General features: G+C 40.4%; 54 protein-coding genes, 1 pseudogene and 2 other annotated features (1 of these 57 cut by a window edge). Of the genes and pseudogenes, 48 read left to right on the top strand and 7 right to left on the bottom strand.

The window, feature by feature from the left end; translation table 11 throughout:
• The 4 genes from clpX to yihA all read left to right on the top strand — a co-directional run.
• Nucleotides 1-304, top strand: the end of a protein-coding gene (gene clpX, locus HNQ85_RS09285) for an ATP-dependent protease ATP-binding subunit ClpX (RefSeq protein ID WP_181537476.1). Its footprint begins 962 nt before the window's first position; only the last 304 of its 1,266 coding nucleotides appear in the window; the start codon falls outside the window, past its left edge; its stop codon occupies nt 302-304.
• A gap of 179 nt (nt 305-483) precedes the next feature.
• Complete coding sequence (lonB, locus tag HNQ85_RS09280) at nt 484-2,145, top strand: ATP-dependent protease LonB (RefSeq protein ID WP_181537475.1); 1,662 nt, start codon at nt 484-486, stop codon at nt 2,143-2,145.
• A gap of 189 nt (nt 2,146-2,334) precedes the next feature.
• Nucleotides 2,335-4,659 (top strand): endopeptidase La, encoded by a 2,325-nt coding sequence (gene lon / locus HNQ85_RS09275; RefSeq protein WP_181537474.1) that lies wholly within the window; start codon nt 2,335-2,337, stop codon nt 4,657-4,659.
• Nucleotides 4,656-5,237: a ribosome biogenesis GTP-binding protein YihA/YsxC gene (gene yihA / locus HNQ85_RS09270; RefSeq protein ID WP_181537473.1), complete on the top strand. Its 582-nt coding sequence runs from the start codon at nt 4,656-4,658 to the stop codon at nt 5,235-5,237. The genes lon and yihA overlap by 4 nt, the downstream gene beginning before the upstream one ends.
• 76 nt (nt 5,238-5,313) lie before the next feature.
• Here the strand turns inward: yihA and HNQ85_RS09265 are convergent, their stop codons facing one another.
• On the bottom strand, nt 5,314-5,799 hold the full coding sequence (locus HNQ85_RS09265; protein ID WP_181537472.1) for a LiaI-LiaF-like domain-containing protein: 486 nt from the start codon (nt 5,797-5,799) through the stop codon (nt 5,314-5,316).
• 234 nt (nt 5,800-6,033) lie between these two features.
• On the opposite strand from HNQ85_RS09265, the gene hemA reads away from it, so the two are divergent.
• The 8 genes from hemA to ysxE all read left to right on the top strand — a co-directional run bounded on the left by hemA (nt 6,034) and on the right by ysxE (nt 14,666).
• Nucleotides 6,034-7,383, top strand: a complete 1,350-nt coding sequence (gene hemA, locus HNQ85_RS09260; protein WP_181537471.1) for a glutamyl-tRNA reductase — start codon at nt 6,034-6,036, stop codon at nt 7,381-7,383.
• Nucleotides 7,384-7,399: 16 nt separating this feature from the next.
• Entirely contained in the window at nt 7,400-8,233 is an 834-nt protein-coding gene (locus HNQ85_RS09255; RefSeq protein WP_181537470.1) for a cytochrome C assembly family protein, read from the top strand.
• Between the two features lie 15 nt (nt 8,234-8,248).
• Nucleotides 8,249-9,181: a hydroxymethylbilane synthase gene (hemC, locus tag HNQ85_RS09250; RefSeq protein WP_181537469.1), complete on the top strand. Its 933-nt coding sequence runs from the start codon at nt 8,249-8,251 to the stop codon at nt 9,179-9,181.
• Nucleotides 9,181-9,969, top strand: coding sequence for a uroporphyrinogen-III synthase (locus HNQ85_RS09245; RefSeq protein ID WP_181537468.1), 789 nt, complete (start codon nt 9,181-9,183; stop codon nt 9,967-9,969). The genes hemC and HNQ85_RS09245 overlap by 1 nt, the downstream gene beginning before the upstream one ends.
• A complete protein-coding gene (gene hemB / locus HNQ85_RS09240) occupies nt 9,966-10,946 on the top strand; it encodes a porphobilinogen synthase (RefSeq protein ID WP_181537467.1) in 981 nt (326 codons plus the stop codon). Before HNQ85_RS09245 ends, hemB begins: the two co-directional genes overlap by 4 nt.
• A 65-nt stretch (nt 10,947-11,011) precedes the next feature.
• Nucleotides 11,012-12,301, top strand: coding sequence for a glutamate-1-semialdehyde 2,1-aminomutase (gene hemL, locus HNQ85_RS09235; protein ID WP_181537466.1), 1,290 nt, complete (start codon nt 11,012-11,014; stop codon nt 12,299-12,301).
• A gap of 164 nt (nt 12,302-12,465) precedes the next feature.
• Nucleotides 12,466-13,485 carry a stage VI sporulation protein D gene (gene spoVID / locus HNQ85_RS09230; RefSeq protein WP_181537465.1) on the top strand — a complete coding sequence of 340 codons (1,020 nt, stop codon included), beginning with the start codon at nt 12,466-12,468 and terminating at the stop codon, nt 13,483-13,485.
• A gap of 155 nt (nt 13,486-13,640) precedes the next feature.
• Nucleotides 13,641-14,666 (top strand): spore coat protein YsxE, encoded by a 1,026-nt coding sequence (gene ysxE / locus HNQ85_RS09225; protein ID WP_181537464.1) that lies wholly within the window; start codon nt 13,641-13,643, stop codon nt 14,664-14,666.
• Between the two features lie 15 nt (nt 14,667-14,681).
• On the opposite strand, the gene HNQ85_RS09220 is transcribed toward ysxE, so the two are convergent.
• On the bottom strand, nt 14,682-14,873 hold the full coding sequence (locus HNQ85_RS09220; RefSeq protein WP_181537463.1) for a hypothetical protein: 192 nt from the start codon (nt 14,871-14,873) through the stop codon (nt 14,682-14,684).
• 168 nt (nt 14,874-15,041) lie between these two features.
• Nucleotides 15,042-15,292 (top strand) — a binding site (T-box leader).
• A 47-nt stretch (nt 15,293-15,339) separates the two neighbouring features.
• Here HNQ85_RS09220 and HNQ85_RS09215 point away from each other — a divergent pair.
• From HNQ85_RS09215 to HNQ85_RS09205, 3 genes are all read left to right on the top strand, one after another.
• Nucleotides 15,340-17,982 carry a valine--tRNA ligase gene (locus HNQ85_RS09215; protein WP_181537462.1) on the top strand — a complete coding sequence of 881 codons (2,643 nt, stop codon included), beginning with the start codon at nt 15,340-15,342 and terminating at the stop codon, nt 17,980-17,982.
• Between the two features lie 121 nt (nt 17,983-18,103).
• Nucleotides 18,104-19,408, top strand: coding sequence for a bifunctional folylpolyglutamate synthase/dihydrofolate synthase (locus HNQ85_RS09210; RefSeq protein ID WP_181537461.1), 1,305 nt, complete (start codon nt 18,104-18,106; stop codon nt 19,406-19,408).
• A gap of 91 nt (nt 19,409-19,499) precedes the next feature.
• Nucleotides 19,500-22,886 carry a VWA domain-containing protein gene (locus HNQ85_RS09205; RefSeq protein WP_181537460.1) on the top strand — a complete coding sequence of 1,129 codons (3,387 nt, stop codon included), beginning with the start codon at nt 19,500-19,502 and terminating at the stop codon, nt 22,884-22,886.
• Nucleotides 22,887-22,924: 38 nt separating this feature from the next.
• On the opposite strand, the gene HNQ85_RS09200 is transcribed toward HNQ85_RS09205, so the two are convergent.
• The 3 genes from HNQ85_RS09200 to HNQ85_RS09190 are packed head-to-tail and all read right to left on the bottom strand — an operon-like array spanning nt 22,925 to nt 25,993.
• Nucleotides 22,925-24,895 carry a hypothetical protein gene (locus HNQ85_RS09200; RefSeq protein ID WP_181537459.1) on the bottom strand — a complete coding sequence of 657 codons (1,971 nt, stop codon included), beginning with the start codon at nt 24,893-24,895 and terminating at the stop codon, nt 22,925-22,927.
• A gap of 8 nt (nt 24,896-24,903) precedes the next feature.
• On the bottom strand, nt 24,904-25,497 hold the full coding sequence (locus tag HNQ85_RS09195; RefSeq protein ID WP_181537458.1) for a prepilin-type N-terminal cleavage/methylation domain-containing protein: 594 nt from the start codon (nt 25,495-25,497) through the stop codon (nt 24,904-24,906).
• Nucleotides 25,481-25,993 (bottom strand): type IV pilus modification PilV family protein, encoded by a 513-nt coding sequence (locus HNQ85_RS09190; protein WP_181537457.1) that lies wholly within the window; start codon nt 25,991-25,993, stop codon nt 25,481-25,483. Before HNQ85_RS09190 ends, HNQ85_RS09195 begins: the two co-directional genes overlap by 17 nt.
• Nucleotides 25,994-26,106: 113 nt before the next feature.
• Between HNQ85_RS09190 and HNQ85_RS09185 the strand changes: the two genes are divergently transcribed.
• From HNQ85_RS09185 to pheA, 29 genes and pseudogenes are all read left to right on the top strand, one after another.
• On the top strand, nt 26,107-27,183 hold the full coding sequence (locus HNQ85_RS09185; RefSeq protein ID WP_181537456.1) for a hypothetical protein: 1,077 nt from the start codon (nt 26,107-26,109) through the stop codon (nt 27,181-27,183).
• A gap of 20 nt (nt 27,184-27,203) precedes the next feature.
• Complete coding sequence (locus tag HNQ85_RS09180) at nt 27,204-28,070, top strand: PRC-barrel domain-containing protein (protein WP_181537455.1); 867 nt, start codon at nt 27,204-27,206, stop codon at nt 28,068-28,070.
• Nucleotides 28,071-28,089: 19 nt separating this feature from the next.
• Complete coding sequence (locus tag HNQ85_RS17955) at nt 28,090-29,460, top strand: VanW family protein (RefSeq protein WP_181537454.1); 1,371 nt, start codon at nt 28,090-28,092, stop codon at nt 29,458-29,460.
• A gap of 8 nt (nt 29,461-29,468) precedes the next feature.
• Nucleotides 29,469-31,136, top strand: a complete 1,668-nt coding sequence (locus HNQ85_RS09170; RefSeq protein ID WP_181537453.1) for a GspE/PulE family protein — start codon at nt 29,469-29,471, stop codon at nt 31,134-31,136.
• 11 nt (nt 31,137-31,147) lie between these two features.
• Nucleotides 31,148-32,191 (top strand): type IV pilus twitching motility protein PilT, encoded by a 1,044-nt coding sequence (locus HNQ85_RS09165; RefSeq protein WP_181537452.1) that lies wholly within the window; start codon nt 31,148-31,150, stop codon nt 32,189-32,191.
• Nucleotide 32,192: 1 nt separating this feature from the next.
• The gene (locus tag HNQ85_RS09160) at nt 32,193-33,404 is read left to right on the top strand and encodes a type II secretion system F family protein (RefSeq protein WP_181537451.1); all 1,212 of its coding nucleotides are present in this window, start codon (nt 32,193-32,195) and stop codon (nt 33,402-33,404) included.
• A gap of 91 nt (nt 33,405-33,495) precedes the next feature.
• Nucleotides 33,496-33,930 carry a prepilin-type N-terminal cleavage/methylation domain-containing protein gene (locus HNQ85_RS09155; protein WP_181537450.1) on the top strand — a complete coding sequence of 145 codons (435 nt, stop codon included), beginning with the start codon at nt 33,496-33,498 and terminating at the stop codon, nt 33,928-33,930.
• Nucleotides 33,931-33,952: 22 nt separating this feature from the next.
• Complete coding sequence (locus HNQ85_RS09150; protein WP_181537449.1) at nt 33,953-34,702, top strand: prepilin peptidase; 750 nt, start codon at nt 33,953-33,955, stop codon at nt 34,700-34,702.
• Nucleotides 34,703-34,716: 14 nt separating this feature from the next.
• A complete protein-coding gene (gene pilM, locus HNQ85_RS09145) occupies nt 34,717-35,679 on the top strand; it encodes a type IV pilus biogenesis protein PilM (RefSeq protein WP_181537448.1) in 963 nt (320 codons plus the stop codon).
• A complete protein-coding gene (locus HNQ85_RS09140; RefSeq protein WP_181537447.1) occupies nt 35,669-36,265 on the top strand; it encodes a PilN domain-containing protein in 597 nt (198 codons plus the stop codon). The genes pilM and HNQ85_RS09140 overlap by 11 nt, the downstream gene beginning before the upstream one ends.
• Entirely contained in the window at nt 36,262-37,053 is a 792-nt protein-coding gene (locus tag HNQ85_RS09135) for a pilus assembly protein PilO (protein WP_181537446.1), read from the top strand. Before HNQ85_RS09140 ends, HNQ85_RS09135 begins: the two co-directional genes overlap by 4 nt.
• A 27-nt stretch (nt 37,054-37,080) precedes the next feature.
• Nucleotides 37,081-37,527 (top strand): annotated as a pseudogene (locus HNQ85_RS09130) (type II secretion system protein); the annotation flags it as partial.
• Nucleotides 37,528-37,653: 126 nt separating this feature from the next.
• Complete coding sequence (locus HNQ85_RS09125) at nt 37,654-38,658, top strand: SPOR domain-containing protein (RefSeq protein WP_181537444.1); 1,005 nt, start codon at nt 37,654-37,656, stop codon at nt 38,656-38,658.
• 161 nt (nt 38,659-38,819) lie between these two features.
• Nucleotides 38,820-39,380, top strand: a complete 561-nt coding sequence (locus tag HNQ85_RS09120) for a Maf family protein (protein WP_181537443.1) — start codon at nt 38,820-38,822, stop codon at nt 39,378-39,380.
• A gap of 32 nt (nt 39,381-39,412) precedes the next feature.
• A complete protein-coding gene (gene radC / locus HNQ85_RS09115; protein WP_181537678.1) occupies nt 39,413-40,093 on the top strand; it encodes a RadC family protein in 681 nt (226 codons plus the stop codon).
• Between the two features lie 222 nt (nt 40,094-40,315).
• Nucleotides 40,316-41,338, top strand: a complete 1,023-nt coding sequence (locus HNQ85_RS09110) for a rod shape-determining protein (protein ID WP_181537442.1) — start codon at nt 40,316-40,318, stop codon at nt 41,336-41,338.
• 21 nt (nt 41,339-41,359) lie between these two features.
• Entirely contained in the window at nt 41,360-42,229 is an 870-nt protein-coding gene (mreC, locus tag HNQ85_RS09105) for a rod shape-determining protein MreC (RefSeq protein ID WP_181537441.1), read from the top strand.
• Entirely contained in the window at nt 42,226-42,759 is a 534-nt protein-coding gene (mreD, locus tag HNQ85_RS09100) for a rod shape-determining protein MreD (protein ID WP_181537440.1), read from the top strand. Before mreC ends, mreD begins: the two co-directional genes overlap by 4 nt.
• A gap of 50 nt (nt 42,760-42,809) precedes the next feature.
• Nucleotides 42,810-43,493, top strand: a complete 684-nt coding sequence (gene minC / locus HNQ85_RS09095) for a septum site-determining protein MinC (RefSeq protein WP_181537439.1) — start codon at nt 42,810-42,812, stop codon at nt 43,491-43,493.
• 2 nt (nt 43,494-43,495) lie between these two features.
• The gene (gene minD, locus HNQ85_RS09090; protein WP_181537438.1) at nt 43,496-44,299 is read left to right on the top strand and encodes a septum site-determining protein MinD; all 804 of its coding nucleotides are present in this window, start codon (nt 43,496-43,498) and stop codon (nt 44,297-44,299) included.
• A 214-nt stretch (nt 44,300-44,513) separates the two neighbouring features.
• The gene (locus tag HNQ85_RS09085; RefSeq protein ID WP_181537437.1) at nt 44,514-45,272 is read left to right on the top strand and encodes a M23 family metallopeptidase; all 759 of its coding nucleotides are present in this window, start codon (nt 44,514-44,516) and stop codon (nt 45,270-45,272) included.
• Nucleotides 45,265-46,128, top strand: coding sequence for a M50 family metallopeptidase (locus HNQ85_RS09080; RefSeq protein WP_181537436.1), 864 nt, complete (start codon nt 45,265-45,267; stop codon nt 46,126-46,128). The genes HNQ85_RS09085 and HNQ85_RS09080 overlap by 8 nt, the downstream gene beginning before the upstream one ends.
• 191 nt (nt 46,129-46,319) lie before the next feature.
• Nucleotides 46,320-46,401 (top strand) — a sequence feature (ribosomal protein L21 leader region).
• Nucleotides 46,402-46,415: 14 nt separating this feature from the next.
• A complete protein-coding gene (gene rplU, locus HNQ85_RS09075) occupies nt 46,416-46,724 on the top strand; it encodes a 50S ribosomal protein L21 (protein WP_181537435.1) in 309 nt (102 codons plus the stop codon).
• Between the two features lie 10 nt (nt 46,725-46,734).
• Nucleotides 46,735-47,067: a ribosomal-processing cysteine protease Prp gene (locus HNQ85_RS09070; RefSeq protein ID WP_181537434.1), complete on the top strand. Its 333-nt coding sequence runs from the start codon at nt 46,735-46,737 to the stop codon at nt 47,065-47,067.
• Nucleotides 47,068-47,082: 15 nt separating this feature from the next.
• A complete protein-coding gene (gene rpmA / locus HNQ85_RS09065) occupies nt 47,083-47,373 on the top strand; it encodes a 50S ribosomal protein L27 (protein ID WP_111644643.1) in 291 nt (96 codons plus the stop codon).
• 131 nt (nt 47,374-47,504) lie between these two features.
• Nucleotides 47,505-48,041, top strand: a complete 537-nt coding sequence (locus HNQ85_RS09060; protein WP_181537433.1) for a Spo0B C-terminal domain-containing protein — start codon at nt 47,505-47,507, stop codon at nt 48,039-48,041.
• A 31-nt stretch (nt 48,042-48,072) separates the two neighbouring features.
• Nucleotides 48,073-49,359 carry a GTPase ObgE gene (gene obgE / locus HNQ85_RS09055; protein ID WP_181537432.1) on the top strand — a complete coding sequence of 429 codons (1,287 nt, stop codon included), beginning with the start codon at nt 48,073-48,075 and terminating at the stop codon, nt 49,357-49,359.
• Between the two features lie 23 nt (nt 49,360-49,382).
• The gene (locus tag HNQ85_RS09050) at nt 49,383-49,823 is read left to right on the top strand and encodes an ACT domain-containing protein (protein WP_181537431.1); all 441 of its coding nucleotides are present in this window, start codon (nt 49,383-49,385) and stop codon (nt 49,821-49,823) included.
• 18 nt (nt 49,824-49,841) lie between these two features.
• Nucleotides 49,842-50,693 carry a prephenate dehydratase gene (gene pheA, locus HNQ85_RS09045; RefSeq protein ID WP_181537430.1) on the top strand — a complete coding sequence of 284 codons (852 nt, stop codon included), beginning with the start codon at nt 49,842-49,844 and terminating at the stop codon, nt 50,691-50,693.
• Nucleotides 50,694-50,832: 139 nt separating this feature from the next.
• On the opposite strand, the gene HNQ85_RS09040 is transcribed toward pheA, so the two are convergent.
• Together HNQ85_RS09040 and HNQ85_RS09035 are read right to left on the bottom strand one after the other, a co-directional pair.
• Nucleotides 50,833-51,378, bottom strand: a complete 546-nt coding sequence (locus tag HNQ85_RS09040) for a 3H domain-containing protein (protein WP_181537677.1) — start codon at nt 51,376-51,378, stop codon at nt 50,833-50,835.
• A gap of 14 nt (nt 51,379-51,392) precedes the next feature.
• The gene (locus tag HNQ85_RS09035) at nt 51,393-52,523 is read right to left on the bottom strand and encodes an IscS subfamily cysteine desulfurase (protein ID WP_181537429.1); all 1,131 of its coding nucleotides are present in this window, start codon (nt 52,521-52,523) and stop codon (nt 51,393-51,395) included.
• A gap of 106 nt (nt 52,524-52,629) precedes the next feature.
• On the opposite strand from HNQ85_RS09035, the gene nadB reads away from it, so the two are divergent.
• From nadB to safA, 4 genes are all read left to right on the top strand, one after another.
• Entirely contained in the window at nt 52,630-54,183 is a 1,554-nt protein-coding gene (nadB, locus tag HNQ85_RS09030; protein WP_181537428.1) for an L-aspartate oxidase, read from the top strand.
• 12 nt (nt 54,184-54,195) lie between these two features.
• Nucleotides 54,196-55,035 carry a carboxylating nicotinate-nucleotide diphosphorylase gene (gene nadC, locus HNQ85_RS09025; protein ID WP_181537427.1) on the top strand — a complete coding sequence of 280 codons (840 nt, stop codon included), beginning with the start codon at nt 54,196-54,198 and terminating at the stop codon, nt 55,033-55,035.
• A 12-nt stretch (nt 55,036-55,047) separates the two neighbouring features.
• Nucleotides 55,048-56,151 (top strand): quinolinate synthase NadA, encoded by a 1,104-nt coding sequence (gene nadA / locus HNQ85_RS09020; RefSeq protein WP_181537426.1) that lies wholly within the window; start codon nt 55,048-55,050, stop codon nt 56,149-56,151.
• Nucleotides 56,152-56,361: 210 nt separating this feature from the next.
• The coding region (gene safA, locus HNQ85_RS09015) for a SafA/ExsA family spore coat assembly protein (RefSeq protein ID WP_181537425.1) at nt 56,362-57,671 on the top strand (1,310 nt) is incomplete at its 3' end.

The following is a 57,671-nucleotide window of genomic DNA, read 5'->3' as shown; positions in this document are numbered from 1 at the left end:
AAAACCGAAAAATGCGCTTGTGAAGCAATATCAAAAGATGCTGGAGTTAGATGATGTGGAGCTTGAGTTTGAAGAGGAAGCGTTAAAAGAAATTGCGAAAAAAGCGATTGAACGTAAAACAGGCGCGCGCGGTCTTCGCTCCATTATTGAAGGAATTATGCTCGATGTGATGTTTGAGCTTCCTTCTCGAGAAGATGTAAAAAAATGTATCATTACTGCGGAGACAGTACGCGGAAACATGCCGCCAAAATTGATTCGCCACGACGGAACAATTGTAGAAGAAAGTAAAAAAACAACCGCATAATTAGAGTAGAATGATTTCAAGGGGCTACTCCTTTCCGATTCATAACAATCCAAAGGAAAGAGTAGCCCCTTTCCTTTTTTCCTGCTTGATTATTTCGTAGTTTTTTTCGTTTATTCCACCTTCTGCAAGGAGATACTATACATACTAAAAATATAGATCATGCAGGAGGATATTTGACGATGGACTGGACGAGCCTTGCTTTATTCGTACAATTATTTTTCGGGGTTATTATCGGGCTATACTTTTGGAATTTGCTAAGAAGTCAAAGAACCCAAAAAATTTCTATTGATAAAGAATCGCGAAAAGAAATGGAACAGTTGAGAAAAATGCGCTCCATTTCATTGACAGAGCCATTGGCAGAAAAAGTAAGACCGAAAAGCTTTGAAGACATTGTCGGACAAGAAGACGGAATTAAAGCATTAAAGGCAGCATTATGTGGTCCTAACCCACAACATGTCATCATTTACGGACCACCAGGAGTTGGGAAGACAGCTGCTGCTCGTCTTGTATTGGAAGAAGCGAAAAAAAATCCGCTTTCTCCTTTTAAAAAGAACGCTGTCTTTATTGAATTAGATGCGACAACAGCGCGATTTGATGAGCGTGGCATTGCTGATCCGCTCATTGGCTCTGTTCATGACCCGATTTACCAAGGGGCAGGAGCGATGGGACAGGCGGGGATTCCACAGCCTAAACAAGGGGCGGTCACTCATGCGCATGGCGGGGTATTGTTCATTGATGAAATTGGAGAACTTCACCCGATTCAAATGAATAAATTATTAAAAGTGCTTGAAGACCGAAAAGTATTTTTTGAAAGTGCTTATTACAGTGAAGAAAATCAACAGATTCCAAGCCATATTCACGATATTTTTCAAAACGGGTTACCTGCTGATTTTCGCCTTATTGGTGCAACGACAAGGACACCAAATGAAATACCGCCTGCGATTCGCTCACGTTGTTTAGAAGTGTTTTTCCGTGAACTTGATCAAGAGGAAATTACGCTTATTGCCCGTAAAGCTGCAGAAAAAGTACGCCTAAAGGTCTCGGAGAATGGTATTCGGACGCTTGCTGCATATGCCCGCAATGGCCGCGAAGCAGTAAATATGATGCAAATTGCTGCTGGTCTTGCCATTTCTGAAAAGCGTGAAGCAATATTGGAAAGGGATATTGAGTGGGTGATTCACTCCAGTCAGTTATCACCAAGATACGAAAAGAAAATTGCCGAGAAATCAACCATCGGATTAGTGAACGGTTTAGCAGTATATGGCCCCAATATGGGAGCGCTATTAGAGATTGAAGTAACAGTTCTGCCAGCAAAAGAAAAAGGATCGATTAATATTACCGGGATTGTTGAGGAAGAAAGCATTGGCAGCCGCGAAAAATCGATAAGAAGAAAAAGTATGGCGCGTGGTTCGATTGAAAATGTTATTACCGTCTTGCGTTCGATGGGAGTACCGGCTAATCTTTATGATATTCACGTGAATTTTCCAGGCGGGATTCCAATTGACGGTCCATCAGCCGGAATTGCAATGGCAACCGGGATTTATTCGGCTATCCATAACATCCCTGTAGATCGCACGGTGGCGATGACTGGAGAAATTAGTATTCATGGTAACGTGAAACCGATTGGCGGCATACTTCCAAAAATTAAAGCGGCCAAACAAGCAGGAGCAAAAAAGGTGATTATTCCTGCAGACAATATGCAATCCATTTTGAAAGAAATGGAAGGAATTGAAATCATCCCTGTTCGTCATTTGCGCGAAGTGTTTGCCATTGCCTTGGCTAAAAGTGGTGAACACGTTATTCCGGCGTCAGCTCCTATTTCTGAAAAAGAATCGATTTAACGATTATGTTCGGCTTCGACCCGGTCCATTCCGTTTGATCGAAGTCGAACTTTGTTTGTATGGAACCATTCTTAAAAGCTCGTTGCCTCTTTTATGATGAGACTGTAATCGAACAAGTGATACGATTTTACAAACATTACAACGTGCTATACAATAGACGAATAGGAATGAGATATGGAGGTGTTCATAATGGCTAGAAAGAAAGAGAGCATCGTCCCCCTCCTGCCGCTAAGAGGTTTGCTTGTTTTTCCAACGATGGTGTTGCACCTTGATGTAGGGCGCGAGAAATCCGTTCAAGCCCTTGAAAAGGCAATGGTGGAAGACAATATTATTTTGTTAACATCGCAAAAAGATGTTTCCATTGATGAGCCGGAAATAGATGAAATGTATGAAATGGGAACGTTAGCTCGTGTAAAACAACTATTAAAACTGCCAAATGGAACGTTCCGTGTGCTAGTTGAAGGAATAGCACGGGCAAAAATCGTTGAAACAATAGCTGAAGAACCTTGCTTTGTCGTTAAAGTGCAAAAGTTTGCAGATAAAAAGGCAAAAGATCTTGAAGATGAAGCATTAAGAAGAATGATGCTTGAATATTTTGAACAATACATACATCTTTCTAAAAAAAATTCCAATGATTTCTATGCGTCTGTTGTCGATATTGACGAGCCGGGGCGCATGGCGGATATTATCGCTTCACATTTACCGCTCAAACTAGAAGAAAAGCAGGACATATTAGAAACAATCGACGTGAAAGAGCGCGTCAATAAAATTATTCAAATTCTTCATAATGAAAAGGAAGTATTAGAGCTTGAGAAAAAAATTAGTATGCGCGTTAAACAATCGATGGAGCGGACGCAAAAAGAATATTATTTGCGTGAACAAATGAAGGCGATTCAAAAAGAGCTTGGTGAAAAAGAAGGAAAAACGGGGGAAGTGGAAGAGCTCAAAGAAAAGATTGAAGCAGCAGGTATGCCCAATCATGTAAAAGAAACGGCGTTAAAAGAGCTGGAACGGTATGAAAAAATTCCTTCCACTTCAGCGGAAAGTGCTGTTATCCGTAATTATCTTGACTGGCTTATTGCCCTTCCATGGACAAAACAGACGGAAGATATTCACGATATTAAAAGAGCGGAAACGATTTTAAATGAAGAACATTACGGATTAGAAAAGGTAAAAGAGCGGGTGCTCGAATATTTAGCGGTACAGCAGTTAACAAAATCGTTAAAAGGTCCGATTCTCTGTTTAGCAGGACCTCCGGGCGTCGGGAAAACATCGTTAGCGCGCTCCATTGCGAAATCGCTCAACCGTCATTTTGTAAGAATCTCGTTAGGTGGTGTTCGCGATGAATCAGAAATTCGCGGTCATCGCCGAACGTATGTTGGTGCAATGCCAGGAAGAATCATTCAAGGAATGAAAAAAGCTGGTACGATTAATCCGGTGTTTTTGCTTGATGAGATTGATAAAATGTCAAGTGATTTTCGCGGTGATCCATCAGCGGCGATGTTAGAAGTGTTAGACCCTGAACAAAATCATGCATTTAGCGATCATTACATTGAAGAACCGTACGATTTATCAAAAGTGATGTTCATTGCGACAGCGAACAATTTGGCAACGATTCCAGGACCATTATTAGATAGAATGGAAGTCATTACGATTGCCGGGTATACGGAAGTAGAAAAACTTCATATTGCCAAGCAGCATTTACTTCCGAAACAATTGAAAGAGCATGGTTTGAAAAAAGGGTTGTTACAAATTCGCGATGAAGCGATCTTACATATCATTCGCTATTATACGCGGGAAGCCGGTGTTCGTGGATTGGAGCGGAAACTTGCTACCATTTGCCGCAAAGCTGCAAGACTTCTTGTTTCTGAAGAGCGTAAACGCGTCGTCATTACAGAGAAAAACCTTGAGGAATTTTTAGGAAAACGCCTATATCGTTACGGGCAGGCGGAACTGGAAGACCAAGTTGGCGTAGCAACTGGACTTGCCTATACGCCGTTTGGCGGTGATACGCTCTCGATTGAAGTATCTTTATCTCCTGGAAAAGGCAAGCTTGTCTTAACAGGAAAACTGGGCGATGTGATGAAAGAATCAGCGCAAGCGGCATTTAGCTATATTCGTTCGAAGGCGAAAGACTTAAATATTGATGAGAATTTTCATGAAAAATACGATATTCACATTCATGTGCCTGAAGGGGCAGTGCCGAAAGACGGTCCTTCTGCAGGAATTACGATTGCAACGGCATTAATTTCAGCTTTAACAGGTCGTCCTGTTAGCCGCTATGTTGGCATGACAGGCGAAATTACGCTGCGTGGACGCGTTCTTCCAATCGGCGGACTAAAAGAAAAAACATTGAGCGCTCATCGCGCCGGATTAAAGAAAATCATTTTACCGAAAGAAAATGAAAAAGATTTGGATGATATTCCTGAGATTGTGAAAAAAGATTTACAATTTGTCCTTGTTTCACATTTGGATGAAGTATTAGAACATGCATTGGTAGGGGAAAAAAGATGAAAGTAACAAGTGCAGAAATTGTCATCAGTGCAGTAAAGCCGGAACAATATCCTAATAATAACCTTCCTGAATTTGCTTTAGCGGGCCGTTCAAATGTCGGAAAGTCTTCATTTATTAATAAAATGGTTAATCGGAAAAACTTGGCGAGAACCTCTTCAAAACCGGGAAAAACACAAACGTTAAATTTCTTTCTTATTAATGAATCTCTTTATTTTGTTGATGTGCCTGGATATGGTTTTGCGAAAGTGTCCAAAAAGGAACGGGAAGCATGGGGAAAAATGATTGAGACATATTTAACGACACGCGAGCAATTGCGCGCTGTCGTTCTTATCGTTGATTTGCGCCACGCACCAACAAAAGATGATGTGATGATGTATGAGTTTTTGAAACATTATGAGATTCCAGCGGTTATTATCGCGACAAAAGCAGATAAAATTCCTAGAGGAAAATGGCAAAAGCATGTAAAGGTCGTCCGCGAGACATTAAATGTTGTTGAGGGGGACCCTGTCATCATCTTTTCATCAGAAACAGGACAAGGAAAAGATGAAGCTTGGGCAGTGCTACAGCAACTGATGTAAATAATAAAAAACACCAGTCTTGTATTTTAGATGAGGCTGGTGTTTCTATTTCGTCAGATGGAAATGATAGTATATTTTACCTTTTTTTTATAAATAATAAATATATGCCAGCAATGATTAATCCAACAGGCCAGAACTTCCACAAAGCAGAAATTCCGCTTTCAACAAAATTAAACCATTGATTGATACGGTTATAAAAAAGCAGGGAGCATGAAAGAAGTAAAAAGAATAAGCCATGAATAAATCCAGATTTTGTTTTTTGGGCATGGAGTAACATACCAATTGCTATAATGAATAGAAGCATTCCAATATCGTTTGGCCACACCTTGACATATTGCAGAAAATGAAAGTGGAGACCAAAACCAAACAAAATCGTTCCAGCGAAAATTTGTTGATATTCTTTGGCATAATACGCTTGTCCAAGCAAAGCAAGACCGACAATCATTAATAATGTAGGCCAGCTTTGAAGGCTGTGAAGAAATGGAAAATGAAGCTGTTCACTAAGAAAATAAAGGCCAAATCCAATTAAAATAATGCCAGAGAAAATTCCTTGTTTTTTCATGGAAGTCCTCCTCGTTCAAAATGAACTTGCCTTGATGAATGTGTGCTTTTTTGTTAAGGTACACATTGTGGGGATTAGAAAAGTGGAGGGGAGCTAGACATCACCCACACTGTCTTATAAAAGTTTACCATACGGTTTCAAATTGTGTTCACATTTTTTTCGTTAAAAAAGAAATAGACATGCTATAATAAAAAAAGACGACAATGTACTCTTAGTTTTAGGGGGTATGGGAAAGTGCATATTGTTGTTGTCGGCGTAAACTATAAAACGGCCCCTGTAGAAATTCGTGAAAAATTGACGTTTAACCAAGCAGAACTAGCTGAAGCGATGAATGTGTTAAAAGAGAAAAAAGGCATTCTCGAAAACGTCATTGTTTCTACGTGCAACCGTACGGAAATTTACGCTGTTGTCGACCAGTTGCATACTGGGCGTTACTATATTAAATCGTTTTTGGCAGATTGGTTTCATCTTGATAAAGAAGCGTTTACTCCATATTTGAAAATATATGAAGATGAAGCGGCTGTTGAGCATTTATTCCGCGTTACCTGCGGACTTGATTCGATGATTTTAGGAGAAACGCAAATCTTGGGACAAGTTCGTTCAAGCTTTCTTCTTGCTCAAGAAGAAAATACAATTGGTACGATTTTTAAACAGTTGTTCAAGCAAGCGGTTACACTTGCCAAGCGGGCCCATTCGGAAACGGAAATCGGCTCAAACGCTGTTTCTGTCAGCTATGCAGCCGTTGAGTTAGCGAAAAAAATTTTTGGCGATTTAAAAGCGAAGCATGTGTTGATTTTAGGTGCCGGAAAAATGGGAGAATTAGCGGTGCAAAACCTTTACGGAAGCGGCGTACAAAAAGTGACAGTCATTAACCGGACATTCGAGAAAGCAAAAGATTTGGCAGAACGTTTTTCTGGACAGGCAAAGCCGCTTTCTGAATTGCAATGCGCGCTTGTAGAGGCGGATATTTTAATCAGCTCTACCGGTGCGAAAGATTATGTTATCACAAAAGATGTGATGATGGATGTTGAAAAAATGCGCAAAGGGCGTCCGCTTTTCATGGTTGATATTGCCGTTCCTCGCGATTTAGATCCAGCCATTGCGGAATTAGAAAGCGTCTTTTTATATGACATTGACGACTTACAAGGAATCGTTGAAGCGAATCTAGAGGAACGGAAAAGAGCAGCGGAACAAATTGAAATGATGATTGAATCAGAGATTGTTGAGTTTCGTCATTGGCTCAACACGCTTGGGGTTGTACCAGTTATTGCTGCTTTGCGTGAAAAAGCGATGGCGATTCAAGCGGAGACGATGCAAAGCATAGAGCGAAAACTTCCGCATTTGTCAGAGCGTGATCGGAAAGTGTTAAATAAGCATACCAAAAGCATCATCAATCAATTGTTGCGCGACCCAATTTTGCGCGCGAAAGAGCTGGCAGCAGAGCCAAACGCAGAAGAAGCACTTCATCTGTTTATGAAAATTTTTAACATCGAAGAGGCAGTACAAGTGCAAAAACAAAATGCATGTCGCATGAATGAGGATACAACAAGCAAACTATCGATCGAACCGTCTCTACAGTCTTAAGAGAGGAATTTAACCAATGTTAGAGATGAATATCACTAGATTGTATGAATTGTCGATTATTTTGTATGCCTTGTCTGTACTGCTATATTTTATAGATTTCCTTGACAATAACCGGAAGGCCAACCGTGTCGCCTTCTGGTTGCTTTCTATTGTTTGGATTTTTCAAACCTTTTTTTTCGTTTTTCGAATTGTTGAAACAGGAAGATTTCCAGTTCTTTCGATTTTTGAAGGACTTTATTTTTATGCATGGGTGTTAATTACGTTATCGCTTATCATCAACCGCTTCATGCGTATCGATTTTCTCATTTTTTTTACAAACGTATTAGGATTTTTAGTGTTAGCTATTCGTACGTTCGCACCTGTGCAACATCAATCTTCAGCTGTTGCCGAACAACTTGTTTCAGAGCTTTTAATGATTCATATTACAATGACGATTTTAGCATATGGAGCTTTTTCTCTTTCATTTGTTTTTTCTTTGTTATATATCTTGCAATATAACTTACTCAAACAGAAAAAATGGGGAAAAAGGCTTCTCAGAATAGAAGATTTAGCCAAACTCGACCATATGTCATATGTTTTAAATATTATCGGAATGCCTATGTTATTATTAGGGCTTATCCTTGGTGTTATTTGGGCTTATATAAAAATCGAGCATTTTCATTGGTACGATGCAAAAGTGTTAGGCTCTTTCGCTGTTCTTGGCATTTACAGCTTTTATTTTTACAAACGGATTGTTAAGGAATTTCAAGGAAAAGAAATTGCTCTTTTGAATATCGGCTCATTTTTATTTTTATTAATCAACTTTTTCTTATTCGGAAGTTTATCGAGATTTCATTTTTGGTATTCATGATGGAGGAAAAAAAGAATGCGGAAAGTTATTGTTGGTTCGCGGCGAAGCAAGCTTGCATTGACGCAAACAAATTGGGTGATTTCTAAGTTGAAAGAACTAGGAGCTCCTTTCGAATTTGAAGTCAAGGAAATCGTCACAAAAGGAGATCAAATTTTAAACGTTACATTGTCAAAAGTAGGTGGAAAAGGACTGTTTGTAAAAGAGATTGAGCAGGCAATGCTCGATCGAGAAATCGATATGGCTGTACATAGTATGAAGGATATGCCTGCCGTATTGCCTGAAGGTCTCATCATTGGTTGTGTCCCAGTCCGTGAAGACCACCGTGATGTCCTTATTTCGAAAAATCATTTGCCTTTTTCCAAATTGCCAAGCGGGGCCATTGTCGGCACAAGCAGTTTAAGACGCTCTGCTCAATTGTTAGCGAAACGTCCGGATCTTGAAATTAAATGGATTCGCGGCAATATCGATACAAGGCTGGCGAAATTGCAAAATGAAGACTATGATGCGATTATTCTTGCCGCAGCTGGTTTAGCGCGAATGGGGTGGACGAACGAAGTTGTTACGGAGTATTTATCTCCAGAACTTTGTGTGCCAGCGGTTGGACAAGGGGCACTTGCGATTGAATGTAGAGAAGATGATGCTGAATTATTAGAATGGCTAAGGAAACTGAACGATGAACAGACCGAACGCGCCGTTACTGCAGAACGAGCATTTCTTCATAAAATGGAAGGCGGCTGTCAAGTGCCGATTGCAGGCTATGCGTATATGAACGAAAACGATGAGATTGTATTAACCGCTTTAGTCGCGTCTCCTGACGGCAAAGAAATATATAAAGAAATCGTTACAGGAACGAATCCGAAAGAACTTGGCATAAGAGCGGCTGAGATGTTGGCCAAACAAGGAGCGAAAGCGTTAATTGATCGGGTCAAAGAGGAGTTAGAGCAGTAATGACTGATCGTCCATTTTCTGGAAAGACGGTGCTTGTAACAAGGGGGAAGGAACAAGCGAAAGAGTTTTCGGAGCTTCTTATGCAAATGGGGGCTTTCCCGATTGAAATTCCACTTATTTCTTTTTCCCTGCCTCCAGACATTGAGCCGATTAAGCAAATCCTAAAAGAAGTGAATCGTTATGATTGGGTCATTTTTACAAGCAAAAATGGCGTCGATTTTTTCTTTCAGTTAATGGATGGAGATGGTTTAAAAAAAGGATTTCCGAAAATTGCTGTGGTCGGCAAAAAAACTGCACAAGCACTGAAAAAGAAAGGGATTCAAGTTGATGTTGTGCCGAAAGAGTTTGTCGCTGAAGGGCTGATTGAGGCACTAAAGCCGCTTATTAAGCCTCGGGAGCGCGTGCTATTAGTAAAAGGGAATCTAGCTCGTCCTGTCTTAAAACAGGCATTGGAAGAGATGGGAGTCCATATAACAGAACTCGTTGTCTATGAAACAAAGCTGAATGAAAGCGGAAAATCACAAATGATAGAGCTATTAATAAAGAAAAAGATTGATGTCATTACATTTACAAGCCCTTCAACTGTTCATAGTTTTATGCAAATGCTTGAAGGAGTCGAATGGCGCTCGTTACTTCAGCGTTGTGCAGTTGCCTGCATCGGTCCAATTACGAAACAAGCGGCTGAAGAAGCAGGAATACAAGTACATATTTGTCCGGAAAACTATACGATTAGTGATATGATTAAAGCGATGGTTGTTTATTTTTCTAATAGGAGGAATGAAGAATGAAAGAACTGCAATTTCACCGTCACCGCCGCTTGCGGCAGACGGCAAATTTACGTGCTATGGTGCGTGAGACACATCTTCATGTAGAAGACCTTATTTATCCGATTTTCGTTGTAGAAGGCGAACAAGTGAGACAAGAAGTGGCTTCCATGCCAGGAGTTTATCAGCTTTCCCTTGACTATTTAAACGATGAAATTGCCGAAGTAGTGGAATTAGGCATTAAATCCGTCATTGTCTTCGGTGTGCCGAGAGAAAAAGATGAAGTGGGCTCGCAAGCCTATTGCGAGCATGGTATCGTTCAACAAGCGATTCGCCAAATTAAAGAAAACTATCCAGAGCTTGTAGTCATCGCTGATACATGTTTATGTGAATATACAAGTCATGGTCATTGCGGCGTCGTTGAAAATGAGCAAGTGTTAAACGATCCGTCACTTGAATTGCTTGTGAAAACAGCTGTCAGCCAGGCGAAAGCAGGTGCAGACATTATTGCCCCTTCTAATATGATGGACGGTTTTGTCGCAGCGATTCGTCAAGGATTGGACGAAGCCGGATTCGTACATGTCCCAATTATGTCATATGCCATCAAATATGCTTCCGCTTTTTATGGACCGTTCCGCGATGCAGCGAACAGTTCTCCACAGTTTGGGGATCGCAAAACGTATCAAATGGACCCGGCGAATCGTCTTGAAGCTTTTCGCGAAGCGGAATCTGATGTGCGCGAAGGAGCCGATTTCTTAATGGTTAAACCGGCGCTTGCTTATTTGGACATTATTCGCGATATTAAAAACCATTTCCATCTTCCACTTGTCGCTTACAATGTGAGCGGAGAGTATTCGATGATTAAGGCGGCAGCCCAAAACGGCTGGATTGACGAAAAAGCAATTGTGTTAGAAATGTTAACGGGAATGAAACGGGCAGGAGCCGATCTTATTTTAACGTACTTTGCAAAAGACGTGGCTCGTTGGTTGAAGGAAAAATAAAAAGAGTAAAGGATGTTACGGTTCGAGCTCGACAATCAGAAAGTACAAAAAGGAGTAGAGAAGAGATGCGTACCTACGAAAAATCCAAGCAGGCATATACCGAAGCGGTAAAGCTTTTACCAGGTGGCGTTAATAGCCCTGTACGTGCATTTAAATCGGTAAAAATGGATCCGATTTTTATGGCGCGCGGCAAAGGCTCAAAAATTTACGATATTGATGGCAATGAATATATTGATTATGTGCTTTCATGGGGACCGCTTATCCTTGGTCACGCCAATGATCGTGTTGTTGAGGCGTTAAAAAAAGTAGCAGAAAACGGAACAAGCTTCGGAGCGCCAACGCTCATTGAAAATGAATTGGCAAAGCTGGTCGTTGAGCGCGTTCCTTCGATTGAAATTGTCCGTATGGTGAACTCAGGAACAGAAGCGACCATGAGCGCTTTGCGTTTAGCGCGCGGCTATACAGGGCGCAATAAAATTCTAAAATTTGAAGGATGTTACCATGGACACGGAGATTCGTTATTAATTAAAGCTGGTTCTGGCGTGGCAACGCTCGGTTTGCCAGATAGTCCTGGAGTACCTGAATCAGTAGCACAGAACACAATTACAGTTCCTTATAATGACCTTGAAAGCGTAAAATATGCATTCGAGCAGTTCGGTGAGGATATTGCCGGAGTGATTGTCGAACCAGTAGCGGGCAATATGGGAGTTGTGCCGCCACAACCAGGCTTCTTAGAAGGATTGCGCGAAATTACGAAACAATATGGTTCGCTCCTTATTTTCGATGAGGTCATGACAGGCTTCCGTGTTGATTATAACTGTGCACAAGGATATTTTGGTATTGAACCGGACCTAACATGTCTTGGTAAAGTGATTGGCGGCGGTCTGCCTGTTGGCGCTTATGGAGGAAAAGCGGAAATTATGGAACGCATCGCACCAAGCGGACCGATTTATCAAGCGGGTACTCTTTCCGGTAATCCACTTGCGATGACAGCTGGTTATGAAACGTTAATTCAACTGACACCAGAGACGTATGAGCAATTTAAGAAAAAAGCAGATCGCCTTGAAGAAGGTTTAAGAAGAGCAGCAGAAAAATATGACATTCCGCATACGATTAATCGTGCCGGCTCCATGATTGGTTTCTTCTTTACAAATGAAGAAGTCATTAACTATGAAAAAGCCAAAACGTCTGATTTAGATATGTTTGCTGCTTACTATCGCGAAATGGCTGAACAAGGCATCTTCTTGCCACCGTCCCAATTTGAAGGCATGTTCTTATCGACAGAACATACAGATGAAGATATCGAAAAAACGATTGAAGCAGCGGAAAAAGCATTTGCGAAAATTAGAGGGTAGTATAAAAATTTTGTGGCTGACTCATAAGTGGTTGAATTCCTTCAGGAATACCACCTTGAGTCAGCCTTCTTTTTTATTGTTTTGTTCATATTCTTATTTGATTGTTCATAAGTTTGTAATGTCACAGAAAAGTTTTGGTGATGGGACGGAAGGAGGAAAAGCTGTTGGAGCAATCATACTTGCGTTTTTCGATTGAGGAATCGATCTGGTTTAAAAGGGGACAGGAAGTCTCTGAATTTATATCCATCTCTTTGGATCCGATTATTTCTGTCGAAGAATATGAACAGTATATTACAATTCGTGGAGTTTTAGAGTTAAGCGGAGAATATCGAATGGTTGAGGAAGAAGAAGATAGAGGATATTCGGATGATTTAAGCGCGCATCGTCTTGTTCAAGAAGTAACAACGCGCGAAGACGGGGTTAGCGAATTAACACATCGTTTTCCAGTTGATATTACCATTCCAAAAAATCGAATCGAAAGTTTAGAAGATGTATATGTAACGATTGAATCATTTGATTACGATCTGGCGGAACACGGACGGCTATTGTTGACCGCAGATATTTCTATTAGTGGTATTTATTCTTCTGAGCTAAATACGACTAATATGGAAGAAAACAGAGATGAGCTTGAAGCTGTACAACGAAGTGAGGAGCACGAAGAAATAATAGAAGAAAGAATAGAAGAATATGAAGAAAAACAACAAGAGGAAGAAACAGAAACAGAAGACTTGTTTGACCCTTTTGAGGTAATAGCACGTAAGGAAGCATATCAGGAAAATATGGAAGAGATAGATGAAGAAGTTGATGAAGAACTTGATAAAGATCGAGAGGTTGCGCCAATACAAGTCGAATTAAAAAGCCGGAAAGAAGAAGTTTTTAAAGCGGAAGCGAATGAGGAAGTAAGTAAGGAAGAACAAACGGAGACGTCCCAAGCCGAAAAGAAAGTGTCAAAACGAAATGAAAATGCACTTTATTTAACAAAAATTTTCGCAAAAGAAGAGCACCAAGATTTTTCAAGATTAAAAATTTGCATCGTTCAACACGGGGATTCGCTGGACAAGATTGCTGAACGATATGATGTGTCTGTACAACAATTGCTAAGAGTCAATAAACTCGAACAAGAGTCAGATCTATATGATGGACAGCTTTTATATATTCCGATACCAGCGACAAGCAAAACATAAGCGAAAATTGAGGCTGACCTAAAAGAAAATGTCAGACCACACAACACAATATATAGGACATAACATTGAGCAATGAACGATATATTGTGAAATGCACGTGAGGTCAGACATTTATGGGTCAGCTCCTTCTTTTTATGATGAGAGGAGTGTCCGAATTGAATCATCAACTCCTTGAACAGTATCAACCTATTTTGCAGCAGTATCGTTTACAAGCGGATTATATTGAAGACTATGGGAAAACGAAAAAAATTTATACGCGAGCAGGTGTTTTTGCATTAAAAGAACTGTCTATGCCTCATCAGTTGCAGACCATCCGCGATGCTTATCGATTTTTTACGAAAAAAGCGATTCCTCTTTTCCTTGCATATAACGGCAATCCATTTGTTTTTTACAGAGAACGGTACTATTATTTAATGCCTTGGATTTCCGATGAAACGAAAGAGGAGAGAAATGAGCGGCATTTGCAATTGTTTCGCGACCTTGCCCACGTTCATCGGAAATCATTAAAAGAGATCGAAATAAAGGAAGAAGAATTAACAAATTATTATAACTCAATGAAAAAGCGACAGGAGGAACAAAGGGAGTTTTTACAATCATATATTGAAATGTGTGAAGATGAATGGTACATGTCGCCGTTTCAGCTGCAGTTTTGCACTTATTTTCATGAAACGATGCAAGCGTATTGGTTTGCACAAACTCAGCTTGAGAAATGGTATGAAAAAGTGCAGGAAACAAAGAAATGGCGCGTCGCTGTGGTTCATGGGAAAGTTGCTTTATCTCATTATGTATATGATCAAAAAGGAAATGGTTATTTTTTGAGTTTGGAACGCTCTCACGTTGCATCTCCGCTTTCGGATCTTCTTAGCTTTTTTCGTAAATATTTGCGAACGTATCCAGTTAAGGGGAATGAATGCATCAATTGGTTTCTAGAGTATCAGCAATCTTTTCCTATTCAAGAAGAGGAAATAGCTCTGTTTTTAAGCTATTTAGCCCAGCCGGAAATGATTTACAGAATTATTCGTCAGTATGTGGATAAATCCAAAAAAATGGATGAACGCCGACAAGTTTCACAACTGCAAAAGGCATATTGGTTAATGAAAAACAGCGAATATTTCATTATGCGTATTATTGAAATCGAGGAGAAAAAGAAAGCACAAGAAGAATCCCATGCATCGTCATAGTGGCATGGGATTTCTCTATATCCATTCCAAATGTAGGGCAAAGGCAATTAAAATGAAAATGGCCAGCAAAACGACATCAAACGTCGTCGGCAGAAAAATCGTGCGTATTGCTTGAAAAATTGTGAGGGGAATAATGATTTGTGCACAAACGGCGCGGACTTGCCGAAGCCAAGGCGGCAATGAATAAGGGTTGTATCTTCTTTTCATTTTTGTTATCCTCCGAAAGGTTAGTATACTATTACATTATGAAAAAATATAAATGATTGTGATTTTTTTCTGTCACAAAAACGAAGAAGTGTGAATAAATAAATAAAAATTTGGCAAAGATTATTGACGATTCAAATATTTTTTCGATAGTATATTGACAGATACACGGAAAAAGCGAAGACAGGGAAGAGTACAGCGAGTAACGCCTTCAGAGAGAGAAATCATTAGCTGCGAGATTTCTTAGGATGGTTATCGCTGGAAGGTCGCCCTTGAGCTGCTTCTTTGAACGGTCATCGACTTAGTAGAAGAAGCCGGTTGCAGCCGTTATTGGATGAAGTGCTTAAGCAATAGGGAGTAGTATACCCTTTTGCTTAGGAAAAAAGGTGGTACCGCGAAAGTTCACTCCTTTCGTCCTTTTCGGATGAAAGGAGTTTTTATTTTTATGATAGGAGGGAAAACAAGCAAGATGGAGACAAAAGAGATTACCATGTCGACAAAGTACGACCATAAGGCAGTCGAAACAAACCGCTATCAGTGGTGGCTGGAAGGCAAATTTTTTGAAGCAACAGGTGACAGCGACAAACAGCCATTTACCATTGTCATTCCGCCGCCAAACGTAACAGGAAAATTGCATTTAGGGCATGCGTGGGATACAACGTTGCAGGATATTATCACGCGCATGAAGCGAATGCAAGGCTATGATGTATTGTGGCTTCCGGGAATGGACCATGCCGGCATTGCGACGCAAGCGAAAGTAGAAGAAAAACTTCGTAATCAAGGGCTTTCCCGCTATGATTTAGGCCGTGAAAAATTTGTGGAAGAAACATGGAAATGGAAAGAAGAATATGCCGGTCATATTCGCGAGCAATGGGCAAAGCTAGGTCTCGGTTTAGATTATACGCGTGAGCGTTTCACATTAGACGAAGGCTTGTCAAAAGCGGTTCGCGAAGTATTCGTATCGCTTTACAAAAAAGGGCTTATTTACCGCGGTGAATACATTATTAACTGGGACCCGGTAACGAAAACAGCGCTTTCTGATATTGAGGTTATTTACAAAGATGTTCAAGGTGCGCTTTATCATATGCGCTATCCGCTTGCTGATGGTTCCGGTTATATTGAAGTAGCGACAACGCGTCCGGAAACGATGCTTGGCGATACAGCGGTAGCCGTTCACCCAGAAGATGAGCGCTATAAACATTTAATTGGCAAGACGGTGATTTTACCGATTACCGGTCGTGAAATTCCAATTATCGGTGACGAGTATGTGGATATGGAATTCGGTTCCGGTGCGGTGAAAATTACGCCAGCTCATGATCCGAACGATTTTGAAATCGGCAACCGTCATAACTTGCCGCGCATTCTTGTGATGAACGAAGACGGCACGATGAATGAAAATGCAATGCAATACCAAGGCTTAGACCGTTTTGAATGCCGCAAGCAAATCGTTAAAGACTTACAAGAACAAGGCGTTCTTTTCAAAATTGAAGAGCATGTACATTCTGTTGGCCATAGCGAGCGCAGCGGGGCGGTTGTTGAACCATATCTTTCAACGCAATGGTTCGTAAAAATGAAGCCGTTAGCCGAAGCGGCAATTGAACTGCAAAAAACAGACGGAAAAATCAACTTTGTACCAGAGCGGTTTGAGAAAACGTATTTACACTGGCTAGAAAACATTCGCGATTGGTGCATTTCGCGTCAACTATGGTGGGGACATCGCATTCCAGCATGGTACCATAAAGAAACAGGTGAAATATATGTCAATCATGAGCCGCCTGCGGATATCGAAAACTGGGAGCAAGACCCAGATGTCTTAGATACATGGTTCAGCTCCGCGTTATGGCCGTTCTCTACAATGGGCTGGCCTGATAAAGAGTCCGCAGACTATCAACGTTACTATCCGACAGATGTGTTAGTAACGGGCTATGACATCATCTTTTTCTGGGTATCGCGCATGATTTTCCAAGGACTTGAATTTACAGGAACGCGTCCATTTAAAGATGTATTAATCCACGGATTAGTACGCGATGCGCAAGGGCGAAAAATGAGTAAATCACTTGGAAACGGCGTTGACCCGATGGAAGTGATTGACCAATACGGTGCTGACTCACTCCGCTACTTCTTGGCAACTGGAAGCTCACCTGGTCAAGATTTGCGCTTCAGCACAGAAAAAGTAGAAGCGACATGGAACTTTGCAAACAAAATTTGGAACGCTTCCCGTTTTGCATTGATGAACATGGGTGGTCTAACATATGAAGAAATTGATTTAACAGGTGAGAAATCGGTTGCGGATAAATGGATTTTAACGCGTCTCAATGAAACGATTGAAACGGTAACGAAGCTGGCTGAAAAGTACGAATTTGGCGAAGTCGGCCGCGCGCTTTACAACTTCATTTGGGACGATTTATGCGACTGGTATATTGAAATGGCGAAATTGCCGTTATACGGTGAGGATGAAGCAGCGAAGAAAACGACTCGCTCGGTTCTCGCGTATGTACTTGACAATACAATGCGTCTATTGCATCCATTCATGCCATTCATTACCGAGGAGATTTGGCAACACTTACCACATGAAGGAAAATCGATTACGGTAGCGAAATGGCCGGAAGTTCGCCCTGAATTAACAGACAATGAAGCGGCAGAAGAAATGCGATTGCTTGTTGATATTATTCGTGCGGTGCGCAACATTCGCGCCGAAGTAAATACGCCGTTAAGTAAGCCAATCAAACTGCACATTAAAGCAAAAGACGCAAACGTTCAAGCGACACTTGAAAAGAACCGCGCTTATATTGAACGCTTCTGCAACCCAAGCGAGTTGATTATCGGAACAGATATTGCAACAACAGAAAAAGCGATGACAGCGGTTGTTACTGGTGCAGAGCTCATCTTGCCGCTTGAAGGACTAATCAACATTGAAGAGGAAATTAAGCGCCTTGAAAAAGAACTGGAAAAACTCGATAAAGAAGTTGAGCGCGTTCAGAAGAAGTTAAGCAACGAAGGCTTCATCAGCAAGGCTCCGGCTCATGTCGTCGAAGAAGAACGCAAAAAAGAAAAAGATTACATTGAAAAACGCGATGCGGTACGTGCGCGCATTGCGGAATTAAAAGGATAGACAATCGCTTTATAAGTCATTTATGATGAAGACGAATCCATTTGTTTGGGTTCGTCTTCGTTTCTTATGGAAAACATGTTGCTCAATGCTATATCGAATATTCAACAGGGGGAGATGTCGCATGATTCATACATATGATGAAGCAGTTTCATGGATTCACAGCCGTCTGCCATTTGGCATAAAGCCAGGATTGGAACGAATGGAATGGATGATGGAACGTCTCGGGCATCCAGAGCGCCGCATTAAAGCCATTCACGTTGCCGGGACGAACGGAAAAGGCTCAACGGTTTGTTATTTGCGCCATATTTTGCAGGAAGCAGGCTATTCCGTTGGTACATTTACATCTCCATATGTCGAGCAATTTAATGAACGGATTAGCATCAACGGAACGCCGATTAGCGATGAAGAAATTGTGGACTTAGTCAATGTGATTAAGCCGCTAGTGGAGGAAGTAGAACAAACGGAATTAGGTGCTCCGACTGAATTTGAAGTGATTACGGTAATGGCGATTTACTATTTTGGAAAAGTGAACGTTCAAGATGTTGTCATTTTTGAAGTAGGGCTTGGCGGTCGCTTTGATTCAACAAACGTGATTTATCCGCTTATCTCAGTGATTACCAATGTCGGTTTTGATCACACCAAAATACTAGGAGATACGCTGACGAAAATTGCTTTTGAAAAAGCAGGAATCATTAAAGCGGGAGTTCCTGTCATTACTGGAGCGGAGCAAGAAGAAGCGCTAGAAGTCATTTTCGAAAAAGCGAAAGCCGTCAAAGCGAAACCATATGTGTTAGGTAAAGACTTTGAGGTTAAAGATTATAAAGCAATGGAAAACGGTGAACGGTTCTCAGTAGATACGTTATTTTCTAAATATCGAGACTTAACGATTTCGATGTTTGGTTTCCATCAAGTGAAAAATGCCGCACTAGCTGTGATGGTCGCTGATTATTTAAGAGTATATTATTCATTTATCATTGAAGAAGAGGCGTTAAGAAGCGGACTTGAAAAAGCGCGATGGATTGGACGATTTGAAAAAGTATCGGACAACCCGACGATTCTCCTTGACGGGGCGCATAATGTAGAAGGAATCAACAGCCTCGTTGAGACGATAAAAACACACTATCCGGACAAAAACATTCATGTCATTTTCAGCGCCTTAAGAGACAAACCGCTTGAAAAAATGATTCAACCGCTTGCCGATATCGCTGAATCCATCACGTTTACGTCGTTTGACTTTCCAAGAGTGGCAGAAGCCAAAGAATTATATGACCAATGTGAACACGCAGCAAAGGCATACGAGGAAGATTGGAAAGCGGCGTTGAAAAATAAAATGAGTGAAATGAAAGAAAAAGATGTGTTGGTAGTAACTGGTTCATTATACTTTATTTCAGAAGTACGACCATTTGTAAAAACAAACAAAAACTAATTAAAGTCAGACGAAAGACCTATTAGGACGAATGGGGGTCTGATATAATAAGTGATAAATATATGGGGAGAAAAAAAAGGGGGGGGGAGGCGTGAGAAACTTCTTTATAAGATTAATAGTTTTTTTCATCAGTTTTGTAACTGTTTTTGCATCTTTTGTCCATTATCCATTAGTAGCAAAGGCGGATGATAAAAAGGACGGAACATTTACAACGGTTAATAATAGCGTGATTAAAGGCATTGTAACCGCACCAGGGAAAGAAAATGGAAAAGGGAATACGGTTACGAAGATAGAAATATGTGTAAGAAAAGAAGAGGATGCAAATTGCAATCAAACAAATACGTTCATTGCTACTATTAACAATGTTAATGAAGGCCAAGGGATGAAAACATACGAATTTAGCGTAAACATGTCTGATAAATGGCCAGACGGTTTAAATACGACCTATGAAATTACAGGTAAGGCTTACCGTAAATTAGGTAGTGGAAAAGAAAAATTTTATTTTGATTTTCCGGAAACACCGTATAAATATCAAGCTAATGGGTCATCGAATCCAATTGAACCGCCATCAGGAAATGATGATAACGAATTATCTTTAACGCTTAACAGCGTAGAACCAACGAAAAAAGAATCATTTTTGGAAAACGGTGTTGCTTTAAGCGGTTTAAACTTTTCCGTTAACCGTAATGGAATGCTTTCGGAGAACCCAAGAAAGCCGATTGACGTTGTGTTTGTGTTCGATAAATCTGGCTCGATGGATTTTAAAATTAGTTCTAATTCTTCTGTCAAAAGAATTACAAGAGCGAAAGAAGCAATGCAAACGGCTGCAACGGTTTTTAAAAATGCCAATATGAATCGGACAAAGAAAGATCGATTTGGATTAGTCGTTTTTGACTCGGAAGTAACAACGTATCAATTTGGAGCACAAAAGCAAACTTTGACAGAAAATATTGATGACATAACAAAAGCTTTAAATAGTGTCACGGCTGAAGGAGCAACAAATTACAGCAATTCTTTAGAAGCGGCGGATCAAATTTTTGCTGAAAATCCAGCTGATTCAAGAAGTAAATATATTATTTTTTTAACAGATGGGGAACCAACTTTTTTAAAAACAGATGAATTTGTGCAAGGGCTTTATCATTATTACCAAAATGGGAAGAAAATTAATTATCCATACACCAATTTATTAGGAAAACATTCCCAGGAAATCATCTACGTGGTTGATAGTAATGACAGAGGTTATATCTATAACGATGAGTTTTGGATCTTTGATTATTATTACCAATTCATGAGTTTTGAGCAAAATCCTTTTTACTATAACGGAAAAAATATTTATTTTAGTGAACATGCATCCGTATATATTCAAAATCATGCCAAAAAAGTCAGTCAAGAGATAAAGGACAAAGGAATCAAACTATATCCAATCGGCTTTGGCGAAAGTAAGTTTAGTTTTTTGCAGGAATTATCTAGTAAGGATGACGCTGGTCAACCGCTAGCTAAAAACGGAAACACTGAGAATTTAAATACGATTTTTGAAGCGCTCGTTAAAGATATCGATACGCCTGCTTTTACCGATGTTCGAATAGAAGTCAAATTGCCAAACAATGTTAGCGTTGACGGAAGTCATCCGCAAATTACAACAAGCGGAGGCTATGCGATGATCCGTCCGGAAGGTGGTAAAGTAAAATATGAAGTCGGTCAACCGCCTGGTCCTGTCAACTTCCCTTCTTTACCACTTAAATTTACAGCCAAAGGTGAATATAACTTTGAAGTTACATTAAAATATAAAGATTTGAATAATCAAGAACAAGTTGTTCGTTATGATAAACCGATCACTATTAAAGTGGATGAAGAGGTCCATCCTTCCTTCACAACAAAGATGGAATATGCGTTGCCTCAAGGAGTTATCGTTAAAGATCATGTCATTCAATTTGTAAAAACGAATTCAAGCGAAACTACGAAAAATACATTTGAACTTAAATATTCATTAACACCTTACGCAAAGTTGCCTGTAGGTAAAAAAGGAACATTGTCTAACATAACCATTAAACAAAAGCTGCCTTTAGGAGTCAGCCTAGCGGATACAACTGGAGTCAGTGAGCAAACGCTTCCAGATGGAACGAAGGAAATCACTTTTACATTTGAGCCGTTAAGTTACGAAAGCAAAAGTACAGGAATGTGGTTTTCAGATAGCAACCTTTCCAAAACAATTAGGTTAAAAATTGATTATGCCATTCCACCGTCAGCCATCGCTAATCCAACGATTGAATTTTATGACAGCAATATAAAAGAGGAAAGGCAAACAGCAACAGTAACGTCCCGCTTTTACGAATTAATGGAAATGAATGTATTTTTAATTGATGAGCAAGCGTCAACACCTTTGGAATATAAGGGAACGTATAATGGAGAAATCGTTAAATATATTAGAGATTCAGGAAAATTAGAAGCAGCCACTCATTTAAATGACAATAATGGAGTTAAAAAAATGCTCCCGATTAAAGCATTAGATTTCCATGAAGGAAATCGAAACATACTTGTTGTGGCTTACGCTGATAATACGGAAGTTTTATTTAAACTCACGCCTGAAGTCGCTATAGAATCAGCAAATGTACCTGGGAAAATTTTAGAACATGATGGGACCTATCAGTATACTGTTTATGAGCCTGTATCTGTATTTTGGTCTTACATTGTTCCGGGGGCTGGTACTCAATATGAATATTCTGTTAACGGATCAAATCCACTTCAAGTGATTGCTGACCCATCATCTTGGAGTTACGATGTCAATGTTCCGGGGACAACAACGATAAAAGTCAAAGCGACAGGTGGTTTCTTAAGAGAACCATTCGAAAAAACATTAACCATTCATTCTCTCTTACTAATAGGGATTACATTAGACCAATATAATCCAAAAATGAATATTGGCGAATCGCAAGTATTAAGAGTGTTACTAAATCCAGATCGCTTACCGTTAAACGCTTTTACGTTTAACTGGTCATCAAGCGATAGCAGTATTGCGACAGTAACAGGAGGTACAGTCAAAGCTTTGAAAGAAGGAACGGTTACGCTTACCGTTTATCCGGAAGAATTCCCGAACAAAAAAGCAACAGCAACGATAACAGTCACCAATCCAGTTATTCCGCTAGAAAGCATCCGCTTTAGACAACCAACGTTAAGTTTAACGATTGGTGAAAAAATACCTGTTGCATCATTATTGGAGTTTAACCCATCCAATGCGACAAACAAGAAACTGGAATCCGTGTCGTCTTCTGCATCTCAATATGTCGAAGTAACGAATGAGAAAGGACAGTGGTATATCACTGCAAGGAATTATGGCTATTCAACCGTCACTGCCATTGCTGAAGAAAGAACAAATGACGGCCAGGATATCAGAGACTCCATCGTAATTATCGTTACGAATTCAGGAGGAGGAGACGACGGGGGAGGTACAGGTTCTGATATACCGAAAGGAAAATGGTAATCAATAAAGCCGCAAGGGGCTGCATTCCCTTGCGGCTTTTATTGTAATTCAATCGCGTCTGGAATGACTTGCAATTCATCCACAAGCGGCAAATCGTCGATTCGTCTTAGCAATACTTTTTTATCATATTTTACATTGAAACGGGAATATTTATCAGTTTGGAAGGTAGGTTGGTTCCCGTCCATGGTCATTTGTTTTAAATCTTCTTCGTTTTTCGCTTGTCCACCGCGAATAGCGTTAATAACTAAATGCTCACGTGCAAATAGACCACCGTCAATATAAAATAATGAACCGACACCATATAGTTCTGCATTTTGATGTGTGTAGAAAAACGCTTGTAACGGTTTGATTGCAGAATCCGTCACTTCACCGTTAAAATTAGCAGGTTCGTCTATCATGGAAAAATTTCTGAATTCATTGATGCGTGTTATAGTCAAATTTCCATTCGATAACAAGACAAGCTGTTTATCATTGTTATCCGCACCGAAAATGTTGGCGCTTGAGATAAACGATTGCCCCATTACATAAATCACAGAGTCAAAGATAAAATTGTCATTTTCATTTTTATTTAAATCATCGTTTCCAAGCACATAAAAATCTCTATTTCCCATCACGTAGCCGCGGATTGTAAAAGAAGAATCTCTTGCCACAAGTTTCGTGTTTCCGTTAATAAAGACGTTTCCGTTTATTTGGAAGTCAGTATCATTAACCATTTCCAAATTTCCACCGACAACTGTATTATATTGCAGTATTCCTTCTGCATCGTCTCCCGCAAAATTGGCAATCGTCACATTTCCTGTTACGAATAGATTGCCAATTTGCAAATCTCCATAATTCGTAATTGTCAAATCGCCATTGACAATTAAATCAGGTAAATCCAGTCTAGAGATGTTGCTTAAATTAACGTTACCGATTATTTTTAGTGGTTTTGTGCGTGTTGTCGTAGTCGCATTAGTCAGTTTAATGGTTTCATTGTTTTTAGATTGCAAAACGGTTTCTTCGTCACTCGTTAAATCGGATAAATCGATGCTTGTTTCTTTATCATCTCGAGGAAAGAAAATCAAAGTGCCGCCATTTTCGATGAGATGATTTACATAGTTTTCAAATTGAGTACGAAAGTTTCCATTGCTGTAGCTAATATTTTCTCCCGTGATATTTTGCAATAATTCATCTGCCCGTGTGTTAAACGTTTCATTGAAGTTTACATCAATGAAATTACTATGGTTTTTAAACAACGGCATTTTTCGCTTATAAAAGTGGTCATTGCTTAACGATGTTCGCAAATCTTTTCCTTCGGAATAAATGTCGCCGAATATCGATGGAAACGGTGTCGGAATTTCCATTAAAACGTTATCTGTTGTATAAAACTTTGCATTTTGCGAGATTTTTAAATCGTTGCTGAATACATTTCCAAGAATGTTCGGAGAACCGTTTATTTCAAGTCCCTTGTTTTCGCCTTCCCCTAAAGAGCCAACGGCATATTGCAAAAAGCTCGGGGTCGGTGAGAGAATCACATTTCGCTTCATTGTTCGCTTAACTGCTGCTTGATGAGTGTCTTTTACGGTTACTTTGATTTCCAGCACGCGAGTAAAATGAAATTGTTTATTGATATAATAAGGTTTTTCTGTACTTATATCCCTAATTTCCAGCGACTCGACAGATGGAAGGCTGTTGTATTTAGGAATAATTTTTTCATTCAGTAGCTTCATTAATGTCGGGTCAAAATTCACATCAACAGTCCCACCATTTTTTGATAACGGAAGGTGGTAACTGGCAGGCAAATCTTGTTCAGGACTCAGTGGGTCTTTTTTCTTCATCGCCAGCTTAAGGTCAGCAATAATTTCTTCCATGATATTGCTCGCTTGGTAAGTAACATCGATATCAGTTTCTCTAATTTCTGTCCGCAATGCGCCGCCGATCGAAGAAGAAATGATGGCAAGTCCGATGGTCATAAATATAAGTGCTACTAATAATACCGTTATTAAACTTGAGCCTTTTTCATTTTTCATCAAAGTCATCACCAACCGAATTTGCTCGCTAGGCGAAGCGTTTTATGAATCGTTGGATGCTGCACGGATAAATCAATATGAATCATCGCGCTTACGCAGTTTCCGTTTTGCTCTTTAGAGCATTGAAATGTAATCGTTGAGTCTTTAAAGTTTGCTTGCGTACTTAATATTTCCTCGTCAATTTTAAATTGATAAAACCCGGTTTCTGTTTCGGCCAATTCAATTTTCGTGGTTGTCGATACTTTATTTCCGTTTTCAACATAGTCCTTTTCAGGATTGATGTCTAAAAGGTCATTGTATTGATCAATTCCGACATATTTGTCGTTTTCTAAAATAATACATGTTCCTTCAGGAGAATTAGGACAATATTCGATATGATCGAAGGGAAGGGAATAAAGCTTATTCATCACTCTAGTGACAACATAATCGGCGTCGTCTCTTAGCTGTCCCTCAATCGCAATTTTGTTATATAAGTTCAGACCGGTAATGAACACACCATAAATGACGGAAAGCATAATCGATGAAATCGTAATGGTCGCCAGCAACTCAATTAGCGTAACTCCGCGTTCGTCTGGGGCCAGTCGTTTAACGAATGTCTTCACTCGTAATAACCCCCTTTAGCTGCGTTGACCGTTCGATATCGTTTCTTTCCCATGTAACGACTACGTTTATCGGAATTAAGTAGTTTTGATAATTTTGCTTATTTTCCAGGGCTTGGACAGTAATTTCGTATTTCGTGTTATTAATTTCAACGTTTTGGCAGGTTGACGGGATAGAAGCATCTTTGTCAAAAGATTGATAGTTTTCAATTATATTTCCATTTTCGTCTGTTGTTTTGCATATGAGAATTTTCAGTTCTTTATCTGTATCTGTAAAATAGTTCTTTAACTCGATGAAACTTTGTTTTTTCATATACATTAACGCATTTCGTGCGACATTAATTCCAACTGTTTTGTCTTCATTTAAAATGGTGTATAGATACGCTTGTTTAAATACTGTCATGATACCAAGCATCACAATTCCTAAAATCGTAATGGATAACATCGTTTCAATTAATGTTAAACCTTTATGATTTTTTGTAAATTTTGTCATAGGCATTTCGCATACCCTTCTTTCAAAATATGTAACTTTATTATACAATATGTTAGAGTCGAGTATTGTTTCATTTTTAGGAAATTTGTCTGATATGTCTCGGAAGAAGGGGTGAAACATTGAAACCGATTTTATTTATGCTTGTTGCTCTTATCATTGTCATTCCTTTTTTATTGATGTTGCCCCTTGGATTGAGCCGGAGTGGGAAAATTGTTGCACTTGTGGTTTCATTATTGTTATCACTGCTTGCATCGATAACGCAATCTGTTTTTCCGCTTTGGCAGCTTGGATTGCTTTTGTTGTTGCTTGCAATGGCCATGACGTATTTGCTCGACCGCCAATTTGGCCATGTTCTTTACGCAGCCGTAACGGAAGAAGAGGATGAAGATGAGCCTTTTTTATTTCATGTACAAAACAAAACGAACGCAGCGGCTGACGAACAGGCGGTTGTTCACGGACATGATGATGTCCTTTTACAGACTGAGTCAATAGTCCTTGTTGAAGAGCAACCATCGGTCGAGCCGTTAGAGGATGGCGAAAATTCAAAAGCGCCTCTCCTATCTAACGATGAGATGAATGTAGAATTACTAGAAAATGATGAGGACATTCAATTTCTCGAACATCGGTTTGAGTTGTTAGATGACATCGTCCGAGACGAAACAAAGCAGGAGAAAAATGATTCATTTATCGAAGAAGAGTTGTTTTTTGTTGAAGCAGAATCGGCATCTTTATTGGAAGTAAACGAAATCGAGGAAAAAGTTTTTCAAGAACAGGAAATGATAGAGTCATTATCGGACGATAATTGGCTTCCTGAATGGCCTCTCAAAGGTGAACAGACAGAAGAGTCAATGACCGTTGAAGCACTTTTTGACGTCGAGGTCGTTCCACATACCGCTGCTAGCCATACGTCACCGCTTCGAAAGCAATTATTACATACGGTCATTACCGAGCTTCAGTTGAGTCGAGAGCATCTTGAAAAGGCGGAGTATGAACGCCGTATCCATCAATGTCTCCATGCAGATTTACCCGATGATGATTATTATGCGTTCGCTCGTTTGTTAATCGAGCATTATCTTTTAGAAAAAGATTACGATCAACTTGCTTCATGGCTTATTCATTTGCAAGAAAAGTTTGCTCATTATCCGATTTTATTAAAAGAAATCGAGTTTCTTTCTCATACATTTATTAAATCATAACGAACAGGTGTGGTGAAAGCATGAAAAATAGTGCGCAAATTGTTGGACTTCCGATTATCAGCATTGCAGACGGGGTACAGATTGGAAAAGTAAAAACGTTAGTCATTAACCCGGAAAAAGGTTCGATTGACTTTTTAACGATCGAACAAGAAGATGTTCAGTTAAGCCTAAAAGCGATTCCGTTTAAAAAAGTAGTGGGAATCGGAGAATTTGCTGTAACGGTCGAAAGTGATAGCGCGGTCATTGATTTAACGGAAATTCCGATTGCCAATCAACTTGTCAATAAGCAGATTCGTATTAAAAACACAAAAGCGATGACGAGAAAAGGACAGTTGCTTGGTGAAGTGACCGAATTTTTTGCGGATGAGGAAACAGGGGAAATATTAGGAATTGAATTAAAAATCGGGGAACGCCAAGCTGTATTACCGTCCGATTTTGTTTTAACATATGGAAAAGATATAATCATTGTGAATGAAAATGCTTCTTCGTCCCTACTGGATGAGGCAAAATTGCTCATTCAAAAGGGACAAACTCCAGATGAAAAAAAAACGGAACAAGTAGATGAATTAGCCACTTCCATTCCAGCTAATGAGTTCATAGAGCGAAAATCGTTATCTGCTGAAGAACATCGCCAATGGCTTGCGGCAATCGAAGAAGTGGCGGTAGAACAACGGGCTAATGGCATCGAAGAGGATGAAGCGCTGATTGTTTTGAGAGAAAAGCAAATTGAACTGCTGCAAGGAAAACGAGTCACAAAAGACATTCTCGACCGAAATGGGAATGTTCTCATTGAAGCAGGGACGATTTTAACAGTGGAACATATTACGAAAGCGCAAGAGGAAGGGCCGAGTGTGATTGTGGATGTATCGATGAACGTTGATGTGTAAGCAAAGGGGGCTTTTGCTTGTGAGGCAAGCAGCTGCGGTAAAACTGTTTTTTGTCATCGTCATTTGTACCTTCTACCTTATTAGTTTCTCACAAATCGGCACCTTTGCTTATCAATCGTTTTTTAAGGAGCCGAGCCGTTTTGCAGAAGGAACGGTTATTGGCTCCGTTTCCGTATCAAAGCTATCGAAAGAAGAAGCGACACGTATTGTTCAAGAAAAAGTAAATGAATGGAAAACGTCGACAGTACTACAATTGACCTATCAAGAAAAAACAGAAGCACTTCCTACCCAACTCTTTACATTTCAAGTAGAACAAAGTGTCGAACAAGCTGCCGCGGGGCAACCATCACAGCTTGTTGTTCAATTCGATGAGCAGTCATTTTCGAAGCTGATTGAGGAAGTAATGGCCCCATTATCGTTATCCTCTATTAATCTCAAAAAATTAAAGAGAGATATCATGAGCATTGCTGCGAATTTACAGATGGGAAAACAGTCCATTGACCTAACAAACTATTTCATCGAGAAACAAGGAGTCCAAAAACAACCGATTAGTGAAGTAATGATGGGGAATCTAGGTGAAAGCGAAGCGGAAGTGATCGCTTGGGTTTCCAATCATCCAACGATTGAAATAAAAGGAAAAAGCTTATTCTCGCTTTCTGCCTATTTGAACAAAAAAAGTGAACCGCTCTCTTCAGAAGGAATGAGCATTATTGCCTCTGCCATTTATCAGGCGATTTTGCCGACGAATTTTATGATTGTTGAACGTCATACAAGCCGAGACTTGCCTAATGAAATTCCTCTCGGCTATGAGGCGAAAGTAGACAAAGTAAGTCGTGATTTTCGCTTTTATAATCCGAACACGAGCACGTATACGTTACAGTTTAAAGCGATGAATAACGGTTTTCGCGTTACGCTAACAGGATTACCATTGGTTTATCAATATGTTGTAAAAGTCGGTGAGATCGAGTATTTTACTCCGAAGACAATCATCCAATATAGCTCGCTTTTAAGCCCTGGAGAACGTCGAATGAAGCAAAAAGGTAAACATGGAATACTAGCGAAAGTCAAAAAAGAAATCTATGACGAAAACAATCATTTGTTGAAAACGGAGATCGTTGCCGAAGATTTCTACCCACCTTCGCATAACATAGAAGTTCGTGGGCTAGAGCTTGGTGTTGATTTGTCTAACAATGAAACGAATCCAACGAACGATCATCAAGTTCCATCGGAACAAGATAATCAAGGTGAATCGGGGCAAGAACAAGAGCAAGGTGAATCAAGAAACGAGCAAGTCAACGAAGATGAGAAGCAATCAACATCTCCAACTACAAGTGAACAAAACACTCCTTCGAGTGAGCAAGATTTGGATACCGAACTGTATGAAAAGTAGGGATGAGAATGAAGAAAAAACAAGAACGGAAGCGATTAGGGGATTTATTAGTCGAGGCTGGACTGATTACAGAAGAGCAACTGCAAGAAGCGTTACAAGAAAAAGCACCCGGTCAAAAGCTAGGAGATGCGCTCTTGCAGCGTGGGTATATTACGGAACAACAGTTAATCGAAGTCCTTGAATTTCAATTAGGTATTCCTCATGTGAGTTTATATCGTTATCCCATTGACCCGAAGTTGACGAATCTTATCCCAAAAGAATTTGCGAAACGTCATATGGTTATGCCGTTAAAGGCGGAAGGAGACCGGCTGCTTGTCGCGATGGCGGATCCGATGGATTTTTTCGTCATTGACGATTTACGCCTTTCGACCGGGTTTCATATTGAGACTGCGATTGCCTCGAAAGACGATATTTTGCGGGCGATTAACAAGTATTATGATATTGACGAGTCGATGGAAGATTTTTTACGCATGACTCCGGTATCCGAGACGGTAGAAGAAGAACGAGTGACTGAAGAAGATTCACCGATTGTTCGACTTGTCAACCAAATTTTACAATTAGCGGTCGAGCAGCGGGCAAGCGATATTCATATTGACCCGCAAGAAACAAAAGTGTTAGTTCGTTACCGTATTGATGGGGTATTACGTACCGACCGCGCTTTACCGAAGCATATGCAAAGCGTGTTAACAGCAAGAATTAAAATTTTAGCAAATATGGATATAACTGAACATCGCATTCCGCAAGACGGTCGGATTAAAATGAATATAGACTTCCATCCGGTTGATTTGCGTGTCTCGACGTTGCCGACGGTGTATGGGGAAAAAATTGTGATGCGTGTCCTTGATTTAGGAGCGGCTCTTAATGATATTCATAAATTAGGATTTAATAAATTAAACTTACCGCGGTTTATCGAACTCATTGAAAGACCAACGGGAATTGTATTAATTACCGGGCCGACCGGTTCAGGAAAATCCTCGACATTGTATGCCGCGTTAAATCATTTAAATAGCGAAGAGGTTAATATTATTACGATTGAAGACCCAGTCGAATATCAATTAGAAGGTGTTAACCAAATTCAAGTCAATCCGAATGTCGGTTTAACGTTTGCGCAAGGATTGCGCTCGATTTTGCGCCAAGATCCGAATATTATTATGGTTGGGGAAATTCGCGATCGAGAAACAGCGGAAGTGGCGATTCGCGCGTCGTTGACGGGGCATTTAGTGCTAAGTACACTACATACGAACGATGCGTTAAGTACGATTACGCGCCTTATTGATATGGGGATTGAGCCATTTCTTGTCGCTACTTCATTAACGGGTGTTGTTTCACAACGGCTCGTTCGCCGCGTTTGTCGTGATTGTCAAGAAGAGCAAGAACCGACGAAACGAGAAATCGAAATTTTTGCACGCCGTGGTATGAAAATCGAAAAGTTAGTTCGCGGCCGTGGCTGTCCAACATGCAATATGACCGGGTACAAAGGAAGAATGGCGCTTCATGAATTGCTCGTGATGACCGATGAGATGCGTCGTGTCATTTTAAATAAAGAACCATTTTCGAAATTACGCGAGTTAGCGATCAAAAATAAAATGATTTTTTTAATCGATGACGGCTTATTAAAAGTCAAGCAAGGATTGACAACGTTAGAAGAAGTATTGAAGGTGGCGATTTTGAGCTAAAGGTGAGAGCGATGAAACAGCGATTAGACCATCTTTTACGCGCGGCTTTTGAATACAAAGCATCGGACTTGCATTTAACGGTTGGTGTACCACCGATTATGCGCATTAATGGGGAATTAAAAAAATACGGTCAAGACATACTGCGGCCGGAAGATACGGAAGCGATGGCAAGGTCCATTATCCCCGATGACGTATGGAAGCAATTTCAAGAAAAAGGAGAGCATGATTTTTCTTACGGTATTCCTGGCGTTTCTCGTTTTCGCATTAATGCGTATAAGCAACGTTCCTGTATTTCACTTGCGATTCGTGTTGTACCAACAAAAATTCCGACGCTTGAAGAATTACGCCTGCCGGAAGTGTTAAAGCGGATTGCGGAAAAGCCACAAGGTCTTGTACTCGTTACAGGCCCGACTGGAAGTGGGAAATCGACAACGCTTGCGGCGATGATTGACTATATGAACAAAACGATGCGCAAACATATTATTACGCTTGAAGACCCGATTGAATATTTGCATAAGCACGGAAACTGTATTATTGACCAACGCGAAATCGGCTTTGATACGAATAATTTTGCCAATGGCTTACGCGCGGCACTGCGGCAAGACCCAGATGTGATTTTAGTCGGGGAGATGCGCGATTTAGAGACGATTCATACCGCGATTACGGCTGCAGAAACGGGTCATCTTGTCCTTGGAACATTGCATACTGCAAGCGCTCCGGCAACAATTGACCGTATTATTGATGTATTTCCACCTGCCCAACAATCGCAAATTCGCATTCAGCTTGCTTCCGTATTGGTTGCAATTATTTCGCAGCGCTTATTTCCAAATGTACAAAAAACAGGACGAATCGCAGCAACGGAAATTTTAATCAATAACGCCGCCGTAGCGAACTTAATTCGCAATGAAAAAATTCACCAAATTGTGAACGTGATGCAAACGAGTCGTGCAGCAGGGATGCATACGTTAACAACAAGCATAAAAGAATTAGTGCAAGCTGGACTCATTCCTAAAGAAGTAGCTGAACCTTACTTGATGCAGGAGCGTGTCGAATAACATGCCGCAGTTTAAATACCAAGGACGCAATATAAAAGGAAGAAGACAAACCGGTACGATTACAAGCACGTCGAAACGAGAAGCAATCATCAAATTGCGGCAAAAAGGCATTAAAGTGCTCGAAATTAATGAAGTACCGGAAACGTTATTAAACAAGGAAATTACGTTTGGCAATGCGGTAAAGCTGCAAGATTTTGTCATTTATTTACGTCAATTTGCGACATTGTTAAAGGCGGGGGTATCGGTTGTTGATTCGACGCGCATTTTAGCAAGCCAGACGGAAAGTAAGGCACTTAAAAAAGCACTTGAAGAGGTCGAAGAAGACCTTCGCGCTGGAAATCCGTTATCCATGGCAACCGCAAAGCATAAACGCATCTTTCCACCGATGTTCGTGAACATGATAAAAGCAGGGGAAGCGGGCGGAAATATGGATGAAACGCTCGAACGGCTCGCCGATCATTTTGAGAAAGTTCATCGCACAAGGCAAAAAATGGTTTCTGCGCTCGCCTACCCGATTGTTGTCGGCATCATTGCGATTGGTGTTGTCATCTTTTTATTAATTGGCGTTGTTCCGACGTTTGTGCAAATGTTTGCGGATTTTCATGCCGAATTGCCAGCGATTACGAAATTTGTCCTTAAAGCAAGCGAGGTCATGCAAGTATATTGGTGGCTTGTTGTGCTTGCCATTTTTGGCTTGTATGTATTATTTTCGGTACTTAAAAAACATAAAGAAAGCAAGTATTATATTGACTATGTCATGTTACGCATGCCGATTTTCGGAAAACTGTTGCAAAAAGCGGCGTTAGCGAGAATGGCGCGAACATTAAGCTCATTATTTTCCAGATCTGTGCCGATTTTACAGGCTTTAGCGATTGTCGAAAATGTCGTCGAAAATGAAGTAATCGCTAAAGTCATCAAGCAGGCACGCGACTCGCTTGAACGCGGACAATCGCTGACCGAGCCGATGAAAAAACATTGGGCATTTCCGCCGCTTGTCACGCAAATGATCGCTATCGGCGAAGAAACCGGATCGCTTGATGCGATGCTCGCTAAAGTCGCCGACTTTTACGAAGCGGAAGTCGAAACGACAACCGACCGTCTAAAGTCACTTATCGAACCATTCATGATCGTCCTTTTAGCCGGCATCATTGGAACGATTGTGACATCCATCATCGTACCAATGTATGATATTTTTAATCATATTCATCAATAAGATTAAGAATTTATTTTCAGAAAATTGATAGATATTGTAAAATGATAGATAAAAAGACTTATAAATATTAGGAAAAAGGAGAGGGGATTACATGTTAAAACGATTTGTAAAAAACGAGCGGGGGCTCACACTTATCGAATTACTAGCTGTTATCGTCATTTTAGGAATTATCGCGGCGATTGCGATTCCGAGTATTAGCAACATCATCGATGGTACAAGAGATAAGGCAAAAGTTGCTGAAGCAATCCAAATCATCAATGCGGCCAAACTTGCCCATGCAGAACATCCAGATCAAGTGAAATGGAAATACAATGCAGATACAACAAATGGCTATGCTGCTTTAAGAGCTTACTTAGATAAAGTCAAGGATAATAATTTTGAAGTATTATATGATAGTTCCACTAAGACATACTCAATAAAAGCTCACGAGGCCTATGGAGCAGTGAATAATATATTGAATCCTACAACTAGGTATACCAACGATTCGCTTATTCCTGAGCAAACACTAATAGATGCCACTAAATAAAATATAAAGGATTTAGTAACTTATGATTTTAATATGGTTATTTTTAATCGGCTTACTTCTAGGTTCCTTCTTCAACGTCGTCGGTCTTCGAGTGCCGAAAGGAGAATCGATTGTTAAGCCTCGTTCGCATTGTCCAAGCTGTAAGCGTACGCTTACGGCTTGGGAACTTGTTCCTGTTGTATCATATGTCGTTCAAGGCGGGAAGTGCCGCGGATGCGGCGTACGTATTTCGCCGCTTTATCCGTTTGTTGAGCTCTTTACCGCGATTCTTTTTACGATTTCACCGCTTTTGGTGGGATGGTCAAAGGAATTGGTCGTTAGTTGGACGCTGATTTCGTTATTGATGATTATTTTTGTTTCCGATATTCGCTATATGATCATTCCTGATAAAGTGCTGCTGTTTTTCGCAGTCATTTTTATTATTGAACGAATATTCGTTCCGCTTTTGCCGTGGTGGGATTCTCTTGTTGGTGCTGTTGTTGGCTTTTCTCTATTGCTACTTATTGCCGTCCTTAGTAAAGGTGGCATGGGCGGCGGGGATATTAAATTATTTGCTTTGCTTGGCTTTGTGCTAGGATGGAAGATGGTGTTACTAGCATTCTTTTTGTCTACGCTTTACGGGACCGTTTTTGGGATGATTGGTATGGTGCTTGGCAAAGTGCGTCGCGGTGAACCAATGCCGTTTGGACCTTATATTGTGTTTGGAACACTGACTGCTTATTTTTTTGGACAATCCATTCTTGAATGGTATCAGCAATTGATTTTGTTTTAGTGCGAGGAGAACATATGAGCATGTTCAAATTTTTTCAATCGCGACATAAAGTAGCTAATCTTGTTATAAAAGATCATGTGATTCGTTATGTCGAGTTAAAACCTCATAATCCGTTTTCGATTCAAAAATGGGGAGAACGTGAGCTTCCAAGCGGAATTATTCATGATGGAAAAGTAGTCGACCATGAAACGCTTGAAATGATTTTAGAAGAATGTGTAAGCGAGTGGAAGTTGAAACATCGCCGTGTTCGATTTATCGTTCCCGATCCAGTCGTTGTCATTCGCCAAATTTCGCTCCCGAATGATTTAGAAGAGGATGAGATTCGCGGCTACTTATTTATGGAACTAGGAACGACGATTCATTTACCGTTTGAGGATCCAGTATTCGATTATGTCATTTTGGAAAGAACAAACGAGAAGCTGAGTATTTTATTGTTTGCCGCTCCGGAACAAATCGTCATGAGCTACGCGCAGCTGCTTGAAGATGTCAAACTCCGTCCCATTGCAGCGGATGTTTCGCCGTTATGTGTATACCGTTTATTTTACACGGCCGATCAAGTAAAAAAAGACGATCACTTATTAATTGTGCAAATCGATGGATCGGCAGTGAATGTGAGTGCTTTTTATGAACATAAACCCGTTTTCATGCGTCAGCTTTTGTTTGAATCGCATAATGAACAAGATGACACTTCGAAAAAAGAGGTAGAAGAACTACTTCGTCCGTTTGAAGATGTTTATAAAGAAATTGAACGGGTCATGAGTTTTTATCGCTTTTCGATTCGCCAAGGAAACGAGCAAATTACACGTATGTTTGTAACGGGGGATCATCCGTATTTATCGCACATTCATGAAACGATGCAAGATCGTTTTGAAGTCCCTGTTGAACGTCTTTCCGGGGAAATAGGAAATTTGATTGATACACGCTATCATTTAGCATGGGGATTAGGATTAAAAGAGGGAATTCATCATGGTAATTGACATTAACTTACTGCCGAAAAAAGAGCCGAAAAATGTTGTTTTCCTCGTTAGTACCGTTATCGTATTGTTGCTTGCGATGGCGACCGCTTTTGTTTTTTATGTGTCGATGCAAAAAGCGGAAATAAAAATCCATTCGTTAACGCAAGAGTTGAAGCAAATGCGTGCGTTGGAGGTGGCGGAACAGCAAAAGTTGGCAAATGTTCAATCGCTACAAGAAGTTCAAGAATTAGAAAAGACGGTCAAATGGGCAGAACAATATCCAATGAAAACGGTACTCCTTCTTCGGAAAATGACAAAACTTTTACCAGAACGAGGATTTGTGATGAGTTTTTCCTATGCGGAAGACGGAACGGTGAGTGTGACGGTACAGTTTGATACGAGCGAAGAAGCGGCATATTTTTTGAAATCCCTGTCTGATGCTGATTTTGTGACAGAGGTGCAGTTGAAAAGTCTCACTACTATGGAAGACAAGAGCGGGGAGGAAAACGTAGAAGAAGAGAAAAATGTGTTGCCACGCTATCTCGCTCAATATGAGTTGCACGTGAATAAAAATGCTTTAAAGGAAGAAAAGGAGAAGAAACAATGACCGTTCGTTTTTCCAAGCGCCAACTCGTTTTCCTTTTCACTCTGCTTATCGTCATAAGTGCCTTTTTTGGTGTTCTTTATTTGTATACCCTCAAACCGCTTTATAACCGAATGGATGAGCTAAGTACGACCGTTGCCAATGAGAAACGGCTATTAGCGGCCATGCAAGCACGAGCTGTCGAGCAACAGACTCACGTAACAGAAAGTGTTGTCGAATTACAAAAAAAAGTACCTGTCAAACCGCTTGTTGAGCAACTTTTGCTTGATTTAGAAAAGGCGGAAGTTGTTTCTGATAGCTTTATTTCGAGCATGGTGTTTAACGAAGCGGCAGAAATGAATACGTCAGAACAACAAGCAACAGCCAATAATGCAAATACACAAGGAACAGAAAACGAAATGAATCCTTCCACAACGGAGGAGCAACCACCATCACAACAGTCTGAAACGTCTTTCGCTTTACCAAGCGGACTAAAAAAGATTTCCGTTCAATTGACGGTACAGTCGCCGTCTTACTATCATTTAGAGCGTTTTTTAGAAACATTAGAAGGATTAACGCGCATTGTTTCTGTTGAAGCGTTATCATTTACAGGGAATCCAGAGCTGACATCCATTGATACAGAAGTGAAGCCATTAACGTACTCGTTAACGGTTAGCGCCTTTTATCATCCAGGATTGGTAAATTTACAAGACCAAGTGCCGCCGCTTGACGTCCCTCCTCCAAGTGAAAAACGGAATCCGTTGACGGAATTAATCCCGAACGAGACGAAAAGGGAAGAAACGTCACCTTAGCGGTAGAGGCTTGCGGAGGGAGAGCGAATGCTGCTACGTATGAATCGAGGGATGACGCTCATCGAACTGTTAGCGGTCATTATCTTTTTAGGGATTGTTTCTTCTATTGTGGTTATAGTGATGCTTCATGTGATTGAAAAAGCAAAAGCACAAGCGTTTGTTTCCGATGCCTATGCTCTTTACGAAGCGGCCCGTCTTCATGTTGGGGCAGAAAAAGTCGAGTTTCTTTCTCCCCGAAGAGCGGAGAAGCTCACCTATAGGCAGCTTGTCGAAGATGGCGTGCTCGAGCCGATTCGAGACCCGTATACAGGGAAGATTTTATCGCCTGAACATAATTCTTCTTATGTATTAGTCAAAAAGCAAGACGATGGCCAACTCCAATATTCCATTTGTTTAAAAGGGGAAGCGAAACAAATTTGTACTTACTCAGAAGATTCTCCCGAAGTTCCTGTCAATGCATTGTCCTTGAAGAGATTCGTGAACGAGAATAGGCAAAATTTGCCGAAAACCTTCGAGAACAAGACGACAAATGTCTTGTTCTTTTTTTATTTTTTTATGGTAAGATGGGCCAAGAAATAATGAGTCGGGGATGGTGAAAAGATGGACAAGCAAGGGAATAAAATATCGATTAAAATAAATGGAAGCGAACGGTCTTTTACGGCAAAAGAAACGGTCATTCCAAAGCCGGTAACAGAGCCAGTAAAAAACGAAATATGTGCAGCGAAAGAAGAAGAGAAGGAACTGTTATTTGAAAATGTTAAAAGTAAAGAAGAAAATGAGCGCCATATGATCGATTTTACGGGATTACGTAAATTAGCAGCGCGCCCAATAAAGAAAAAATCGTTTAACAGCACTGTCAGCAAACATATTAAATCAGCGTTTGTTTCTATTTTCACTGCGGTAGCCATTGGGACAAGCTTCGGTTTTGTTGTATTAAACTTTCTTTCCGAGGACAGAGCAAATGGAACACCGAAAGAAGAAGGCGTTTCCTCGTCTTCCGCTTTGCTGTCGTCGCATACAGAGACAAAAGAACTGGCGGCTAACAGCGCTCAACAGTTATCTTTTTCTGTATATGTGGTTCAAGCAGGGGTTTTTTCGACATTAGAATCGGCTAAGGAATATAGAAAAAAATTAAATGATGCTGGCATTCCAGCGGTTGTGGTAGGTGAAAGCCCGACCTATTTATTTATTGGCATTGGCTTAGAAAAAGAAGCATTATATCCTGTTAGTGAACTTTATAAGCAAAAAGGGCAAGAAACGTATATTAAGCCTTTGACGTTGGCAACGGCAGACAATTCAAAAGCACAAAAGATGCTGGCAGCAAGTCAATCGTTTTATGAAAAATTGATTTCTGCATCAGCACAGCTGTTGGGAGGAAATTCATTAACGAGCGAAATAAGAGGAGATTTGCAAAACGAATATAAGCAATTCCAAACCATTCAAGTACCGAGCGACAAAAATGCAGTTGAATATAAAAAACATTTGGAAAGCGCTTATGCATTATTAACTTCCTATCAGCAAACAAAAGATGCTCAATCATTGCTAAAAATTCAACAAAAACTTTTGGAAGCACTAACGTTTTATATGGCGTTTACAAGCAAATAATCGAAAAGGCTGTCTCATACATCTTTCACTGAGACAGTCTTTTTTTTTGGAGAATTTTGCATGAAAATGTCATTTTTAAAAATTGTGTCTAAATGTAAGATTTGATACGATACTATTGTATCTTCCAATTTGAAACGAATGCTGATACAGGGGGATTGTAGATGAAACGATTGATTTTAGCCTCCAGCTCTCCTCGACGAAAAGAGCTTCTAGAAATGGTCAACCTTCGATTTGAAATCCTCGCCAGCCATATTGAAGAAGAAATTCCCGAAAACAGTACACCCGAAGAGATTGTGCGGTCGCTCGCTTATCAAAAAGCAAAGGCGGTTGCTCAATTAGAGAAGGATGCATATGTTCTCGGAGCAGATACGATGGTTGTTTATGACGGAATCATATTAGGAAAGCCAAAAACGGAACAAGAAGCGTTTCAAACGCTGAAGATGTTATCAGGTAAGACTCACGAAGTATTAACAGGTGTCGCCATTTTGTCGCCAGCAGAGGAAACCGTATTTTATGAACGGACAAAAGTAACGTTTTGGGATCTAACAGACGAGGAAATTTTAGACTACATTGCCAGCGAAGAGCCGATGGATAAAGCTGGTTCTTACGGCATTCAACAACGCGGTTCCCTCTTTGTGAAGGAAATTGAAGGAGACTATTTTTCCGTTGTCGGTTTGCCGATTGCCCGTACGGTTCGCGAGTTGAAAAAACTTGGATTTTAGCTGGAACAGAAGGAGGTATTGTCTTGAAAACGATGTCCTTAATGATTCGGGACTTTCCAGAGGCTGAACGACCGCGTGAACGTTTAATTTCTGATGGTCCGGAAAGCCTGGCGAATCATGAACTGTTGGCAATTTTGCTGCGGACGGGGACAAAGGATGAGTCGGTATTACAGCTTGCCAACCGCTTACTAAATCATTTTGAGGGGCTGCGACTGCTGAAAGATGCGACAATTGAAGAAATGACAAGCATTAAAGGAATCGGGACGGCAAAGGCTGTGCAAATTCTCGCTGCCATTGAGCTTGGAAGAAGAATAAGCCGATTGCAATATGATGAACGTTATGTGATTCGTTCTCCGGAAGATGGTGCAAAATATGTAATGGAAGATATGCGCTTCTTATCGCAGGAACATTTTGTTTGTCTCTATCTGAATACCAAGAATCAGGTTATTCACCGCAAAACTGTCTTTATTGGCAGTTTAAACGCTTCGATTGTTCATCCCCGTGAAGTATTTAAAGAAGCGATTAAGCGCTCTGCTGCCTCCATTATTTGTGCGCATAACCATCCTTCCGGAGACCCTACTCCAAGCCGTGAAGATATCGAAGTAACAAAGCGGCTCGCTGAATGTGGAAGAATGATTGGGATCGAACTGTTAGACCATCTTATTATTGGTGATCGAAAATTTGTTAGCCTAAAAGAAAAAGGATATATGTAATGGTTCTCTTTTTGTGTCGAATCAGTTATAATAACAGTTATGAGTTTTTCTTAACTGTTTGCAAGAAGGACAAAGCAATATCGAACGGAGTCAAACAAAGGGATTTGTTTGTTTTGTGAGAAAGTCGGCAAAAAAACTCGAATTTTGCCGAAATATGTAGGTGTGTCAAATTTGCGTTTAATATAAAATATTAGCATTTTGTTTCAGAAAGGAAGATACGTGATGTTTGGATTTGGTACGAGAGATCTTGGCATAGACTTAGGTACTGCGAATACGCTTGTGTATGTAAAAGGAAAAGGAATTGTTTTAAGAGAGCCTTCAGTTGTTGCGTTACAAAAAGATACGAAGCAAATTGTCGCCGTTGGAAACGAGGCGAAAAACATGATTGGACGTACGCCGGGAAATGTTGTGGCATTGCGTCCGATGAAAGACGGCGTCATCGCTGATTATGAAACAACGGCAACGATGATGAAATATTACATTAAGCAGGCAACGAAAAATAAAGGATTGTTCACCGGGAAACCTTATGTAATGGTCTGCGTTCCATATGGAATTACAGCGGTTGAGGAGCGTGCGGTCATCGATGCGACACGGCAAGCGGGAGCGCGTGATGCGTACACGATTGAAGAACCGTTTGCTGCGGCAATCGGCGCTAATCTCCCAGTATGGGAGCCGACAGGAAGCATGGTTGTCGACATCGGCGGCGGTACGACAGAAGTGGCTGTTATTTCCTTAGGAGGCATTGTGACAAGTCAATCGATTCGCGTTGCTGGCGATGAGATGGATGAGGCGATTATTCATTACATTCGTAAAACGTATAATTTAATGATTGGTGAACGCACAGCGGAAGCGATTAAAGTAGAAATTGGTTCAGCTGGCAATCCGGAAGGAATCGACAACATGGAAATCCGCGGTCGCGACCTGCTGACTGGTCTGCCAAAAACGATTGAAATTAGTGCTGAGGAAATTGCAGAAGCATTGCGAGACACGGTATATGCGATTGTTGATTCCGTAAAAAATACGTTGGAAAAAACGCCGCCAGAATTAGCAGCTGACATTATGGACCGCGGTATTGTGTTAACTGGTGGTGGCGCACTGTTGCGCAACCTTGATAAAGTGATTAGTGAGGAAACAAAAATGCCGGTTATTGTGGCGGAAAATCCGCTTGATTGCGTTGCAATCGGTACAGGCAAAGCATTAGACCATATTGATTTATTTAAAAATAAAGCAAGAGATCATCGCTAAACGTAAGAGGGTGTAAAAATCATGCCACAGTTTTTTTTGAATAAACGTTTAATTGTTTTGTTAGTCAGCATTATTTTCCTCGTGGCATTGATTGGTTTTTCCTTGAAAGATCGACAAAATTTAACTTGGCCGGAGCAATTTATTAAAGATACAACTGGTTTTGTGCAGTTTATTTTTCATAAGCCCGCACAATTCGTTGCGGGCTTCTTTGAAAATGTCAACGATATAAAACATACATACAAAGAAAATAAAATTTTGAAAGCGCGGCTGGAAGAGTATGCGGTGTTAGAAGCGCAAGTACAGGAATTAGAAAAAGAGAACGAGAGACTCCGCGAATTTCTCGATAAAAAGGAAAGTCTAAGAGATTTTGATCCAATTCAAGCAACGGTGGTAGGACGCAATCCTGATCGCTGGCAGGAACTGATTATTGTCAATAAGGGCGAACGACACGGTGTGACCAAAGGGATGGCGGTCATTACACCTTCAAAAGCTCTCGTTGGAAAAGTTCAGCATGTTTCACCGTTCACAGCAACGATTCAGTTGTTAAGCGCTTCAGATCAAAAAAATCGTATCTCTGCATTTGTTCAAGGAGAAGAAAATGCATTTGGCTTAATTGAAGGTTATGACGAAAAGCGAAAAGCACTGATTTTAAAAAGAATTCCATTTGATGCAAAAATTAAAAAGAAGCAAAAAGTGTTAACATCAGGTCTGGGAGGCGTATTTCCAAAGGGCTTGGTGATTGGCGAAGTGCTTGAAGTGAAGCCGGATGAATATGGATTAACGCGAATGGCTTATGTAAAGCCTTACGCGAATTTTTACGACATTGATGATGTCATTATTGCTAAACGGAAAATTGATTATCCGGTAGAGAAAGGGGAGGGAGAAGAGTGAAAAAGCTCGCACTTCCTTTTCTCGTTATTCTTTTTTTTGTCAGTGAAAGTATCGTTGTCGACCTTTGGCCTAAAAATGAGTTTTATGAGAAATATATTTTTGTTCCGCGTTTTCTCCTTATTACAATTGTTTTTGTTACTGTTTATGTGACACGATTTTATGGTATTGTATACGGCTTTATTTTTGGATTACTATACGATGTTTTCTATACGGAAATTCTAGGTGTTTATATGTTTATATTTGCATTAATCGCTTATTTAACCTCAAAAGCGATGCGAGTGTTTTATAATAACGTTTTAGTAACATCGTTTCTAAGTATAGTAGCGGTTAGCATGGTTGAATTTTATGTGTATGGAATTTATTTGCTGATTGGAAAAACCAACATGCCGTTTGAAACATTTCTTTACAATCGCTTGCTTCCAACGATCTTCCTAAATACGATTTTTGTCATCTTAGTTTCTTATCCGCTTCAGCAACAACTCATGAAAGTGCCAATTCGTGAGCGCGAAGATGAAGATTATCTCCTTTGAAAAAAGGAAAATGAAATGGTGTTGTAGAATTATTCGTTGAGGTGAACGTTGTGAATAGGCAAAAACAGCAATACGTGACAATTAAAGGAACGAAAGATGGGCTGACGTTACATCTCGATGATACTTGTTCCTATCACGACCTAGTCATGGAATTAGAGGAAAAATTATCAGTTAACCAAACAAATGAGCCGGACGGTCCACTTGTTGCCGTTCATCTCAAGGTAGGAAATCGTTACTTAACTCCTGAACAGGAAGAGGAGATTCGTACATTGATTCGTACGAAAAAAAATTTAGTGGTTGAATCGATTGACAGCAACGTGATCACAAAAGAAGAAGCGCTTGGTTGGAAGCGGAAGACGGAAATTGTTTCTGTTTCAAAAATTGTTCGCTCAGGTCAAATATTGCATGTGAAAGGAGACCTTTTATTAATTGGTGATGTCAATCCGGGAGGAACGGTTATTGCTGGTGGAAATATTTTTATTCTTGGAGCGCTGAGGGGAATTGCTCATGCTGGATATTATGGGAATAAAGAAGCGGTCATTGCCGCTTCAGTTATGAAACCGATGCAGCTGAGAATCAGCGATATTATGAGCCGTTCTCCAGATTATAAATCGGAAGAGCGGAATGAAATGGAATGCGCTTATATTGATGACAATAATCAAATTGTTGTTGACCGTTTGCAGCTGTTAACACATCTAAGACCTCATTTAACAAGGTTAGAAAGGAGACTGTAACAGTGGGGGAAGCTATTGTCATTACATCTGGAAAAGGCGGCGTTGGTAAAACAACGACGACAGCAAACTTAGGAACAGCCTTAGCCTTAGCAGGAAAGCGCGTATGCCTTGTTGATACGGATATTGGCTTGCGTAACCTCGATGTCGTCATGGGACTTGAAAACCGTATTATTTATGATTTAGTAGATGTAGTACAAGGCCGTTGTACTGTGCAAAAAGCGCTTGTTAAAGATAAGCGTTTTGATGATAAATTGTATTTATTACCAGCGGCACAAACAAGCGATAAAACCGCTGTTACTCCAGAACAGATGAAAAAACTGATTCATGAATTAAAGCAAGACTATGATTATATTTTAATAGATTGTCCAGCGGGCATTGAGCAAGGGTATCGAAACGCAGTTGCCGGGGCTGATGGGGCGATTGTTGTTACTACTCCAGAAGTTTCTGCTGTGCGTGATGCCGATCGCATTATTGGCTTGCTAGAAAAAGAGGAAAACGTCCGCTCGCCACGTCTCATTATTAACCGCATTCGCGGCCATATGGTTAAAAACGGCGATATGTTGGATATCGATGAAATCGTGATGCATTTATCCATTGATTTGCTAGGAATTATTGCTGATGATGAGAATGTGATTAAAGCTTCAAATAACGGTGAACCAATTGTTCTTGACCCAAATAGTAAAGCTTCGATTGCTTATCGCAATATTGCCCGAAGAATCCTCGGCGAATCTGTACCGTTACAGTCACTAGAAGAAGAACAAAAAGGCGTTTTTGCAAAAATTAAAAAGTTTTTTGGTATGCGATGAAAAGGCTGACTGAAATCAAAGTGTCAGACCTCACAACAAGTAATACATAGTGTAATAGTATTCGATGAACACACTATGTATGATTTGTTGGGTGTAAGGTCAGACACTGATGGGTCAGCCTCTTTTTGTCTTTGTGATATAAAAAGTTTAAACGTCATATATTTAAAGAAGATTTAATAAAATGGTACAAACTATGAGTGGAGGATGGTAGGGAATGGGCAATCGGACTGATGAGATTCGCAAACGCATCGCCAGACGGAAACGGCAGCGACAAATTCAGCCAAGACAAGCATTTTTCGAATTAGCTGACGAAGAGAAATACGGGGGGCAATCGGTCATTACGTATGACGGCTATTCTAACAAAGAAGAGAGTCATCCGCTTTTCCGCCAAGAAATTTTCCTCTTCAAAATTTTTTTCTCCGTCTGTCTTGTATTAATCATAGCAATTTTATTTAAGAATCCATCTTCGCATTTAGAACCGGTCAGAAGTTTTGTCAAAAGCACAATGGAGCAGGAATTTCAGTTTGCCGCTGTCTCTAATTGGTATGAAAAACAATTTGGCAAGCCGCTTGCATTGCTGCCAAAAGAGAAACAACATAAGAGCAATGAAGGGGGACATTATGCGGTGCCGGCTTTCGGACGCGTATTAGAGAGCTTTAAGGCAAATGGACAAGGAGTGATGGTTGAAACGGGAAAAGAAGCTGCGGTTGAGGCGATGAATGAAGGAATCGTCGTTTTTGCTGGCACAAAAGACAAATTCGGCAAAACGGTTATTATTCAACATGCGGATGGAACGGAGTCATGGTATGGTAATTTAGGAACCATTTCTGTCAAGCTGTATGATTTTGTGGAAATGGGAAAAGCAGTAGGCAAAGCGATGAACAATGCCGACAATACAAAAGGAGTTTTTTATTTTGCTATTAAAAAAGGGGATCAATTTATTGATCCGATTCAGGTGATTTCTTTTGAGTAAGTATATTTCACTTCTCAACAAAATTCATATCCATCCGCTTTTATGGCTCGTATTCGGCATCGCGATTGTAACCGCTCATTTTAAGCAGTTATTTATTTTATTTTTTATCGTGTTTATTCATGAGTTTGGACATGCGATTGCCGCTCTTTTTTTTTCGTGGCGCATTAAGCGAATTTTGCTGTTGCCGTTTGGCGGTGTTGCAGAAGTAGAAGAGCATGGAAATCGACCATTCAAAGAAGAATTCATTGTCACGCTTGCCGGACCGGTACAGCATATTTGGCTTGTCGTCGCTGCATTTATATTGATGAAACTGGAGATAATGTCGAATGAATTATTTAGCATGTTTTTTGAATATAATCTAGCTATTTTTCTTATCAATTTATTACCGATTTGGCCGCTTGATGGAGGAAAATTATTATTTTTACTGTTTACTCATTATTGGTCTTTCAGTCAGGCACACGAAAAGCTGCTCCTTTTTTCTTTTTGCGGTGTATTTATTTTAACAACGGTAATTGTATGGCTTAACCCGTTCCAAATCAGTCTTTGGATGATTGTATTGTTCCTTTTGTACTCGCTATTTCATGAATGGAGACATAGGCAGTATATGATTATGCGTTTTTTACTTGAGCGGTATTACGGAAAGAAAATGATTTACAATCAATTAAAACCAATTGTTGTCGAACATACCGATTGTATTTTTGAGATATTGTTACAGTTTTATCGTGGTCAAAAACATTCTATTGTTGTGATGAAAAACGAAAAACAGCAGGCGGTGTTAGATGAAAATGAGCTGTTACATGCGTTTTTTTCTGAAAAAAGAGTAGATGAACATGTCGGCAATCTTCTTTATTATTGATGATTATTGATAGAGAGAACATCATTTATAGAGCTGTGAAATATGTTGACAGCTCTATTTTGTTCATGGTATGATTTTTCATGTTGTAATGTTTTGTACCGTTGGGCGGACGGGAGGTCAAGCCTTGTGGAGTGAAACCATTTGTTTCACGATGAAGCGGGAATCCTAAATGGAACGCCATGTTTGTAGCACCCGTGCTACAACCGCTCAGCTCAGGTTGTAAGTTTTCGCTAGTAGCGAAACGCCTCGAAGCTGGCGAGTCTGAGTCTAATTTAGGAGGTGCAAGTATGTACGCAATTATCGAAACTGGCGGTAAACAAATTAAAGTTCAAGAAGGTCAAGAGATCTACATTGAAAAAATCGACGTTGCTGAAGGCGAAACAGTTACATTTGACAAAGTGTTATTCGTAGGTGGAGAAACTGTAAAAGTTGGTAATCCTACGGTATCTGGCGCAACTGTAACTGCAAAAGTAGCAAAGCATGGTCGCCAAAAGAAAATCATCGTTTTCAAATATAAAGCGAAGAAAAATCAACGTCGTAAACAAGGTCACCGTCAACCTTACACAAAAGTAGTAATCGAAAAAATTAACGCGTAAGGCGTAGACGATGATAAAAGTAGACATTCACCGTACAGAACAAGGAAAAGTTAAATCTTTTACGTTAAGCGGACACGCCAATTTTGCCAAGCGTGGACAAGATATTGTTTGTGCTGGAGTATCCGCGGTTTCATTCGGCGCGATTAACTCGATTATCGCCCTTACAAAAGTGGAGCCGCAAATTAAGCAAGGAGAAAACGGGGGCTATCTTCACTGTGAGATTCCTATGATTGAAGATCAAGCAGTTGAGGAAAAAGTCCAGTTACTCCTTGAAGGAATGATTGTCTCCTTACAAACAATTGAAAGAGATTATGGCAAGTACATTCAAATTTCGGAAAATTAACAGGAGGTGAAACTCATGTTAAGATTAGATCTTCAATTTTTCGCATCTAAAAAAGGTGTAGGTTCTACGAAAAACGGTCGTGATTCTATCGCGAAACGTCTTGGTGCAAAACGTGCTGACGGTCAATTCGTAACTGGCGGTTCAATTCTTTACCGTCAACGCGGCACAAAAATCTACCCAGGCTTAAACGTAGGTCGCGGTGGCGATGATACTCTTTACGCAAAAGTAGATGGTATCGTACGCTTTGAGCGTTTCGGTCGTGACCGCAAAAAAGTGAGCGTTTATCCAGTAGCTCAAGAAGCGTAAGCCATTTGAAAACTCTAACCGTTTTGGTTAGGGTTTTCTTTTTGCTCATTTTAACAGAAAACGTTGTTTTGTATGTTTGTCCCTTTTGGTATAATTTAACTAAATAAAAAACTTTTAATAGGGGATTTTGGATGAAGAAGCAGTGGAATATTGTTGAAGTGTTGCGCCAATCTCGTCATGATTGGCTAAATAAAATTCAACTCATTAAAGGAAATCTAGCATTAAATAAGTTAGAGCGGGTCAAAGAAATTATTGAGGAAATCGTCATTGAAACGCAGCATGAAACAAAATTAACGAATTTGAATGCGTTTGAATTGGCCGAGCTTTTAATGACATATAATTGGCAAGCACAGCACTTTCGGCTTGAATATGAAGTGCTTGGCGATGTATGTGATTTATCTGCCTATGATGAGGAACTTGCCAATTGGTGCAGACAGTTTTTTTATGTTCTTGAAGAACACGCTGATCGGAACGGAGAGAATCATTTAAGCATTTCAATAGAAATAGAGGAAAACGTGCGATTCTTTTTTGATTATAGTGGAACAATAACGAATACGAATTCATTAAAGGAATGGATAAGCAATCATATGGCTGGAACGGCTGTTTTTGTAGAAACGTTTGAAGTACATAATGAAGAGATGACAATTGTTTTAAAGATTAGCATGTGAACATCATGAGAAGAAGGGAGGAAATCAACTGATGTTTGTTGATCAAGTGAAAATTTATGTCAAAGGTGGAGACGGCGGTAATGGCATGGTTGCATTCCGTCGTGAAAAATATGTGCCAAAGGGCGGACCTGCTGGTGGAGATGGAGGAAAAGGCGGAGATGTTGTCTTTGTTGTTGATGAAGGATTACGCACATTGATGGATTTCCGTTATCAACGTCATTTTAAGGCGCCAAGAGGCGAACACGGCATGTCAAAAGGACAACATGGGAAAAATGCGGAAGATTTAATTGTAAAGGTACCGCCGGGAACGGTTGTCATTGATGATGAAACGAAGCAAGTGATTGCCGATTTGACAGAACACGGACAGCGATTTGTCGTTGCTAAAGGGGGACGTGGTGGACGCGGAAACACAAGATTTGCTACCCCGGCAAACCCAGCGCCAGAAATTGCAGAAAATGGGGAGCCAGGTGAGGAGCGTTACGTTACGCTCGAATTGAAGTTATTGGCTGATGTTGGCTTAGTCGGTTTTCCGAGCGTAGGGAAATCTACTTTACTTTCTGTGGTGTCAGCAGCAAAACCGAAAATAGCTGATTATCATTTTACAACGCTTGTTCCGAATTTAGGCGTTGTAGAAACAGAGGACGGCCGTAGCTTTGTCATGGCTGATTTACCGGGACTGATAGAAGGAGCACATCAAGGAGTAGGGCTTGGTCATCAATTTTTGCGTCATATTGAAAGAACGCGCGTCATTGTACATGTCATTGACATGGCTGCTATGGAAGGTCGCGACCCGTATGAAGACTATTTAGTCATTAATGAAGAGCTAAAGCAATATAATTTGCGATTAACAGAACGTCCGCAAATTATTGTTGCTAATAAAATGGACATGCCAAACGCTGAAGAAAATTTAAAGCTGTTTAAAGAGAAGCTGAAAGATGATGTGCCAATTTTTCCGATTTCCGCAATAACAAGACAAGGATTGCGTGATTTGTTGTTTGCGATTGCTGACCTTTTAGAAACAACACCGGAGTTTCCGCTTCATGAGACCGAAGAACCTGCCGTGCAGCGTGTTGTGTATCGTCTTGAAAAAGAGGCGCCTGCTTTTGAAATTAGCCGGGATAGTTCTGGAGCGTTTATTTTATCAGGAGAAAAAATTGAAAAGCTATTTAAAATGACTGACTTTTCAAGAGAGGAATCAGTGAGACGATTTGCCCGTCAGCTGCGTTCGATGGGAGTTGACGATGCATTGCGCAAGAAAGGTGCGAAGGATGGCGATATTGTCAAGCTGTTAGACTATGAATTTGAATTTGTTGATTAAACGGTCGAGGAAGGTGCGGGCACTTGGATAAAAAGTTTTATTTAGTGCGGGAAGACGTTTTGCCGGAAGCGATGAAAAAGGTGCTTGAGGCGAAGGAGCTGCTCGAAAGAAAAAAAGCAACTTCCATCGCTGATGCGGTGCAAATGGTCGATGTAAGCCGCAGCGTTTTTTATAAATATCGCGATGCTGTCTTCCCTTTTCACGCCATTGTGAAAGAAAGTATTATTACATTATTTTTTCATCTTGAAGACCGTTCCGGGACGTTGTCTAAGCTTCTTAGTGTTGTTGCAGCAGCTGGATGCAACGTGCTTACGATTCACCAAACGATTCCGCTTCAAGGACGTGCCAATGTAACGCTGACCATTAGTACAAACGACATGAACGAAGAGATTGAGGATTTGTTAACAAAATTACGCCATTTAGAATTTGTCGAAAAAGTAGAAGTCGTTGGTTCAGGAGCGTAAATAAGGGAGAGGCAAATGATGAAAATTGGCTATTTAGGACCGAAAGCAACATTTACGGACTTAGCGGTGACAACCGTTTTTCCAAATGCCGAAAAAGTGCCATACAACACAATACCGGAATGCATTGATGCCGTAAGCAGCGGGGAAGTGGAGCTGGGGGTTGTTCCGCTTGAAAATGCGATTGAAGGCTCTGTTAATTTAACAATTGATTATTTAGTGCATGAACAAACATTGCCGATTGTTGGGGAGATTGTGGCTCCTATTCAGCAGCATTTAATGGTGCACCCTAATCATGCGGACGATTGGACTGCGATACGTTATGTATATTCTCACTCCCATGCCATTGCCCAGTGCCATAAATTTTTACATCAGCATTTCAAGCAGGCGATGTATGAGTATACGACATCGACTAGCGCTGCAGCGAAATTTGTTAGTGAGAATCCACAATTAAAAATCGCAGCGATTGCCAATCGATTAGCCGCTCAAACGTACGGTTTGACGATTGTTCAGGAAAATATTCACGACTATGATTATAATCATACGCGGTTTATCATTGTTCAGAGAGAAAACGGGGAACTTGCCATCGATTCGCCGCTCTATGCCGGCGATAAAACAACATTGATGATTACCCTTCCAAAAGACCAAGCTGGTGCGCTTCATCAAGTATTGTCTGCTTTTGCGTGGCGGAAATTAAACTTAACGAAAATTGAATCTCGTCCAGCCAAAACAGGATTAGGAAATTATTTTTTTATCGTTGATGTGGATCAAAAGATGGATGAAGTCCTAATCCCCGGTGCCATCGCTGAATTGGAAGCGCTCGATTGTTCCGTACAAGTATTAGGAAGTTATCCATATTATGTGATTAAATAAAAAAGCGGCTGACTAAAGTGTCAGACCTCTACAACCATTATATAGTGGGTTGTAGCGAGTTCAGACACTTATAAGTCAGCCGCTTTTTACCTATTTAAACCTGTACTCGCACCGAGTTTTAATAAGCATTTATGCTTTTTTACGATTCAATTAAAAAGCCTGCTTTTTTCAACGCATCACAAGCAGCATCAAGCTTGGCGATAGAGTTCGCCTCAAGCGTGTGAAGGTGTGTTCCATCGGTTAATTGCAGTAAGTACGCTGATTTCGTTTCTTCAATTTTTTTGATAAACTGCTCGGCTTCTTGGCGATTGCTTACCATAACAGAAGCAGTTAAATCGCCATACACGGGGTGCTCAATTGTCACATCTTTTACAGTGACTCCGTGGTCGACAATTACTTGTAACTCTTTAAGTGTCTGCTCAGGAGTATGATAGCAAGCAACAACCCGTGTATACGTTTGTTCTTGAGGATTCGTTTGTAAATATAAATAGCCTTGACTTGTTGCGATAATCGGTTCGTTGCGCGCTTTTAAAAGCGAAATGTCTTGTACAATGACTTGGCGGCTTACATTTGTTTTTGTTGCCAACTCTGCGCCAGTAAGCGGCTCGCGGCTTTCTTTTAGCCACTGCAAAATTAGTTGTCTTCTTTCCTCTCCAAGAATTTTCTTCTCGTCTTTCATTCTTATTCAACACTCCCTTCTTATGAAAATTGGTTGCAAATGTTCTTGAGCACAGAGATTACGGTTTCTATATCGTTTGTCGTTGTCCATTTACCGAGAGAAATTCTAACAAATTGTTTGGCCTCTTCTTTGTTTTTTCCAATCGCAATCATAGTCCTTGAGGGCGCTTGTTTTCCTACTTGACACGCGCTTCCAGTTGAAATCGCAATTCCATGTCGATTGCACTCAAGCATCGTATACTGTCCATCGACACCATGAACAGAAAGACCGATGATATTAGGTAACACATTTTCAGGATGACCCTCGATCGTAATCGGTAACTGATTTTTATGGATGAAACGAATAAAATATTGGCGTAATTGGGCAAGTCGTGCATGTTCGTTCGGTAAGTTCGTACATATTTGCTGGGCGGCAGTGATGAACGAAGCAATTCCGGGAACATTAACCGTTCCAGGCCGGAAGCCACTTTCATGCGTTGTACCTGGTAGACAAGGTTTCCATTTTATGCTTGGGCGAATATAAACAGCACCGAGCCCTTTTGGACCATAAATTTTATGACTGGAAATCGAAAGGCTGTCAATCATCATATCTTCTACATCTACATGTATTTTACCAAACGTTTGCACACAGTCACTATGAAATAGCACTTTATATTGCCTTAATATTTGACCAATCTCACGAATGGGTTGAATTGTGCCAATTTCTGAGTTGGCATGATGAATGGATGCAAGAATGGTTTGAGGTGTAATTGCTTCTTCTAAATCTTTTAAGGAAATTATACCAGATGAATCTACAGGTAGATACGTAACATCGTATCCTTCCGCTTCTAATTGTTGAAACAAATGATACAGTGATGCATGTTCTGTAGTCGTAGTAATTAAATGATTTCCTTTATGGCGATGAGCTTGAATCAGAGAACGAATTGCTAGAATATTCGACTCCGTTCCACCGCTTGTAAAGTAAATTCCATTTTCGTCTGAATGAATAAGCTTGGCTAGTTCTTTCCGGCAAATCTCTAAAAGCCGTGCCGCTGAGCTGCCAATGTCATGTAAACTGCTTGTATTTCCAAAAAATGTTTTCGCTGTTTCATTATATATACGTAACGCCTCATCGCTCATGGGCGTTGTTGCTGCGTAATCTAAATAAATCATGAACATCCTTCCTTTTTTTTGCTTAATGATAAGAAAAGTCTTGTCATAAGTTTAATTATATGTCAATATAAGTGTCAAGACATATTAAATGGTAGGAGGCTTATGTATGCCTAATGCAGATGTTATTATCGTGGGAAGCGGTATCGCTGCTTTAATTACGGCATATTACTTACACGAGGATAAAAATGTGATGATTTTCACAAAATCAAAAAAAGAGCAAAGTAACTCCTGGCTTGCTCAAGGAGGAGTGGCGGCAGTCGTTTCTAAAGAAGACGATTGGCACTCTCATTACGAAGATACAGTGGTAGCAGGATGTCATCACAATGATCAAAGAGCTGTTGAAATTCTTGTACAGGAAGGACCGAAACAAATTCAAGAGCTAATAAATAAAGGATTTCGGTTTGATACGGATGAGAGAGGTCATCTTCAACTAGGAAAAGAAGGAGCTCATCAGTTCCGAAGAATTCTTCATGCCGGTGGGGATGCCACAGGACGAAAGCTTGTCTCATTTTTATTGAAGCAACTAGTTGATAAAGTAACTGTTGTTGAAGAGGAAATGGTTTTAGAGCTTTTAATAAAGAATGGTCGTTGTGTAGGTATAAAAACAAAGAAAAAATCGGGAGAAGCAGCTTGTTATTATGCATCTGCCACTGTGATTGCGACAGGAGGATGCGGCAGTATATATGCTTTTTCTTCTAATGCCTCTACGGTAACGGGAGACGGGATTGCCCTAGCGTATCGCGCCGGTGCCGAGATCGTTGATATGGAATTTATCCAATTTCATCCGACGATGCTTTATATAAATGGAAAAGCGGTAGGACTAATTTCTGAGGCAGTGCGCGGTGAAGGAGCCATATTAGTGACTGAGGATGGACGAAAGGTTATGGAGTCTATTCATCCGCAAAAGGACTTAGCACCTCGGGATGTGGTTGCACGCACGATTCATGACGAAGTGTTACAAGGAAACAACGTGTATTTAGACATTTCGATGATTGCTAACTTTTCACATCGATTCCCAACGATTTCTCAGCTTTGCCGTTCATATGGAATCGATATAGAAAGCGGTAAACTGCCCGTTGTACCGGGAGCTCATTTCCTGATGGGTGGGATTAAGACGGATGTAAATGGCCGAACTTCTGTAGCAGGGTTGTATGCGGTCGGAGAAGCGGCTTGTACAGGAGTTCACGGAGCCAACCGTTTAGCTAGCAACTCGTTGCTTGAAGGAATCGTATTTGGCAAGCGATTAGCAGAGATATTACGGAATGGTGTTCAGGAAAATCATTTTGTAGAAACGTGTAAATATACGGAGAACCATTTTATGAAAAAACTCACAAAAACGTTGCCATCCAAGCAACAAATCCAAACACGAATGATGCAATATGTCGGAATTGTGAGGAATGAATCGGGTTTAGAGTGCGCAAAACAGTGGTTTGAGCAGTTTTCTATTCCGGATTTATTGAGCGTTGATTTGAATGAATTAACAATCGAGGAGATCACAATAATCAATATGATTATCATCGGCTGGATGATTACAACGTCCGCACTCAAAAGAACGGAAAGCCGTGGTGGGCATTATCGAACCGATTATCCATCTATGGATAAGAATTGGAAGGGAACGCGTATTGTGCGTACGAAAGAAGAGCTATTCGTAAATGTGTAGGGGAGAGGGACAATGAATAAATTGAAGCTACAACAAATGCTGCAATCGTTTTTTCTAGAGGATATCGGCGAGCGTGATATAACAAGCGAGACGATTTTTTCAAGCAACCAAAAAGCAAAGGGATATTTTCTTGTAAAAGAGGATGGAATTCTTGCAGGAGTTGAGATTATTTCTACTGGTTTTCGTCTTTTAGACTCTGCTATTGAAACAATCATTTATAAACAAGATGGAGAGATAGTAAAAAAAGGAGAAATCATCGCCACTGTTTCTGGACCGATTGTTCCGCTTTTAACTGGCGAGCGCGTCATCTTAAATTTATTGCAGCGAATGAGCGGCATTGCGACGTTAACCAATCGGGCGGTCGCTCTGCTAAATAGCGATTATACACGCATTTGTGATACACGAAAGACAACGCCGGGATTGCGGATGTTAGAGAAATACGCAGTGACTTGCGGGGGCGGTTATAATCATCGTTTCGGTCTATACGATGCAGTGATGATTAAAGACAATCACATCGCTTTTTGCGGTTCCATTACACAAGCGGTAAAAGCGGTTCGTGAAAAAGTAGGACATATGGTGAAAGTGGAGGTAGAAACAGAAACAAGAGAACAAGTATTGGAAGCGGTTGCAGCTGGAGCGGATATCATCATGTTTGATAACCGTTCACCGGAGGAAATTCACGAGTTTGTAAAGCTCGTACCGAAGCCGATTATGACCGAAGCGTCTGGTGGGATCACATTGGAGAATATTGCGGAATATGGCGATACGGGCGTTGATTATATTTCGTTAGGAATGTTAACGCATTCTGTCAAGTCGCTAGATATTAGCTTTAACATTGAGGAATGGGAGTAGGAGGAAAGAAACATGAACGTATTAGAAATGATGAAACAGCATGACGACATGCCCCAAAGATATAAAACGATGAGTGTGGAAGAAATGGAAAAGCGCGTTCGCGGGATTAAAGAGAATTTTGGTGAGCGTCTATTTATTCCAGGCCACCATTATCAAAAAGATGAGGTTATTCAATTTGCTGATGCAACGGGCGATTCATTACAATTAGCACAAGTAGCAGCGAAAAACGACAAGGCAGAATATATCGTTTTTTGCGGTGTACATTTTATGGCAGAAACAGCAGATATTTTAACAGGGGACCATCAAAAAGTCATCCTGCCTGATATGCGAGCGGGGTGTTCCATGGCGGATATGGCGAATATTGCACAAGTCGAGAGAGCGTGGCCGATTTTACAAGAAACGTTTGGAGATACGATTTTGCCGTTAACGTATGTAAATTCAACAGCGGCAATTAAAGCATTTGTCGGACGAAACGGCGGTGCGACAGTTACTTCTTCGAATGCAAAAAAAATGGTAGAATGGGCATTTACACAAAAAGAACGAATTTTCTTCCTTCCAGACCAACATCTAGGAAGAAACACCGCTTATGATTTAGGTGTCGGACTCGATGAAATGGCGGTTTGGAATCCACATACTGACTCATTTGAATATGAAGGAGATTTGCAAAAGGTAAAAGTGATTCTTTGGAAAGGACACTGTTCTGTTCACGGAAACTTTACAGTGAACAATATCGAATACATTCGCAAAACAAAACCAGATATGAATATTATTGTTCATCCAGAGTGCAGCCGTGAAGTAGTCGAATTATCAGATTATAATGGCTCGACAAAATACATTATCGAAACCATTGAGAAAGCACCGACAGGAAGCAAATGGGCAATCGGTACAGAGATGAACTTAGTGAATCGTCTGATTCAACAGCATCCAGATAAAGAAATTGTTTCATTAAATCCATATATGTGTCCATGTCTCACTATGAATCGCATTGATTTACCTCATTTGCTTTGGACATTAGAATGGCTTGAAAAAGGAAAAATCGTTAACCAAATTACTGTTCCGCAAGAGATTGCAAACGATGCATTGGCTGCGTTAGAACGAATGCTAGCTCACGTGTAAGACTTACAAGGGTCAGATTTTTTCTCGCGTATATAGCGACGTATAAGCTATATATCATGAGAGAAAGGTCTGGCCCTTTACTTTGGAGAAGCTGTGATTTTTTATCATAAATTTGTTTTTTCTATCATAAGTTGTGTTGAAGAATGATTGTGACAACTAGCCGAAGCTTAAATAGAACATATGGACTTTTTTATATAGGAGGGGAACCGAGTGAAAATCCATATTGTCCAAAAAGGGGATACCCTTTGGAAGATTGCACAAAAATACGGGGTCAATTTTGAACAATTAAAGAAAATGAATGCTCACTTAAGCAACCCAGATATGATTATGCCTGGCATGAAAATTAAAGTACCATCCGAAGGGGTACCTCTTAAAAAAGAGGAACAAAAAAAGGAAACAAAAATTCATATTGCTCCAAAAAAAGAAGCACCGAAACAAGAGCATCCTAATGTCGAACAACATCCATTTATTTCATTTGATATAGAAGCAGAAATGGTTAACGAGCCGAAAAAAGAAAATATTATATCTCAAATAAAAGAGAATATAAAGGAAACTCCAAAGGAACAACCTAAAGCTCCGGCAATGGAAACAGCTCCAAAGGAAACACAGAAACCGATTACGCAGGAAGTTCCAAAAATGGATAGTAAGCCAAATACAAAGGAAATTCAAAAAGATTTACAAAAAACGGTCAATGTTTCACCGCTCACTCATGCAGTGGAGCCATTTACTCCGCAAGGAAATGTGAATATGCCTAATATCATGCCAAATATACCAAACATTCCTCCAAAACCGGCTAATATTTTACCGGAAATTATGAAGCAGGAGCCAGACTTGGAAAGCCCGGTGGAAGAAGAGAAAAAAGTAAAGGAGCCGAGTCTAGACCAGCCACCAGAAATGCCAAAAATACCATATATTCCAATGATGCCACAAAATATTTTTGACCAGCAGCCGATACAGGTGCCGCAACAGTCATGCGTGCCTGTCACTCCAGTCATGCCGGGCTATGGATTTAACTATCAGCCGCCTGTAATGGCACCAACTGGTTATCAACCGATGTATCCTAATCAGCCCGTAGCCATGCCGGGAATTGATGATAGCGTGGGCGAATCAAATGAGTATATGCCAGAAATGCCAAATGTACCACCGAATCTGGTTGAAGAAGGTGCAAATAATCAAGCAGCAGAGAATGTGTCTCCGATAAGCAATGTTCCACCGATGTTCCAAGAAAGTCCAGTTCAGATGAATCCGTATGCCCATTGTGTTCCAGTCACTCCGGTTATGCCAGGCCATGGTTTTCATGCACCGATTTATTATCAGCCTTATGTATCAGCTGCTCCTTATAGTTATGATCAACAAATGCCGCAAGCTTATCCAATGTTCATGCAGCCAGCACAAGGAACTTTCCCGGGACAGCAAGGAGCCATGCCGATGCAGCCAATACCAGGAACTTTCCCAGGACAGCAAGGAGCTATGCCGATGCAGCCAATACCAGGAACTTTCCCAGGACAGCAAGGAGCCAT

Source organism: [Anoxybacillus] calidus, from assembly GCF_013760845.1.
Lineage (GTDB): Bacteria > Bacillota > Bacilli > Bacillales > Anoxybacillaceae > Paranoxybacillus > Paranoxybacillus calidus.
This window is presented reverse-complemented; position numbering and strand designations above follow the sequence as displayed.

Excerpts from the sequence above, each read along its gene's own strand:
- lon (WP_181537474.1), top strand. The coding sequence starts at position 2,335 with ATGGCTAGAAAGAAAGAGAGCATCGTCCCCCTCCTGCCGCTAAGAGGT.
- HNQ85_RS09085 (WP_181537437.1), top strand. The coding sequence starts at position 44,514 with ATGGGCAATCGGACTGATGAGATTCGCAAACGCATCGCCAGACGGAAA.
- radC (WP_181537678.1), top strand. The coding sequence starts at position 39,413 with ATGTCCTTAATGATTCGGGACTTTCCAGAGGCTGAACGACCGCGTGAA.
- HNQ85_RS09245 (WP_181537468.1), top strand. The coding sequence starts at position 9,181 with ATGACTGATCGTCCATTTTCTGGAAAGACGGTGCTTGTAACAAGGGGG.
- HNQ85_RS09110 (WP_181537442.1), top strand. The coding sequence starts at position 40,316 with ATGTTTGGATTTGGTACGAGAGATCTTGGCATAGACTTAGGTACTGCG.
- pheA (WP_181537430.1), top strand. The coding sequence starts at position 49,842 with ATGAAAATTGGCTATTTAGGACCGAAAGCAACATTTACGGACTTAGCG.
- HNQ85_RS09125 (WP_181537444.1), top strand. The coding sequence starts at position 37,654 with ATGGACAAGCAAGGGAATAAAATATCGATTAAAATAAATGGAAGCGAA.
- nadA (WP_181537426.1), top strand. The coding sequence starts at position 55,048 with ATGAACGTATTAGAAATGATGAAACAGCATGACGACATGCCCCAAAGA.
- HNQ85_RS09035 (WP_181537429.1), bottom strand. The coding sequence starts at position 52,523 with ATGATTTATTTAGATTACGCAGCAACAACGCCCATGAGCGATGAGGCG.
- HNQ85_RS09210 (WP_181537461.1), top strand. The coding sequence starts at position 18,104 with ATGATTCATACATATGATGAAGCAGTTTCATGGATTCACAGCCGTCTG.
- yihA (WP_181537473.1), top strand. The coding sequence starts at position 4,656 with ATGAAAGTAACAAGTGCAGAAATTGTCATCAGTGCAGTAAAGCCGGAA.
- HNQ85_RS09190 (WP_181537457.1), bottom strand. The coding sequence starts at position 25,993 with ATGCCTATGACAAAATTTACAAAAAATCATAAAGGTTTAACATTAATT.
- HNQ85_RS09140 (WP_181537447.1), top strand. The coding sequence starts at position 35,669 with ATGGTAATTGACATTAACTTACTGCCGAAAAAAGAGCCGAAAAATGTT.
- hemB (WP_181537467.1), top strand. The coding sequence starts at position 9,966 with ATGAAAGAACTGCAATTTCACCGTCACCGCCGCTTGCGGCAGACGGCA.
- HNQ85_RS09060 (WP_181537433.1), top strand. The coding sequence starts at position 47,505 with ATGAAGAAGCAGTGGAATATTGTTGAAGTGTTGCGCCAATCTCGTCAT.
- mreC (WP_181537441.1), top strand. The coding sequence starts at position 41,360 with ATGCCACAGTTTTTTTTGAATAAACGTTTAATTGTTTTGTTAGTCAGC.
- HNQ85_RS09215 (WP_181537462.1), top strand. The coding sequence starts at position 15,340 with ATGGAGACAAAAGAGATTACCATGTCGACAAAGTACGACCATAAGGCA.
- HNQ85_RS09265 (WP_181537472.1), bottom strand. The coding sequence starts at position 5,799 with ATGAAAAAACAAGGAATTTTCTCTGGCATTATTTTAATTGGATTTGGC.
- HNQ85_RS09155 (WP_181537450.1), top strand. The coding sequence starts at position 33,496 with ATGTTAAAACGATTTGTAAAAAACGAGCGGGGGCTCACACTTATCGAA.
- HNQ85_RS09070 (WP_181537434.1), top strand. The coding sequence starts at position 46,735 with ATGATAAAAGTAGACATTCACCGTACAGAACAAGGAAAAGTTAAATCT.
- nadC (WP_181537427.1), top strand. The coding sequence starts at position 54,196 with ATGAATAAATTGAAGCTACAACAAATGCTGCAATCGTTTTTTCTAGAG.
- nadB (WP_181537428.1), top strand. The coding sequence starts at position 52,630 with ATGCCTAATGCAGATGTTATTATCGTGGGAAGCGGTATCGCTGCTTTA.
- HNQ85_RS09200 (WP_181537459.1), bottom strand. The coding sequence starts at position 24,895 with ATGAAAAATGAAAAAGGCTCAAGTTTAATAACGGTATTATTAGTAGCA.
- pilM (WP_181537448.1), top strand. The coding sequence starts at position 34,717 with ATGAGCATGTTCAAATTTTTTCAATCGCGACATAAAGTAGCTAATCTT.
- HNQ85_RS09255 (WP_181537470.1), top strand. The coding sequence starts at position 7,400 with ATGTTAGAGATGAATATCACTAGATTGTATGAATTGTCGATTATTTTG.
- HNQ85_RS09135 (WP_181537446.1), top strand. The coding sequence starts at position 36,262 with ATGACCGTTCGTTTTTCCAAGCGCCAACTCGTTTTCCTTTTCACTCTG.
- hemL (WP_181537466.1), top strand. The coding sequence starts at position 11,012 with ATGCGTACCTACGAAAAATCCAAGCAGGCATATACCGAAGCGGTAAAG.
- HNQ85_RS09220 (WP_181537463.1), bottom strand. The coding sequence starts at position 14,873 with ATGAAAAGAAGATACAACCCTTATTCATTGCCGCCTTGGCTTCGGCAA.
- obgE (WP_181537432.1), top strand. The coding sequence starts at position 48,073 with ATGTTTGTTGATCAAGTGAAAATTTATGTCAAAGGTGGAGACGGCGGT.
- HNQ85_RS09180 (WP_181537455.1), top strand. The coding sequence starts at position 27,204 with ATGAAAAATAGTGCGCAAATTGTTGGACTTCCGATTATCAGCATTGCA.
- HNQ85_RS09150 (WP_181537449.1), top strand. The coding sequence starts at position 33,953 with ATGATTTTAATATGGTTATTTTTAATCGGCTTACTTCTAGGTTCCTTC.
- rplU (WP_181537435.1), top strand. The coding sequence starts at position 46,416 with ATGTACGCAATTATCGAAACTGGCGGTAAACAAATTAAAGTTCAAGAA.
- HNQ85_RS09170 (WP_181537453.1), top strand. The coding sequence starts at position 29,469 with ATGAAGAAAAAACAAGAACGGAAGCGATTAGGGGATTTATTAGTCGAG.
- HNQ85_RS09160 (WP_181537451.1), top strand. The coding sequence starts at position 32,193 with ATGCCGCAGTTTAAATACCAAGGACGCAATATAAAAGGAAGAAGACAA.
- HNQ85_RS09120 (WP_181537443.1), top strand. The coding sequence starts at position 38,820 with ATGAAACGATTGATTTTAGCCTCCAGCTCTCCTCGACGAAAAGAGCTT.
- rpmA (WP_111644643.1), top strand. The coding sequence starts at position 47,083 with ATGTTAAGATTAGATCTTCAATTTTTCGCATCTAAAAAAGGTGTAGGT.
- HNQ85_RS09165 (WP_181537452.1), top strand. The coding sequence starts at position 31,148 with ATGAAACAGCGATTAGACCATCTTTTACGCGCGGCTTTTGAATACAAA.
- lonB (WP_181537475.1), top strand. The coding sequence starts at position 484 with ATGGACTGGACGAGCCTTGCTTTATTCGTACAATTATTTTTCGGGGTT.
- hemC (WP_181537469.1), top strand. The coding sequence starts at position 8,249 with ATGCGGAAAGTTATTGTTGGTTCGCGGCGAAGCAAGCTTGCATTGACG.